General features: G+C 61.4%; 45 protein-coding genes and 4 pseudogenes. 23 read left to right on the plus strand and 26 right to left on the minus strand.

The window, feature by feature from the left end; genetic code table 11:
- The 5 genes from NKJ84_RS27275 to NKJ84_RS27295 form a co-directional block, all read left to right on the plus strand.
- Positions 1-231, plus strand: a 231-nt coding sequence (locus tag NKJ84_RS27275; protein WP_352509002.1) for a hypothetical protein, incomplete at its 5' end; no start/stop codon positions are given.
- A gap of 352 nt (positions 232-583) precedes the next feature.
- Positions 584-889, plus strand: a complete 306-nt coding sequence (locus tag NKJ84_RS27280) for a DUF982 domain-containing protein (RefSeq protein ID WP_352509003.1) — start codon at positions 584-586, stop codon at positions 887-889.
- Between the two features lie 21 nt (positions 890-910).
- Complete coding sequence (locus tag NKJ84_RS27285; protein WP_352479368.1) at positions 911-1,195, plus strand: DUF982 domain-containing protein; 285 nt, start codon at positions 911-913, stop codon at positions 1,193-1,195.
- Positions 1,196-1,547: 352 nt separating this feature from the next.
- Positions 1,548-2,186 (plus strand): DUF1326 domain-containing protein, encoded by a 639-nt coding sequence (locus NKJ84_RS27290; protein WP_352509004.1) that lies wholly within the window; start codon positions 1,548-1,550, stop codon positions 2,184-2,186.
- A 4-nt stretch (positions 2,187-2,190) separates the two neighbouring features.
- Complete coding sequence (locus tag NKJ84_RS27295; protein WP_352509005.1) at positions 2,191-3,063, plus strand: DUF2182 domain-containing protein; 873 nt, start codon at positions 2,191-2,193, stop codon at positions 3,061-3,063.
- 5 nt (positions 3,064-3,068) lie between these two features.
- Here NKJ84_RS27295 and NKJ84_RS27300 read toward each other — a convergent pair.
- Both NKJ84_RS27300 and NKJ84_RS27305 read right to left on the minus strand, forming a co-directional pair.
- Positions 3,069-3,251 (minus strand): annotated as a pseudogene (locus NKJ84_RS27300) (multicopper oxidase domain-containing protein); the annotation flags it as partial.
- 121 nt (positions 3,252-3,372) lie between these two features.
- Positions 3,373-4,125, minus strand: coding sequence for a TetR/AcrR family transcriptional regulator (locus tag NKJ84_RS27305; RefSeq protein ID WP_352509006.1), 753 nt, complete (start codon positions 4,123-4,125; stop codon positions 3,373-3,375).
- Between NKJ84_RS27305 and NKJ84_RS27310 the strand changes: the two genes are divergently transcribed.
- Positions 4,124-4,999: a class I SAM-dependent methyltransferase gene (locus tag NKJ84_RS27310; protein ID WP_352509007.1), complete on the plus strand. Its 876-nt coding sequence runs from the start codon at positions 4,124-4,126 to the stop codon at positions 4,997-4,999. The two genes, NKJ84_RS27305 and NKJ84_RS27310, sit on opposite strands and share 2 nt — an antisense overlap.
- 486 nt (positions 5,000-5,485) lie before the next feature.
- On the opposite strand, the gene NKJ84_RS27315 is transcribed toward NKJ84_RS27310, so the two are convergent.
- The 8 genes from NKJ84_RS27315 to NKJ84_RS27350 form a co-directional block, all read right to left on the minus strand.
- A complete protein-coding gene (locus NKJ84_RS27315; RefSeq protein WP_352479363.1) occupies positions 5,486-6,040 on the minus strand; it encodes a hypothetical protein in 555 nt (184 codons plus the stop codon).
- Positions 6,037-6,825, minus strand: a complete 789-nt coding sequence (locus tag NKJ84_RS27320) for a DsbA family protein (protein ID WP_352509008.1) — start codon at positions 6,823-6,825, stop codon at positions 6,037-6,039. The genes NKJ84_RS27315 and NKJ84_RS27320 overlap by 4 nt, the downstream gene beginning before the upstream one ends.
- Positions 6,826-6,869: 44 nt before the next feature.
- The gene (locus NKJ84_RS27325; protein ID WP_352509009.1) at positions 6,870-7,112 is read right to left on the minus strand and encodes a hypothetical protein; all 243 of its coding nucleotides are present in this window, start codon (positions 7,110-7,112) and stop codon (positions 6,870-6,872) included.
- Positions 7,109-7,621, minus strand: a complete 513-nt coding sequence (locus NKJ84_RS27330) for an SCO family protein (protein WP_352509010.1) — start codon at positions 7,619-7,621, stop codon at positions 7,109-7,111. The genes NKJ84_RS27325 and NKJ84_RS27330 overlap by 4 nt, the downstream gene beginning before the upstream one ends.
- Positions 7,621-8,169 carry a TlpA family protein disulfide reductase gene (locus NKJ84_RS27335; protein ID WP_254819350.1) on the minus strand — a complete coding sequence of 183 codons (549 nt, stop codon included), beginning with the start codon at positions 8,167-8,169 and terminating at the stop codon, positions 7,621-7,623. The genes NKJ84_RS27330 and NKJ84_RS27335 overlap by 1 nt, the downstream gene beginning before the upstream one ends.
- Positions 8,170-8,176: 7 nt before the next feature.
- A complete protein-coding gene (locus NKJ84_RS27340) occupies positions 8,177-8,617 on the minus strand; it encodes a DUF411 domain-containing protein (RefSeq protein ID WP_352509011.1) in 441 nt (146 codons plus the stop codon).
- Between the two features lie 28 nt (positions 8,618-8,645).
- Positions 8,646-10,082, minus strand: coding sequence for a multicopper oxidase family protein (locus NKJ84_RS27345; protein ID WP_352509012.1), 1,437 nt, complete (start codon positions 10,080-10,082; stop codon positions 8,646-8,648).
- A gap of 139 nt (positions 10,083-10,221) precedes the next feature.
- On the minus strand, positions 10,222-10,605 hold the full coding sequence (locus NKJ84_RS27350) for a hypothetical protein (protein ID WP_352509013.1): 384 nt from the start codon (positions 10,603-10,605) through the stop codon (positions 10,222-10,224).
- Between the two features lie 183 nt (positions 10,606-10,788).
- On the opposite strand from NKJ84_RS27350, the gene NKJ84_RS27355 reads away from it, so the two are divergent.
- Positions 10,789-11,094: a hypothetical protein gene (locus tag NKJ84_RS27355; RefSeq protein WP_352509014.1), complete on the plus strand. Its 306-nt coding sequence runs from the start codon at positions 10,789-10,791 to the stop codon at positions 11,092-11,094.
- A gap of 100 nt (positions 11,095-11,194) precedes the next feature.
- Here the strand turns inward: NKJ84_RS27355 and NKJ84_RS27360 are convergent, their stop codons facing one another.
- Positions 11,195-11,863 carry an ArsR/SmtB family transcription factor gene (locus tag NKJ84_RS27360; RefSeq protein WP_352509015.1) on the minus strand — a complete coding sequence of 223 codons (669 nt, stop codon included), beginning with the start codon at positions 11,861-11,863 and terminating at the stop codon, positions 11,195-11,197.
- A 70-nt stretch (positions 11,864-11,933) separates the two neighbouring features.
- On the opposite strand from NKJ84_RS27360, the gene NKJ84_RS27365 reads away from it, so the two are divergent.
- Positions 11,934-12,671 carry an MBL fold metallo-hydrolase gene (locus NKJ84_RS27365; protein WP_352509016.1) on the plus strand — a complete coding sequence of 246 codons (738 nt, stop codon included), beginning with the start codon at positions 11,934-11,936 and terminating at the stop codon, positions 12,669-12,671.
- 78 nt (positions 12,672-12,749) lie between these two features.
- Positions 12,750-13,940, plus strand: coding sequence for an MFS transporter (locus NKJ84_RS27370; RefSeq protein WP_352509017.1), 1,191 nt, complete (start codon positions 12,750-12,752; stop codon positions 13,938-13,940).
- A gap of 56 nt (positions 13,941-13,996) precedes the next feature.
- Here the strand turns inward: NKJ84_RS27370 and NKJ84_RS27375 are convergent, their stop codons facing one another.
- Entirely contained in the window at positions 13,997-14,191 is a 195-nt protein-coding gene (locus NKJ84_RS27375; protein ID WP_254819356.1) for a hypothetical protein, read from the minus strand.
- Positions 14,192-14,352: 161 nt separating this feature from the next.
- Positions 14,353-14,609 (minus strand): annotated as a pseudogene (locus NKJ84_RS27380) (KUP/HAK/KT family potassium transporter); the annotation flags it as partial.
- A 122-nt stretch (positions 14,610-14,731) separates the two neighbouring features.
- Here NKJ84_RS27380 and NKJ84_RS27385 point away from each other — a divergent pair.
- Complete coding sequence (locus NKJ84_RS27385) at positions 14,732-15,376, plus strand: hypothetical protein (RefSeq protein WP_352509018.1); 645 nt, start codon at positions 14,732-14,734, stop codon at positions 15,374-15,376.
- Between the two features lie 163 nt (positions 15,377-15,539).
- Here NKJ84_RS27385 and NKJ84_RS27390 read toward each other — a convergent pair whose 3' ends face one another.
- The 10 genes from NKJ84_RS27390 to NKJ84_RS27435 all read right to left on the minus strand — a co-directional run bounded on the left by NKJ84_RS27390 (position 15,540) and on the right by NKJ84_RS27435 (position 25,987).
- Positions 15,540-16,451 carry an ABC transporter permease gene (locus NKJ84_RS27390; RefSeq protein ID WP_352509019.1) on the minus strand — a complete coding sequence of 304 codons (912 nt, stop codon included), beginning with the start codon at positions 16,449-16,451 and terminating at the stop codon, positions 15,540-15,542.
- Entirely contained in the window at positions 16,448-17,548 is a 1,101-nt protein-coding gene (locus NKJ84_RS27395) for an ABC transporter permease (protein WP_352509020.1), read from the minus strand. Before NKJ84_RS27395 ends, NKJ84_RS27390 begins: the two co-directional genes overlap by 4 nt.
- A complete protein-coding gene (locus NKJ84_RS27400) occupies positions 17,545-19,071 on the minus strand; it encodes an ABC transporter ATP-binding protein (protein WP_352509035.1) in 1,527 nt (508 codons plus the stop codon). The genes NKJ84_RS27395 and NKJ84_RS27400 overlap by 4 nt, the downstream gene beginning before the upstream one ends.
- A 2-nt stretch (positions 19,072-19,073) precedes the next feature.
- Positions 19,074-20,168, minus strand: a complete 1,095-nt coding sequence (locus NKJ84_RS27405; RefSeq protein WP_352509036.1) for a BMP family ABC transporter substrate-binding protein — start codon at positions 20,166-20,168, stop codon at positions 19,074-19,076.
- A gap of 27 nt (positions 20,169-20,195) precedes the next feature.
- Entirely contained in the window at positions 20,196-21,575 is a 1,380-nt protein-coding gene (locus NKJ84_RS27410) for an amidohydrolase (protein ID WP_352509021.1), read from the minus strand.
- Between the two features lies 1 nt (position 21,576).
- Positions 21,577-22,236, minus strand: a complete 660-nt coding sequence (locus NKJ84_RS27415; RefSeq protein WP_254819361.1) for a glutathione S-transferase family protein — start codon at positions 22,234-22,236, stop codon at positions 21,577-21,579.
- Positions 22,233-23,078, minus strand: a complete 846-nt coding sequence (locus tag NKJ84_RS27420; protein ID WP_352479347.1) for an aromatic ring-hydroxylating dioxygenase subunit alpha — start codon at positions 23,076-23,078, stop codon at positions 22,233-22,235. Before NKJ84_RS27420 ends, NKJ84_RS27415 begins: the two co-directional genes overlap by 4 nt.
- A complete protein-coding gene (locus NKJ84_RS27425) occupies positions 23,075-23,725 on the minus strand; it encodes an aromatic ring-hydroxylating oxygenase subunit alpha (protein ID WP_352479346.1) in 651 nt (216 codons plus the stop codon). Before NKJ84_RS27425 ends, NKJ84_RS27420 begins: the two co-directional genes overlap by 4 nt.
- 141 nt (positions 23,726-23,866) lie before the next feature.
- The gene (locus tag NKJ84_RS27430) at positions 23,867-24,136 is read right to left on the minus strand and encodes an acylphosphatase (RefSeq protein ID WP_254819364.1); all 270 of its coding nucleotides are present in this window, start codon (positions 24,134-24,136) and stop codon (positions 23,867-23,869) included.
- Positions 24,137-24,952: 816 nt separating this feature from the next.
- Entirely contained in the window at positions 24,953-25,987 is a 1,035-nt protein-coding gene (locus NKJ84_RS27435) for a LacI family DNA-binding transcriptional regulator (RefSeq protein WP_352509037.1), read from the minus strand.
- A 167-nt stretch (positions 25,988-26,154) separates the two neighbouring features.
- Here NKJ84_RS27435 and NKJ84_RS27440 point away from each other — a divergent pair, with 167 nt between their 5' ends.
- The 11 genes and pseudogenes from NKJ84_RS27440 to NKJ84_RS27485 all read left to right on the plus strand — a co-directional run bounded on the left by NKJ84_RS27440 (position 26,155) and on the right by NKJ84_RS27485 (position 35,521).
- A complete protein-coding gene (locus NKJ84_RS27440) occupies positions 26,155-27,201 on the plus strand; it encodes a sterol desaturase family protein (protein ID WP_352509022.1) in 1,047 nt (348 codons plus the stop codon).
- A 98-nt stretch (positions 27,202-27,299) separates the two neighbouring features.
- Positions 27,300-28,265 carry a sugar ABC transporter substrate-binding protein gene (locus NKJ84_RS27445; protein ID WP_352509023.1) on the plus strand — a complete coding sequence of 322 codons (966 nt, stop codon included), beginning with the start codon at positions 27,300-27,302 and terminating at the stop codon, positions 28,263-28,265.
- Between the two features lie 134 nt (positions 28,266-28,399).
- Entirely contained in the window at positions 28,400-29,410 is a 1,011-nt protein-coding gene (locus NKJ84_RS27450; RefSeq protein ID WP_352479442.1) for an ABC transporter permease, read from the plus strand.
- A gap of 9 nt (positions 29,411-29,419) precedes the next feature.
- A complete protein-coding gene (locus NKJ84_RS27455) occupies positions 29,420-30,442 on the plus strand; it encodes an ABC transporter permease (RefSeq protein ID WP_352509024.1) in 1,023 nt (340 codons plus the stop codon).
- A 58-nt stretch (positions 30,443-30,500) separates the two neighbouring features.
- A complete protein-coding gene (locus NKJ84_RS27460) occupies positions 30,501-31,295 on the plus strand; it encodes an ATP-binding cassette domain-containing protein (protein ID WP_352509025.1) in 795 nt (264 codons plus the stop codon).
- Positions 31,296-31,433: 138 nt separating this feature from the next.
- Positions 31,434-32,438 (plus strand): Gfo/Idh/MocA family oxidoreductase, encoded by a 1,005-nt coding sequence (locus NKJ84_RS27465; RefSeq protein ID WP_352509026.1) that lies wholly within the window; start codon positions 31,434-31,436, stop codon positions 32,436-32,438.
- Positions 32,435-33,394, plus strand: a complete 960-nt coding sequence (locus NKJ84_RS27470; RefSeq protein ID WP_352509027.1) for a sugar phosphate isomerase/epimerase family protein — start codon at positions 32,435-32,437, stop codon at positions 33,392-33,394. Before NKJ84_RS27465 ends, NKJ84_RS27470 begins: the two co-directional genes overlap by 4 nt.
- Before the next feature lie 11 nt (positions 33,395-33,405).
- Entirely contained in the window at positions 33,406-33,714 is a 309-nt protein-coding gene (locus NKJ84_RS27475) for a MocE family 2Fe-2S type ferredoxin (protein ID WP_352509028.1), read from the plus strand.
- A 5-nt stretch (positions 33,715-33,719) separates the two neighbouring features.
- A pseudogene (locus NKJ84_RS33325) lies at positions 33,720-33,806 on the plus strand (hydroxypyruvate isomerase); the annotation flags it as partial.
- A gap of 50 nt (positions 33,807-33,856) precedes the next feature.
- The gene (locus NKJ84_RS27480; RefSeq protein ID WP_352479337.1) at positions 33,857-34,681 is read left to right on the plus strand and encodes a 3-methyl-2-oxobutanoate hydroxymethyltransferase; all 825 of its coding nucleotides are present in this window, start codon (positions 33,857-33,859) and stop codon (positions 34,679-34,681) included.
- Positions 34,682-35,074: 393 nt separating this feature from the next.
- A complete protein-coding gene (locus NKJ84_RS27485) occupies positions 35,075-35,521 on the plus strand; it encodes an MBL fold metallo-hydrolase (protein WP_352509029.1) in 447 nt (148 codons plus the stop codon).
- Between the two features lie 156 nt (positions 35,522-35,677).
- Here the strand turns inward: NKJ84_RS27485 and NKJ84_RS27490 are convergent, their stop codons facing one another.
- Complete coding sequence (locus NKJ84_RS27490; RefSeq protein WP_352509030.1) at positions 35,678-36,547, minus strand: LysR family transcriptional regulator; 870 nt, start codon at positions 36,545-36,547, stop codon at positions 35,678-35,680.
- Between the two features lie 81 nt (positions 36,548-36,628).
- Between NKJ84_RS27490 and NKJ84_RS27495 the strand changes: the two genes are divergently transcribed.
- Together NKJ84_RS27495 and NKJ84_RS27500 are read left to right on the plus strand one after the other, a co-directional pair.
- Positions 36,629-36,937: a DUF1127 domain-containing protein gene (locus NKJ84_RS27495; protein WP_352509031.1), complete on the plus strand. Its 309-nt coding sequence runs from the start codon at positions 36,629-36,631 to the stop codon at positions 36,935-36,937.
- 10 nt (positions 36,938-36,947) lie between these two features.
- Positions 36,948-37,931, plus strand: a complete 984-nt coding sequence (locus NKJ84_RS27500; protein WP_352509032.1) for an aldo/keto reductase — start codon at positions 36,948-36,950, stop codon at positions 37,929-37,931.
- A gap of 153 nt (positions 37,932-38,084) precedes the next feature.
- On the opposite strand, the gene NKJ84_RS27505 is transcribed toward NKJ84_RS27500, so the two are convergent.
- Together NKJ84_RS27505 and NKJ84_RS27510 are read right to left on the minus strand one after the other, a co-directional pair.
- Positions 38,085-40,019: a calcium-binding protein gene (locus tag NKJ84_RS27505; protein ID WP_352509033.1), complete on the minus strand. Its 1,935-nt coding sequence runs from the start codon at positions 40,017-40,019 to the stop codon at positions 38,085-38,087.
- 1,024 nt (positions 40,020-41,043) lie between these two features.
- Positions 41,044-41,934: pseudogene (locus NKJ84_RS27510) on the minus strand (calcium-binding protein); the annotation flags it as partial.

Consider the following 41,934-nt stretch of genomic DNA (forward strand, 5'->3'; position numbering starts at 1 on the left):
TCACCGAACACTCTCTCCACGGCATCAACACCTCCCGGCAAAAACCGAAAAGTGTTACCTATGTGTCCGGTCCAAATCGTCACCTATGTCTCGGGCCGCTCACTGCTGCCATTGCCCGCCGGTGCGCAGGAAAGCTCGGCCGCGAGCTCCGGCAGCAACGGCAATTCGACGACCACCGGCTGGCTGCGCACCTTGCTTTTGTCTGTCTCGTGTCTGTCTTGCACGGCTTGATCCGGATCCACTTCTCCACGGGTCGGACTGCCCAGTCGGCAAAAGGGCGGCTGCGGCGTGACAATAGGACAGGAGAAGAGGCCGATCTCGTCCGCGTTCTACGCAGATGGTGAACGTGTGCCATAGACCAAGCGAGTGACGTTCGTTCAACCCACCGGCTGGACCGAGCGGGCCGTCGCCTGAGTAGCACTCACCGTGTCCGTCGTAACCGAGGACTTTTGTCGGATAGCGCACTGGCTTCATGCGGTCTTGACGTCGAAAATCGGCCTTCACATATTTCCCGCAGGTCGCTGCCGATTGCTGGGGCGACCATCCTCAACCACCTGAAATCGTTCAAAGATTGGAGGTTTCGATGAGCGAGAGAACATTTGAGAGTCCCGTGTTCGTGAGAGCCGCGGAAGGTCTCATTCAAGAGATCGCCTGTCTTGAGGATGCTTTCGATTTTCTCGACGAATGGCCGAAGCATCGGCGAGGCGTGATCTACGAAACGGCAACGCGCGCGTGTCACCGCGCCTACGACGGTCTCATACCGTTAAAAGTCGCGCGGGATGCGTTCGCCGGCTTTGCCCGCTCCGTGAAGATCCTCGAGGACGTCGCAACGGCGATGCCTTGGGTGGCGGCCGCAAAGTCGGGCGAGACGGGCGGCGTTGCCGCCTGACCGTTTCGGAGGGAGGAAATCATGCTTTCTCAGCCCTTCGAAAAGCCCGTTCGCGTCTGGGTCGGACTCGGGTTCCCGAGGCAGCTGAATTCGGTCGTGGATGCCTACCAGTTCGTCACCGACTGGTGCGGGAACAGCCCTGAACAAAGGGCTGCGATCCGCGCCTGTAAAGCCGCTTTGGCCGGCGAGATCGACGCGGAGACGGCGCGCGGCGTTCTCGTGCAGTTCGCCAGGAAGAAAGACATCCTGGTCGAAGACGGAATGATGCCGCCGGTCACCACTACCGGGCAGGTTCTGCAAGCTTGATCCGCGGGCGGTTTCAGAGGCGGTGGCCATCGGGCCGCCGCCCAAAAGGTGCGCCGTGCGAAAACGCGCGCGTCGATGCGCCGGCAGAGTTTGCTGGCGGTTTCTATGTGCACCGCACTCCACTGGGTTGGGCGGTGAGCAAGGTTAAGGTCACAAGCTGTCAGACGTTGCGCCTGTTTCGCTGACTAGATGGGGTAACGGACCGCCAAAAAGCCGCGAGCGGAGCGCGCCACCCAAGCGCCGTAGCAAAGTGAGCCGCCCGCTTAGCGGCCCATTACCCGCCTAGGTAAGACGTGGCGCCGCGAGCGCCGATGGAGTAATCTTGCCCCATCAGTTCTCGGGAGTAAGAGCCATGAACGCAGTTCCTCGATGGCGGCTCGCAGGCGACTGGTTCGACATCTGCAGCTGCGACATCCCTTGTCCTTGCGAATTTGCACAGCGGCCGACCGGCAATCACTGCCAGGGCGTGCTCGCCTGGCACGTGCGTGAGGGCCAATACGGCGACGTGAAGCTCGACGGCCTGACGCTGGTGGCGCTCGGAGAGTTCGAAGGCAATCTCTGGGCCGGCGAGGCAAAGGCCGTCATGGGCATGTACCTTGATGAGAAGGCCAACGAGAAGCAGCGCGAGGCGCTGCAGACCATCTTCGGCGGGCAGGCCGGCGGCTGGCCGGCGGGCTTTGCCGCCAACATTGGCGAACTGCGCGGCATGGAGTTTGTGCCGATCGCCTTCGAGGTGGCGGGCGACCTCGCCACCTGGCGGGTCGAGATCCCTGGCCGCGTCGTCGGGCGTGCGGAAGCGCTTTCGGGGCCGACTACCCCACCCGGCAAACGCGTGCAGACGATCAACCCACCGGGCTCCGAGGTCGGTCCCGGCCAGGTTGCCACCTGGGGCCGTTCCGTCGAGGTCAGCACCAAGGGCTTCGGCCTCGACTGGACGGGCACTGCCCGCTCGAGCAAGCACATACCGTTCGAGTGGACCGGCCCGAGCTAAGGCGGTGGCAGACCCACGCGCCATCGGCCGGTTCTCCTTGCCGCCGCTTGTCACAAGGCTGGGCGGCGTGCCACTCGGCCTGCTTGCTTCCATCGCGCTGCTGACGGCGGCAGCCTGGGCGGTGACGCTCTACCAAACCCTCAGCATGAACATGCCGATGGGCATTGCCGTGCGCGGCCGGATGGGAGGCGTGGAGGGTATGGCCGGCATGGCGATGGGCGGCATCGCCGCCGAGCCTTGGTCGATCGGCAACGCCGCCGTGTTTCTCGCGGTATGGACCGTGATGATGGCGGCGATGATGCTGCCTGCTGCTGCGCCGATGATCTTCATGTTCGCGTCGGCACAGTCAAGGCGCGAACGCCGCGTTGCAGTTCCGACCTGGATCTTCGTCGCCGGCTATATCCTCGTCTGGGCTGGAGCCGGCTTTCTAGTGTATGCGCTGGTCCAGCTCGGCAGCGATATCGCGATGAGCTTCGATCCGCCTCAGCGTTCGCGTTGGGCGCCGCTCGCGCTCGGCGCCACGCTCGCAGCGGCTGGGCTCTACCAGTTCACGGCGGCCAAGCACATCTGCCTCGGGCACTGCCGCTCGCCACTGGCCTTCATTGCCGAGCACTGGCGCGACGGGCGGATCGGCGCCCTTCGCATGGGGCTGCGGCACGGCCTGTACTGCCTCGGCTGCTGCTGGGCGCTGTTTGCCGTTCTGGTCGCGGCCGGTGTCATGAGCCTCGCCTGGATGCTGCTTTTGACGCTGGTCGTCTTCGTCGAGAAGCTGTTGCCGCGCGGCCGCCGCTTCGAGGCGACGGTGGGGATCGCGTTGCTCGCACTCGGCATCGCGGTGGCGAGCGGCGCGGTGGCGATGCCATGGATGGCAGGGTAGCGCCGACGGCGGCTCGGCCCGACATTAACGGCGTCGGCAAGGAAGCGGGCCGAAGGGAAAATCGTCTCTCCGTCGCGGGCGACCACCTCGAAGGGTCCGCCATGGATGTGCATGGGGTGGATGAAGCCGTTGTTGGTGCCGATGAAACGCACTTTCAGGGTCTCGCCGACCTTCACGCGGATCGTCTCTGGCGCGAGCCGCTGGAGTGGAGCTTTCTCGCCATCGGCACTTCGGCAAGTCCAGCCCGATAAGTCCTCCTGGCGACCGCTATCAGGCGCCACGTCTGCCGCCGCCAAGGCCAATCCCGTTTTACGAATCGGAGCCTGATATATCCCAGGCGCCGACACCGTTTCCCGCCATTCCCTGGAACAGATCATCCGCTTGCGCCGGTGAAAGGTTCGTGTCGGTGGCGACCCACCAGGTGAGGACCGCAAGAAATGCGCCGGCGATGAACTGGACGGCGAATTCGACGGGCACTCCACCTCCACCGACCCGCTTTCCGACAAGTTCTGCTCGGACGGCGCGCCGGATACGCTCGCGCAATTCGTCATGGATCGTGTCGCCGCTGCTCGCAAGCAGCGCGTGGTGAAGCGACCGGAACGCAAGTGCGTGTTCGAACATGGGAAGGCTAAACGCAAACAGGCGAGCACCAATCTCCTGACTTGCCGACGTGCGCCCACGGCTTAGCGACCCCAGATGCGCCTCGATGGTCGCGCTGCGTAGAGCATCCTTGTCTGCGTAGTGGGTATAGAAGGTAGACCTGCCGACATTTGCTCTCTGACAAATGTCGTCGACCGTTTTGGCCGCATATGCGTGCTCCGGGATCAGGGCAATAAGCGCATCCTGCAGCAGCGCGCGCGTCCGCGCGACGCGGCGATCGATGGTGTTTGAGTCGCTCGTTCGGTCGATTTTTATGGTCATCGCCACGTTCGGCGCCTGCTTCTGGACATTCAAAGCTCTGGTGTCCGGAATCTCATGCTGGACATTGTGTCCAGTATGATACGCCAAGTCCAGAAGCTCAAATCGTATATTGGACAGGCCGCAACGGAAGGTCGCCGACATGCACTTATCTGGTCACCGCGCCGGCAACGGACGGCATTCGCGCAAGGGCGTGATCGCGATGGCCCTGCTTGCCAAACTGTCGCTCGTCGCCGGCTTCCTCTTTCTGGGCAATTTTGGCATGGGCTACATCGGCGCCGGCGCCTGGGTGGCAGCGTTCCACGGCCTTATCCTAGCGGCAATCGCGATCGTATTGCTCTGGGGCTTCCTTTCTCGCATAGGCCTCGGCGGAAAAGGCACGCACGGCGCGAGCGACAGGGGGATCGGCATCGTCCTGCACCGGGCGGCGGGCTATGACTGGCTTGCGCGCGTTCTGACCCTCGGCCGCGAGGGGCGGTTTCGCGAGCACATGCTTCGCTTGGCGAAGCTCCGGCCCGGCGAAGCGGTGCTTGATGTCGCCTGCGGGACGGGAACCCTTGCGATTGCCGCGAAGCGGCTAGTGGGTTCTGATGGAGGCGTCACGGGCGTCGATGCTTCGGCTGAAATGATCGAGAGGGCGCGCGCCAAGGCCAAAAGGTCTGGCCTCGATCTGACCTTCGTCAACGGGACGGCGCAGAAGCTTCCCTTCAAGGACGCGCAGTTCGACATTGTGATCGGTACGCTGATGCTGCATCATCTGTCGAAGCCCGTTCGATCGGCCTTCGTCCGCGAGGCAGCACGCGTCTTGAAGCCCACTGGCCGGCTGTTGCTTATCGATTTCGGCAGGCCGGTACGCAAGTCCAGATTGCCGAGACTTCATCGACATGGTCACGTGGACATGAATGGGATCGCCTCGTTGTTGACCGAGAGCGGATTCAAGGTCGGCGACATCGGCGCCGTCGGAACCAAGAACCTGAACTATGTTCGCGCGACGACGGACAAGGTCCGATCAGCGTGACCGAGGCATGCGACAGCCGCCAGACTTAAGCGTCGCCCCGAAAAGTCACGCGACATGGAGCCCGAGCCTCGAAGGGTAGCAGTCTGGCGGGTCGTGCGAACTGAGCGCCAGCCTTGCCGACTCGTGGCAGGGTCGTCGACGTGGGGCGTGACGGCAAGCCCCTGATCCGCATCGTTGCTGATCTCGGCCGAAGCCCGCCTCGGCGGCCAACGCCTCGGCGCTTCAATCGGTCAGTGTTGTAGATATTTGACGAGCGCCGCAATCGCGAGCACGAGGGCGACCAACACCAGGATCCAGATGAGGCCCATCCCGCCCATCAACCACATGCCCCCTGACCCATCCATCATGGAAATGATCCTCTGGCGCGAAGGCTGAGTTCGCCGCCCACGATTGGCGAGTGCAAGCTAAGTTAAGTCGCCGGCAACCTCCGTCAAGACAACGGTGATTCCGGTTACAGAACGGGGAAAGATGCATACTCCGGCAATTCTACATTCCCCCGCCGCAGCCGTCGGACAGGTCCCATACGTTCACAATTTGCCTGCCGTCAAAGCCGTGTTCGTGGATCAGGTATTTCGCCAGTCCGCCATACACTCTCCAGCGCCAGCACGGGCAGCAGCAGGGGCCCTTCTCCTCGGAATTGGCCATCGCGTAATCGTATGCCTTCTGCTCGTCCCCGGTGAGCTTCAGATCGTAGTAAGGCAGCATCTGCTGCGCGGTCGCCGCCGGTATGTCGTACGGGTCGCTGGGGATCATCGGGATGGCGCGATATTGGGTAAGCCCATTTACCTGCTCGCGATAGCGTTTCAATTCCATCGGGCTGCAGCACGAGCCCTTGATGCGCGCCATCGCGGGCATGGTCGCGATCGACTCGGTAAACTTGGCCGAGCAGGTGCTGTTGCCGCTCTCGCTAAGATCTTTGAACCGTTTGGTCAATTCGGGATCGTCGGCAGCGATTGCCAAATCCGGTGCGAGAAAGCCTGCAGCCGCGGCGGCGCCGAAGACGCCGAGAATGACGGTGCGTCGGTTTGGGGTCCTTGTCATTTGCCGCTCCTCGCCTGCTCGATGAGCTTCTTCAGCGTCGCAAGATCGGTGGCGCCGGGAAAAATCTGGTCGCCGGCGATAAATCCCGGCGTTCCCGTTATTCTCAGCGCCTGGGCCAGTTCCATGTTGCGGTCGATCAGCGCCTGGATGTCCGGCTGCCGCATATCGCCCTTCATGCGCTCGACGTCCAGCCCGGCCTCGGCGGCGATCTTGAGGACGGCCGCCTCGGTCACCCTTGTCTTGGACCCATAGAGCGCCTTGTGAAACGCTGTGTATTTGCCCTGCTTGTCGGCGGCGAGCGCCGCCTTGGCCGCGAACACCGAATCTGGGCCGAGGATGGGGAATTCCTTGTAGACGATCCTGAGTTGCGGATCGTCGGCCGCAGCCTGTTCCATGACCGGCGCCATCTGCCTGCAATAGGGGCAATTATAGTCGAAGAACTCGACCAGGGTAACGTTGCCCTCGGCGTTGCCGCCGACTGGACTTTGCTTGTCACGGAAGATGTCGTCCGCGCGCGCCTTGAGCACCTGCCTGGCCTGGGCTGCATCTGCTTCACGCTGGCGCTGGTCCAGGCTTTTCAGCGCCTGCACGAGAACCTCCGGATGCGCCAGGATATAGTCGTGTATCCGCTGGTCGAACTGATCCTGGGACATTTCGCCTGCAGCATTCGCCTGTATGGCTTGAAAGCCCGGATCGAGCAGGAACCATCCTGTCAGGCCGGCAAAGAGCAGGGCGCGGGCGATGCCGCTGCAATACCTGGCTGCATCTCTTGGCTTGGTGAACATGCGCGTCTCCCTTTCTTGTCGTCGAGAATGTCGGTGCCTCTCCGTCAAAAGAGGCTCTTCAATTTTGCCAGCCAGCCTTCGTCCCGTTCGTGGTGCGTGCGCTCGACATTGTTAGTGAGCGCGTTGACGAAGGTGACGAGATTGACGGGCGCGAAGTTCAGGCCGTGGAAATTCGCCCGCCAGCGGCCCTCCTTGTCGATCACATGCGTGACGATCCCGTGCATCTGGTAGCCATCATTGGTCAGGCTGAATTTGTGACCGAAGGCTTCCGCCAGATTGCGGGTCATATCCTCCGGCTGGCCCGGGGCAGTGGCCAGGAACAGCCAGTTGACAGGGTCGAGCCCATGCGCCGGTCCATAGGCATTGAGCACATCGGCTTGTCCTTTGTGGGGTCGGTGGTGATCGTCACGAAGGTGACCTGATCCTTCATCGGCGTGCTATTCACCATCTTCTGGATCTCGGCGATCTTCTCGGCATGCAGCGGGCAGACGTCCGGGCACGATGTGTAGATGAAATGGAGGACGACGACCTTGCCGATGAGGTCGGCCGGCCGCACGATGCGACCGTCGGCGGTGCGCAGCGTGAAATCGGGCGTTGGCCTGTCGATCTGCTGGAAATATTTCTCGTCGTTCTGCAGCATGGCGTCGACTTCGTCCATTGAATGCGCCCGCGCTCCATGCGTGAAGCCGGCGATCAGCGCGGTGAAGACGATCAGGGCGCACAACAGACGCATCCATTCGTTCCAAGCGGATGAAACGTCCCGAACCGTCGGCTCGTCCCGGTTTCTGGCAAGCATCAGCCTTTTCCTTTCGGGCTAGCGGCAATACGGCTGCGGATGAAATCGACCATGTCGGGAGAATCCCATTCAGCCGGCCCGATCAGCCGGCCAATCTCCTTGCCGTCGCGGTTGATAAGCACGGTCATCGGCAGGCCCACCGCGCCGAGCGTGAACATGACTTTGGCCGAGGTATCGATGTTCAGCGCAAGGTGTGTCACGCCGGTCTCGGCGAAGAATTTCTTCACGGCGTCGGGACCCTTCCGGTCCATCGACAGCGCGACGACCTCGAAATCCGGTCCGCCGAGCTTGGCCTGCAGCCGATCAAGCGTAGGCATTTCCTTGCGGCAGGGCGCGCACCATGTCGCCCAGATGTTGAGCAGAACCACCTTACCGGAGAAATCGGCGAGCGTTTTCGGCTTGCCGGTGCCGTCCTCGAAGCTGATTTCCGGCACGGCGGCGGGCGTATCGAGCAGTGTGAAGTTCTCAGATGCCCCCGCTGCCACGGAGGGCGGCGGAAACGCCAGCAGCGAGCAGACAAGGAAGATAGCCCATTTGCACTTGATCACGGTGCGCTCACTCGGTCGCATAGACGGTCGGCGCCTTGCCGTCCTTGGTGAAGGCGTAGATCGTCCAGGTCTCGGACTTCTCGCCGCCCATGCCGGGCGCGCCTGCCGGCATGCCGGCCAGCGTGATGCCGCTGATAGCTGGCCGCTCGGTCAACAGCTTCTTGACGATTTCGACTGGCACAAGGCCGTCGACGACATAGCCGTCGACCATCAGTGTATGGCAGCCCTCAAGGTCCGCCGGCACGCCGGCATCGCTGCTGATTTGAGAGAGATTGTTGACCGGCTTGATATCGACCTTGAAGCCATTGTGCTCAAGGTAGTTGGCGTAGGATTCACAGCAGCTGCATTGCGGGTTCTTGTACATGACGGCGTTGATAGTCGCGGCGAAGGCGGGCAGCGGCGTTGCGATCAGCAGGGACAGTGCGGCAAGGCGGTAGGTCAGTTTCATTGCAGTTCTCCTTGGTTGGATAAAACTTTCAGGTCACGTGGAACACTGTCATCAGGCCGGCCATCTGGTGATCGGCGACATGGCAGTGCAGCATCCAGTCACCGGGATTGTCGGCAACGAAGGCGCATTCGATCGTGTCCTTGGGGGCGAGCAGCACCGTGTCCTGCCATTGCCGGTGCGGTACCGGCAAGCCGTTGCGCGAAAGCACCGACAGGCTGAAGCCGTGAACGTGCATGGGGTGCCACCAGGCGGTTTCGTTGCGCACAGTGAGGTGGCAAGTCACGCCGCGTTTGAGCGTAAACTGCGGCGCCATGCCGGCATCGCCATCGCCGGTCATCGACATGCCGTTGATTGCCCAGGCGGCGGCGCCGTTCATGCCGGGCATCGCCATGCCCATCATACCGCCGACGCCGGCCAGCTTGCCGCCGCCCATCATGCCGCCTTGCAGGACGATCTCATGCCGTTCGGCCTTGGCCAGATCGGGGGCCGGCAGCGGATTGGCGGGCAGGCGACGCGGCGCATCGAGAAGATGGTGGCGCAGCGGCGGCGCCTTGTCATAGGCAAGCGTTGTCAGCGTGTAGACGAGGCCGTCATAGAAGTCGTCGACCACGGCGTGCCTGCTGCCGGGACCGCCCTGCATGTCGAGCATAATGTCGATGCGCATGGCCGGTGCCAGCACCAGGCGGCCGTCTTCCGGTTCATGCGGGTCGCAGGGCTGGCCGTCGACCGCGACGATCACCGGACGGTGACCCTCGAAGCGCAGCGCCACCATGCGGGCAAGGCAGGCATTGGCGAGCCGCAGTCTGACGCGCTCACCTGCCGTCACGCTCAGGTCGGCCGGCGCCGCGCCGTTGATGGTGACGGCATTGCCGACGCGGCCCGACATCGACGCATCCATCATGCTGCCGAAGCCGCCGGCGATCTGGCCGTCACTGGTGAGCCGCCAGTCCTGCAGCAGCCAGAGGAGATCGCGGTCGGCGGCGACGGGCTCACGTTCCTCAACGATCAGCGGGCCGGCGAGTCCACGGCCGATCTGTACCAGGCTGTCGGCATGCGAATGGTACCAGAAGGTGCCGGCATCTGGCGGCGTGAACTCATAGACGAAGTTCTCGCCCGGTCCGATCGGCCTCTGGGTCAGGCCCGGCACGCCGTCCATGGCGTTCGGCAAACGGATGCCATGCCAATGGACGGTCGTGTCTTCGTCTAGTCCGTTCTCGACAGTGATGCGGACCGGCTGGCCCTGCCGCAGGCGCAATGTTGGGCCGGGGGTGGTGCCGCTATAGGTCCAGACTGCGGTAGACGGACCGTCGGCGCCATCGAGCAGCGCCTGGCCCGGGCCGACCTTGATCCGGCGCTCGTCCTCGGTCGAGGCGCGTGCAGGACGCAGCGAGCAGGACACGGCAGCGCCCGCCGCCGCCGCAAAAAACCCGCGGCGCGATATCGAATGACTGAAATCGTATTTCACCCTGCTAGCCCTTTGCGATCTCGATCGATGGCGAGCCACTCGGCATCGAACTGGAATGCTGTATGCGCCCGCGCGCGCAACGATGCGCAACACAGGCGATCAGGCGCCGGGAATCAGCCGCGTCACGGCTGAAACGGCGTCAAGCGCTGAGTCGGGGAGGGTATGGGTCGGGTAGGGAACTTCGTCCCTGCAGGAACGGGGCAGCTTGCGTCGATGGCTGCTGCACGTGGAGAACTGCCGTCACCGCGAGGTCTTGCGGCAGCACCGCCAGCACCGGTGCGATGCAGGTCGGCGGACAATGCATCGCGTTGCCACTGTCGCCGATGTCTTTGAGGCACGCCCTGCAGTCGCCGTTCATGGAAGCACCGGCCAAAGTGCCTGTGCTGGCACCGGTGGACATCGCCATAGCGTCCGCCATCTTGGCCGACATGACGCTGGCCTGAGCGGCAGACAGGCTGAACCCGGCGGTCAGGAAGACCGCTATTAGCATGACGAGGAGATGCTTTGGCGACAGCCGGGCCATCATCCGCCTAGGCTGGCCGCAAAATGCAGCTTTTGCAAGTCCCCGATGCTGCGACATCAAGACTTACGCGATAAGCTCCGGATTGGCTTCGGTGAATTCAGCGTGCGGAACGAATGATGGCTAGTTCCTTCATCGCGAAGGGCCCGGTCGATCAGCACGAAATAGGGCGGTGGTCCAAGCACCGTGATCTGGCCGGCCGAGGTGATGCTGATCAGCAGGCGGCACCCCGACGCGAAAAGCTGCTCGGCGACCGGCACGGCGAAGGAGGAGCCGACCGCACAGCCAAATGATGCCAAGCGTCTGGCCATCCAGTTCGAACTCGTGAAGGACGGTATGATAGCAGGCCCAGCCCGACGATGGGCGGGCGCGGCCTTCTTTGCGCAACCGGCGCACTATGTCGCCGTCCGGATCAAGGACACACACAGAAGGCATGCGTTCCGGCGACAGGCCTTTTTGCCGCCGCGCCTCGCGAAGCATGTTTCAACCTGAAACACGGACTCGGCCGAATAGTCCTTCAGCTCAAGCAGCGGTGATCGCGGAACTGGTGGCGTCATGTTGTTCGATCGAAAACTTTTGGCTGCGGGACCACTCAGGCCGCTGCCTCAATTGGAAGGCCTGCGGCCTTCCAATCGGGATACCCGTCCTCGAGCCGGTGAGCGACATACCCTCGCGCCCGCAGTGCCGCGACAGCCTCGAACGAGAGAACGCAATAACGGCCGCGGCAATAGGCAATGACCTCGCGGTTCGCGGGAAGTTCCGCCAGCCGGTTTTCAAGTTCAGCGAACGGGATGTTGAGCGCCCCCGGTAGATGTCCGAGCGCGAATTCGTCCTCCGACCGGACATCGAGAACCGTGACAAGGCCATCACGCAACCTTGAGACAAGCTCTTCACGCGACACAGCCTCCAAGGCGTCGCGAGCCTGGAAATAGTCGGTCATGACGCGGTTGACCTCGGCGACGTTCCGCTCGCCCACGCGCCCCAGATCCTTCATTAATTCAACCACCAGAACATCTCCTGAAAGGCGATAGAGCATATGCTTGCCATGCCGCTCGGCCTCGACAAGTCGCGCGCGTCGAAGGATTTGAAGGTGGCGCGAGGCGTTGGCAAAGTTGAGGCCGGCCCGAGCCGCAAGTCCTTCGACGCTGCGTTCACCCTGTGCGAGGTGCTCCAGCAATTCCAGCCGGTGCGCATGCCCGAGCGCCTGAGCCACCTCGGCAAGGCTGGCGAAAATCGCCTGTTTTGGTCCAATGCTTGACACGACTGTTCCTCGGTGAAACATTCAGCAGAATAGTTGAATATTATCGCAGGCGAGGTAGGGAGCGCAAGCCATGATCCTCCGTCAATTCCTCCATTCCGATCCCGTCGCCGCATCCTACCTGTTCGGATGTGGTGGAAAATCGGCCGCTGCGGTGGTCGATCCGGTCGGTGACATTGCGCCTTACCTTAGGGTCGCCGAGGCGACGGGCATGCGCATCCTCTATGTGGTCGACACGCACATCCATGCCGACCACATTTCCGTCGGGCGGGCGCTCGCTGCAGCGTCCGGCGCGGAATACCTGCTCTTCGAAGGCGCGGAGGCCGGATTCCCGTTTCTGCGCGCCAAGGACGGTGACGTGCTCGAGCTCGGCAATATGACGATGGCCGTCATGCACACGCCCGGGCATACGCCGGAGCACATTTCGCTTTTGGTCACCGATCGGACACGCGCGAGCGAGCCGTGGTTCGCGCTGACAGGCCACACGCTGATGGTTGGCGATCTCGGGCGAACCGAACTGGCAACCGACGCCGAGGCCGGGGCGCGGACGCTGTTTTCCAGCGTGCGCCGTTTCAAGCAACTGCCGGATCACGTCGAGGTGCTGCCCGGCGCATATTCCGGCTCGGTCTGCGGGCGCTCGCTCAGCGGCAAGCCGACATCGACGATTGGCTTCGAGAAGCGCTTCAACAAAGCATTCCGCATTGAGGACGAGGGCACCTTCGTCGCCACGATGGTCGCCGACACACCACCCCCGCCGCCGGATGCGGCGCGCAACCGAGCCACCAATGCCGGGTTGGTCGCCGCGGCCTGACCGATGGGCGTTTCGCGGTCAGCAGGCTCGACTGTCAGACTTGGGCTTAGGGAAAACTGGCGGCAGTTTGCTCTCCTGATGCTGGTGAATGCTTTTGTCGGCGGCATGGTCGGGATCGAGCGAACGGTCGTGCCGCTCATCGGATCGGAAGAGTTCGGCATCACGTCAACGACACTTGTCGTCTCCTTCATCGTGAGCTTCGGCGTGGTCAAGGCGCTTGCCAATCTCGTCTCCGGCCAACTCGCCGATAGCTGGGGACGCAAGCGCGTTCTCGTCCTCGGCTGGCTTGTCGGCTTGCCGGTTCCGTTCATGATCATCTGGGCTCCGAGCTGGGGATGGGTGATTGCGGCCAATGCACTGCTCGGCATCAATCAGGGACTGGCCTGGTCGATGACTGTGGTCATGAAGGTCGATCTCGTCGGTCCGAAATCACGTGGCCTTGCAGTCGGCCTCAATGAATTTGCCGGCTATCTCGCCGTCGGCGTAACGGCATTCCTCACGGGCTATCTCGCTTCGCGATGCGGCCTGCGCCCGGTGCCCATCTATCTCGGGATCGGCTACGCCATCGTCGGCACCGTATTGTCGGTGCTGCTAATCCGTGACACGCGCGACCACCTCCGGTTGGAAACATCCGCTCACGCAATGCAATCCGTGCCGATCAGTTTCCGGGAGGTGTTTGCGCTGACCTCGTTCCGGAATCGCAATCTGTTCGCGGCTTCGCAAGCCGGCCTCGTCAACAACCTCAACGACGGCATGAGCTGGGGTATTTTCCCATTGTTCTTCGTGTCCTTCGGACTTGGCATCGAGCGCATCGGCATCCTGAAGGCGGTCTATCCTGCAACATGGGGAATCCTGCAGGTCGTCACCGGCCCCTTGAGCGATCGCTGGGGCCGCAAGGGCCTGATCGTCGCCGGGATGTGGACCCAGGCCGGCGGTCTGTTTCTTACCGCCGCCACGGGCCGGTTCGAATGGTGGCTCATCGGCAGTCTTCTGCTCGGCCTTGGAACGGCAATGGTCTATCCAAGTCTGATCGCTGCCGTTTCCGACGCCTCGCATCCCAGCTGGCGCGCCCGCTCGCTCAGCGTCTATCGGTTCTGGCGCGATCTCGGCTACGCGATCGGCGCGCTCTCAGCAGGTCTCATCGCCGATCGCTTCGGGCTCTCGTGGGCGATAACATCGATTGCCGCATTGACGTTTGTCTCTGGCGCAATTGTTGCCATCGCGATGCAGGAGGCCGCCAAAGGTTCGCGCCAACCTTCCCGCAGATAGTCGACCGGGGGTCGGCCTGATATCCGATGGCACTCACGGACTCGCTCACACTCATCCTACGGTACATTGGTGTTGCGCAACTGGCCATCATTGCCGGCCTGGCCGTTCGTGATCTGCGCTTCAGTCTCGTCGGCTATCTCGTTGCGGTGTTCTGCTTTGGGGTCGCCTCCAGCACCAGATTGCGAGCCTGCCGGCTCGGCAATCCTTAGCGTGTAGTATTCGATCGGAACGCCTCTCGTACCGACGCGCATCAGCTTGTTCCTCGCTAAAGGAACGCATTCAGGCAGTATGCTCGCATGGGTTGGATAAATCCATATGATGTCGACGCGAGCCAATGCGCCTGTGGGCTCACGTTGGGTTGACGGATGGGCAGGTGCCAAGTCGGACCAGCGCCTACTGTATATGCAGAAGCTTAGACAGCCACCTGGGTTACGATCTCGACCACACGTCCGGTCGGAATCTTGCAATATTCAGTCGCATCAGCCGCCGTGCGCGCCAGCCCGGTGAACAGCTTGTCCTGCCAGACTGGCATGCCGGAATTGGGCGATGTCTTGAGCGAGCGCCGCGACAGGAAGAAGGATCTCGTGATGTCGAACTTCCAGCCTCCTTGCGGCAGATCGCCAGCGCGCGGGGGATGTTGGGCTGCCCCATATAGCCGAAGGTCAGCGTCCCGAAAAACCTTGGTCAAGCAACGGGGTAGAGCCCTCCAATTTCTGGAGCAGGGAACTTGCTTCTTCACGGGAAACACCGGAGGAATGATGATCAACTGAGAATTGATTCGGAGCTTGTGCATGCGCGGGGTGCAAGCGGCTTTGGCTGCGCTGATTCTGACCGGTTCCTTCACTTCCGCCCTCGCCGACAACAGTTCTTCCTTCATCTATTTTGCAACCGAAGATCCTTTCGCTGCCGGTCAACCGACGAAGAACGACGTCTATGTTTTTGGGGGCGTCTTTGTGACCGGGTCCTTCGGGGATACTATCAACGTCTTCGGGGCCGACTATACGAACAATTACATGATTGGAGCTGCTTACGGCCGTGATTTCGCCGATGTTGGCGCCGGTTTTGTCCTTGGCGGTGTGACTGGGGCTGCCATAAGGTTTGGCGAGGACGACGATACATCCGGAGAGCTTTGGGCCGGGATGCGGCTTCGCCACCAGGGCCTTGTCATCGGCGATCTGGCGATTGCGCCAGCGCTGACGGCCGGTGTCAGTGCCGTTACAGGCGTCACCGAGATCGAGCACGCCCGCGAAATCCATTACGATGGCGATGCATCCTTCCTTGGTTTTATCGGCGCGGAGCTTTCTTTCAGACTAAGGCAAGCTCCCAACGTCGAGCTTGTCTATCAACTCCATCACAGATCCGGCGCCGGAGGCACGTTTGGAAACATGGGAGAGGGTTCCAACGCGAATACTGTCGGAGTGCGTTATCGCTTTTAGCTCACGCCTGAATGCTTCGAGTCGGGGCTGACATTCTGTGAGGGTGCGCTGGTTGCCGGCCGCACGCCACGAGAGCGGCCGAGTAGGCGCGCTGGATGGCTTGAGAGCGCGGGCGCAATCCACCATTCTTCACGGGATCCTTGATGGGCCGTACCAAGCGACACTATCGTTCGAAAGGTTCTCCCAGCGAAGCCACGCCGTTGAGCTTGAGCAGACGGCGGTTCGAAGAGATGATGCCGAGCACGATCACGGTCACGAGATAAGGCAAGCTCGATAGAAGTTGCGAGGAAACGTCCAGCCCTGTCGCCTGGGCCGCGAGGCTTGCGAGGGACACGGCGCCGAAGAGGCACGCACCGAGGAAGATACGGCTGGCAAGCCCAGTGCCGAAGACGACGAGCGCAATCGCAATCCAGCCGCGCCCTGCGATCATGCCATCGGCCCAGAGCGGAGTGTAGACCACGGATGCGTAGGCACCGGCGAAACCTGCCAACGCGCCGCCGAAGGCGACCGCGGCGAAGCGCACGGCGATCACCGGATAGCCGAGCGCACGGGCCGCCTTGGGGTTCTCGCCGACGGCGCGGACGACGAGGCCTGTTTTGGTGTAGGCGAACATCGCCCAGATGGTGACGGTCGCGGCAAGCGAAAGCCACACGACAACGTCTTGGGCGAACAAGCCGCCGATCACCGGGATATCCGAAAGCCCGGGCAATGAAAGCTTCGGAAGCCCCTTAACCGTGAGGCTCTCATAGCTCTTGCCGAACAGCGCCGAGAGGCCTTGGCCGAGGATGCCTATGGCAAGGCCTACCGCAACCTGGTTTGCGCGAAATCCCAGCGCGATGACGGCAAAGACCAGGGAAAGAGCCGCGCTGGCGAGGCCCGCGGCGAGGAAACCGAGGAGATGCCCGCCGCCTTGATAGACGATAATGAAGGCGATGACGGCGCCGAGGGCCATCAGTCCCTCCACCCCGAGATTGAGGACGCCGGCCCGCTCGGCCACCAGTTCGCCGAGCGCCGCCAGGAGAAACGGCGTAGCCGCCGCCAACATCCCGGCGATGATGAACTCGACGGCGTTCATGACGTGCTTCCGTGGGCGGCATGGCGCCATTCGAGCCGGTAGCGGACGAAGGCGATGGCGACGAGATATGCGAGCAGCAGGCTGCCCTGGAAAACCCTGACCGCAGCGACCGGCAGATTTGCCGAGACCATGGCGTTATCGCCGCCGATATAGAGGGCCGCCATGAGCAACGCGGAAAAGGTGATGCCGACCGGGTGAAGGCCACCGAGATAGGCCACGATGATGGCGGCATAGCCGTAGCCGGTCGAGATGGAGCGCTGCAGCTGGCCGAGCGGCCCGGCCACCTCGGCCGCTCCGGCGAGGCCTGCCGCGAAACCGCCGATGAGCAGGGAAAGCCAGATCGCCCGTCCTTCGTTGAAGCCGGCGTATCCGGCCGCGCGCGGCGCGAGGCCGCCGACCTGCAGCTTGAAGCCGGCGAAACTCCTCTGCATGAAGATCCAGGCCGCAAGGGAGAGCGCGCAGGCGATAAGCAGCGAGACGTTGACGCGGGTGCCGGGGATCAGGATCGGCACCATCGCGTCGGACTGGAACATCACCGATTGCGGGAAGTTGAACCCGTTTGGGTCCTTCCAGGGGCCGAGAAGCAGGTAGTTGAGCAGTTGCGCGGCAACGAGCGCCAGCATGAGCGATACGAGAATCTCGTTTGCATTGAGCTTCACGCGCCAGAAGGCGGTGAGCGACGCCCACAGAGCGCCGCCCAGCGCACCGATGACAAGCATGGAGGGCCAGATCCATTGGCCCGTTGCCTCTGGGAACCAGATGGGAATGGCCGATGCGAAGATCGCGCCGAGGATGAACTGGCCCTCGGCGCCGATGTTGAAGACCTTTGCGCGAAAGCCGATCGCAAGCCCCTGCGCGATCAGCAGTAGCGGCGCGGTCTTAAGCAGGACTTCCGAGAAAGAGGCCCAGGACAGGAAGGGCTCCAGAAGCATCGCGTGGAAAACGGCTACCGGATCGCGGCCCATAAGGAGGTAGATCCCGAGATTGAGAAGCGTCGCCAAGGCGAGCGCGACGGGCGGGGCGATCAGTTTGACGGGAAGCGAGGCATGCTCCCGGCGAACGAGAACAGGCAGGAGCGGCGCGGACAGAGCGCTCATGCAGGGACCTTTTTGGCCGTCGAATGCGCGCCGATCATGTAGCGGCCGATCTCCTCGGGTCTCGTGTCGCGCGTCACCAGCGGCGGGCTCAGCCGGCCTTGATGGATCACCTGGATCGAATCGCAGAGTTCGAACAGTTCCTCCAGTTCCTCCGAGATGACGAGGATACCCATGCCTTCGTTGCGCAGGGCAACGAGGCGCCGGCGGATGGCGGACGCGGCGCCGATGTCGACGCCCCAGGTGGGTTGCGCCACGAACAGCAATTGCGGGGACAGCATGATCTCTCGACCGACGATGAACTTTTGCAGATTGCCGCCCGAAAGCGAGCCGGCCTCCGCTTCCGAACCGGGCGTGCGCACGTCGTATTGCCGGATGCAGTCCTCGGTGAAAGCCTTCACCTGGTTCGTGTCGACGAGGCCGCGTTTCAACAGGCCGAACGGATGGGCGGTCAGAAGGCTGTTGAGGACGAGCGACATTTCCGGCACCGCGCCGCGGCCGAGCCGTTCCTCGGGAACGAAGGCGAAGCCCAGTCGGCGGCGGGCGGCCGCGTCGAGCGCGCCGACATCCTTTCCCATCATGTAGATACGGTCGGACTGTTCGCGCGGCAGCACCGTTTCGCCTGAAATCAACGCTGCCAGTTCACTTTGCCCGTTGCCCGATATGCCCGCGATCCCGAGGATCTCGCCGGCCCGGATCGTCAGGCTGACGTCGGAAAGCGGCACGGCGAAGGGATCGTCCGGCCGCCGATGGTCGAGGCCGACGATTTCGAGGCGCTTTTCACCGCCGGAATGCGCAAGCGCCGGCATGGGCTGCGGCATGTCGCGGCCGATCATCATCCGGGCGAGGTCGTGCGCGTCGTGGTCGCGCGGGTCCACGCGGCCGGTGATGCGCCCACCGCGCAGGATGGTCGCGCGGTCGCAGACCGCGCGGATCTCCTCCAGCTTGTGCGAGATGAACAGGATGGACACGCCGCGGTCGCGCAGCCGCCGCAATGTCTCGAATAGCTTGTCCACCGATTGCGGGGGCAGGACGGAGGTCGGCTCATCGAGGATCAGGAGTTGGGGTTCGGTCATCAGGCAGCGGATGATTTCCACCCGCTGCCGCTCTCCGACAGAGAGCGCGTGCACATGGGCGAGCGGATCGACTTCGAGTCCGAACTCGCGGCCGAGCATGCGGATGCGATCCGCAAGATCCGATTTGCCCCTGGGCACGACCAGCCGGATGTTCTCCACCACCGTCAGCGTCTCGAACAAGGAGAAATGCTGGAAGACCATGCCGATCCCCTTGCGCCTCGCATCCGCCGGGGAAGCGAGGACCAGGGGTTCCCCTTTCCAGGTCGCCATTCCGGCGTCCGGCTGCTCGACGCCATAGATCAGCTTCATCAGCGTCGACTTGCCCGCTCCGTTTTCCCCGAGGATCGCATGGATCGAGCACGGAGCCACATCCAGATCGATGTCTCTATTGGCATGGATTTGGCCGTAGCTCTTGGAGATGCCGCGCAGCGACAGGAGCGGGGTGGTCACGGTCACTTGGGCAGCGGCGTGGTGACACCCTTGACGTGCCAGTCCATTGCGACGATATCGGCATCGGTCATCGTTTTGCCGGCGGGGACTCCCTCGCTGCCGTCGGCCTTGGCGACCGGACCGGCAAAGGGCGAGAAGCTGCCGCCGGCGATCTTGGCTCCAACCTCTTTGATCCTGTTCATCGTGTCGGCCGGGATACCCGGGTTCCAGTCAACGACCTCTACAACCTTGTCGCCGACACCCAGGAAAGCGTTGGCGCCCTTGAACTTGCCGGCGAGGTGGGCGTCGACCGAGGCTTTGAAGAAGGGTGACCAATCCGTCGCCACGCAGCCGAGATAGGTTTTAGGCGCGTATTTCTTCATCGACGAATTGAGGTTGAAGGCAGGGACGCCGGCCTCCTCGCAGGCCGACACGACGGAGGGCGTGTCCTGCGCGTTGGAGAAGATTACGTCGCATTTCTGCGCCAGCAGCGCCTTGGCGGCTTCCTGCTCCTTGGCCGGATCGAACCAGGAGTTCACCCATACGACCGAAACCTCGACATCGGGTTTCACTGCTTGCGCGCCCAGCGTGAAGGCATTGATGGAGGTGATCAGTTCGGGAATGGCGAAGGCGGAGACCGAGCCGAGCTTGCCGGTCTTTGACAGCGCGGCGGCCGCCATGCCCATCAGGTAGGTACCTTGGAAATATTGGGCCGCGAAGGGCGAGAAGTTCGGCGCTACCTGGAAACCGGAAGCATGCAGCACGGTGACGTCGGGGTTACGGCGCGCGATCTGCAGGGCACCGTTCTGGTAGCCGAAGGAGCCGGCGATCAGGAACTTGTTCCCGTCGGCGACCACCTTGTTCATGATGCGGTCGGCATCCGGTCCTTCCTGTATATTCTCGATGATGGTGACCTTCACCTTGTCGCCGTAGGCTGCCTTCACCGGCTCGAGCCCGTCGGCGAGCGCACGGCCCCAGCCGACATCGCCGACCGGCGACGGGACCACGAGCACGATGCCCAGAGGTTCGTCGGCAGCAAGCGCGCGGCCACCCACCGCTGCGACGAGTCCGGAGGCGGCCGCGCCCTTCATCAATGTTCTGCGGGTAAGATTTGTCAGCATGTAGGTTCCCCTTGTTTTCGGTTTCTAGAATTCCACGGTCGCGAGCGCCGCCTCGGCTTCAGCGAACAGCTGCGCCTCGTCGAGCCCCGGGAACTCGCCCTTGGCCCAGACGATGCGGCCGTTGATCATGGTCATGTCGGTCGGCATCCCGATGCCCACCTTGGCAAGCAGGCTCAGCGGATCGTGCCGCGTGCCGACATAGTCCATGCGCCGCGTGTCGATGGCGAAAAGGTCGGCAGCCATGCCAGGCGTCAGCCTGCCGATGTCGCCGCGCCCGAGCAGCGCCGCGCCCCCGGTCGTCGCATAACCGAGAAAATCGGCCGGCGGCGGAACGGGATGGTCGCGTGTCGATGCCGACAGACATTGCAGCATGTAGGCGGAATGGATGCAGTGCATCAGGTTGGAATTGTCGTTCGAGGCTGCACCGTCGCAACCTAGTCCTATGCTGAGGCCGAAGGCCGACATCGCCGGGATATCGGTGATTTCGGCGCCGACGAGATAGACCGGCTCAGGGCAATGCGAAACGCCGGTGCCGCTTGAGGCCATCTTGCGCAGCTCGTCGTGGGTTAGCTCCCAGCAATGGGCATAGAAGGCATCCGGCCCGCAGAAGCCGATCTCCGCGCAGTAATCCACCGTCCGCATGCCGTGACGGTCCTCGATGACCGGGCTTTCGCCCTCGCCGACATGGGTATGCATACGCACCCCGCGATCACGCGCTAGCGCCACCGATTCCACGAAGGTCTCGCGATAGCAGTTGACTGGCTGGCAGGGCGCGACGGCCACCTGGCGCATGCTGAAAGGACCGGCATCATGATAGGCGTCGATCAGCCGGGCGCAATCGGCGATGAACTCGTCCGTCGTCTCCAGCATGGCATCGGGGATGGTCGAGCCTTTCGATTTCGGTAGCGTGTTGCCGCCGCGTCCGGCATGGAAGCCCATACCGAGGAGTTCGGCTGCTTCGAACTGCCGGTCGACCAGCCGCTTGCCGGCCTTCCACGGAAAGCAATACTGATGGTCGAATGCGGTCGTGCAACCGTGCTTTATCAGCTCGGCCATCGCCGTGACCGAAGCGTGGTAGAAGCATTCCTCGGTCAGCCGCGAGAAAATGGGATAGATGCGGTCGAGCCATTCGATGACCGACAACTTCGTCCAGTCCAGATCGGCGCGGTTGCGCACGAAGCATTGAAAGAAGTGATGATGGGTGTTGACGAGGCCGGGATAGACGAACCAGCCGGCGGCGTCCTGCGTGACGGTCCCGACGGGCAACTCTCCCTTGTCGAGGCCTTCGCCGATGGCCCGTATCGCCGGGCCGTCGGTCAAGACATCGACATTGCGCCGGATGTCCGGACCGTTGCCCTCGTCCACGATGACCGCTGCGCAGTTCTTCAGCAAGTGGCCCGCCAAGTCACGCCTCGCCGGCTTCGAGGACGGGCTCGGGCTTCAGTTCGTGCAGCCGGTGGATACCGGGCATCTCGATGAAGCCCTCGAGACTGCGGATCGCCCGCGACCAGAGCCGGATCGCGGGATAGGGGTCGAGCGAAACGCCGCCGTCCGGCGCCAGCGCCACATAAGGAAAGCAGGCGACGTCCGCGATCGTCGGCCTGTCCGACGCGAGGAAGCGCTGGCCGCGGATATGCTGTTCGACGAGGCCGGCTTCCAGCTCCCGCAGGGCCGCTATCCCCTGCCCATGCAGGGTGGCGATATCGCCCGGACGCAGCAGCATCTCGTGCAAGCGCGCCGCCCCCAGGCTGCCGGTCAGCCGATGCGAGAAGGAAAGCCATTGCTGGACGCGTGCCGCCTGCAGAGCAGTATCGTTGCCCAGCCATTGCGGTGCGGCCTTCGCGGCAAGATAGACCAGCATGGCCGAGGATTCGGTCAGGACGAGGTCGCCATCCTCCAGGATCGGGATCGAACCCGCCGGATTGAGCGCCATGAGTTCGGGACCGCGATGCTCGGCGCCGGGATGGAAATCGACGGGGCGGATGTCAAGCTTCACCCCGGTCAGCGCCGCCATCAGGCGCGCCTTGTAGCAACTCGGGGACAGCACGTAGTCGTAGAGCTTCATTGCGCCACCAGTTGCGCGCCGTAGGTGTAGCCGTGGCGTTTCAGCCAGCGCCGGTAGGCAACCGATGTCAGGTCCGCCCTTGTGGGGATCTCCATGCCCGGATCGAGCGGCAGCAGCCTCGGGATCTGGTTTTCGAGAATCGACCGGTCCTGAAGGAAGATCGTCTGCTGGAAATGGATCAGGTCTGCCATCGATGTTTCGTCGTCGAACAACGCCATCCACGGCCAGACGTCGCACAGGTCTTCGGCAAGCGGCTGCACGAAAAGCGTGATGACGTCCCATTCATCCGGGCGCGGCGGGCAGGTCTTGTAGAGGATCGAGCAGGTCGGCGCAGGCACGCGATACATGTATTCGGTGGTTATGCCGCCTTCCGCCGACTTGGCGGCCTGCGGCTGGTAGAACTTCACCTGGGTCGCCCAAACCTCGTCTTCGTCCTCCCGTATCTCGACCTTGTAGTTCGGGACTTCCGTGTGCGGTTCGGCCCCTAATATGTCCGTATGCACGAAGGGGAAATGCGCAATGTCCAGGAAGTTCTCCACCGCGCGCAGCGGCGAGCAGCGCACGCGCACAACCCCGACATCGACGAGCCGGCGGCCGGGCTGATCAGCCTCGGGGATGGCAAAGAGCGCCTTTTGCGGGTCGCCGAGCGACGACCAGACATGGCCGTAGCGGATGCAGACCGGCAGGGCACGCCCGTTGCTGCCCGTAACCTTCGCGTTTCCGTCTGCGCCGAGCCTCACCCCGATCGGCTCGCCCATGAGCGCCGTCTGGCGCTCATGCGTGTCAAGCCGGCCGGCAAGGCCGACCGGATACCATTCGTCGATCATCGCGTTGCGGGTCATTGGGCGACGCCACCGCGCAGAATATCCTCGGCCGTCCGCCGTAGCGTCTCGGCTGCCCTCGACGCAGCGATACGCTTGGCCGGACCAGTGCCTTCGTCGACCAGAACATGCATCAGCGTCCGCGCTTTCCCCTGGGGGGTCAGCAGTAGCCGTAGGGTCTGGGCATTTTGCGCGTAGTCGAGCAGGCCTCCGTCGGCCTTCGTACCGGCGGCCGCCTCCAGCGCGGCAATGCCCGCCTCTACTATCATGGAGCGAAGAGGGGCTAGGCCGTCGAACCGCGGCGGCCGAGCGGTGGGTTCGCCTACGGAAATCCATATGATTCCGCCGCTGTCCTCGACGGGCTGTGTTGCGACACCAATCGTTTCCGGCGGCGTCAGGCCCGGATGGGCCGGAATGCGCAAGCAGTTTCCGGCCTGGGCATAGCTCCAACCGTGATAAATGCAGGACAGGGCCTCGCCGCGCACGAAACCACGGGAAAGGCGCATGCCGCGATGAGGGCATCTGTCCGCAAAGGCCGCCGCGCGGCCGGACCGGCTTCGCCAAAGGGCAATCGGTCCGACCGGGGTTTGCGCCGGCATTACGGTTCCCGCTGGCAAGTCCGCGGAGAGGGCAACTGGCATCCATGAACCGGACGGATAGGGCAGCATGCATCAACCTTCGAACGACATCGACCCATCTTCCCAAATGCAGATTCGCGGTCAAGACATGACGATCAGTCCGATCACGTTTGCACAATATTTTCGCACTGGCAACAATGCCCAAAAAAGAGGCAGAGACCCGGTCCCAACCTAGCCTGATTCGTTTTCTATCGGCGTCCGACGAATGGCCTCGACCCAGACATCGATTGGTCCAAGAGAGCACCCCATCTCCATCATATCGACCAGTTCCGCAGGACCGGCAACGTCGAGTTCGATCCGGTCGGCACCGGCAACGAATATTGCCGGCGCGAGGCCGAGCTTGGCGGCATGACGCTCGATCCATGGAAGAAAGGATGCCGCTTTGACATCGCCGAGGATTGTCATGCGCTCGCGCGTAAAACGTCGATCTTGCTCGTTCATGAAGGACCTTAGCAACGAAATTGATATACAGATACGTCGTATCCAATCACGTGGCTAAGGGCGTGAAAAGGCGGGCGGATCTTTCGCCGACAAGAACGCTCGTCATCCTCGCCGACCGGTCAAGACCGGTCGCTGCCGTCCCGATGCTCCTTGGTAAGCGACAGACCTTTGACGGCCATGTCCGGTAGCCCGTCATCGAGGGATCGGTTCGGAACTGCGTCGCAAGATCGGTCATCCGGCTCCAGGACTTTCCTAAAAGCGTATTTTCGGGAAACCAAGCCAGACGGCACCTGCGGAATAGTGGCGCCGGGGTCGCGGAACCATACGGAACGATGCGGGAAGATTTCTGATTTATACGAAAGGAGTACAATTCATTGAGGTTGGCCAGGAACCACCGACGGCTGGCGGTTGGCCAACTCCTGAAGGGCTCACGCAAAGGGCTGTATCGACGGCCACAGCGTTGGTTGTTCAAAGCGCTGCAGCCGGGATTGCTCGGCGCCGGAGATGGCGCGCAGCTCTTCGTGGATGATGCGAAGCAGGCATTTGGTGTGGCCAATTTCAAAGCGTCCGGTGGGGGCGGAACGATGCGAGACAATACGGGAAACTCTCTGATTTAGGCCCACGAAAAAGCCAATAAAATCAATAGTTCGAGGACGTTCTCCAACGGTGCGCGACAGTGACCGTCCTACCAATGATGAATGGTGCCTTTAGATTGTTCATGCAGTCTCGACGAGGTTCGGAACCAGCGATCGGCAGCCTTGGCCGGACTAGCCCGATCCGCAAAGCACCGCTTCAGTCATCGCCGAGATAAATGCGTCAGATATTTTCCGGCGTGACTATTTCAAAAGGTATTGACCGCTGAAGGGTTGCCAACGGTGTCTGTGGCCCAATCACGTCGATCATTGTCTGCACTAGAAGGGCCGAGGTCGCCTCGAGTGGATGACAAAGAGCTGCAGTGACTAATCCCTCAGACAAGCCTTTTCGCGTCTCGGGCCCTATGTCACGGCAAACCAGCTTGATCCCCGCGCGCCTTTCGGCAGAGACCTCCCTCAGCGCACGGAGCACTCCGGTTATCCCACCACCCACGATCAGAATTCCCACAAGATCATCAGTCGTCTTTAGGAGCTCAGCCAGCATACGGTAAGCCTCGCTCGATTCCTCATGAGTAGGTCGACTCTCCTCCACTGTGAGTCGCGGCGCGTGTTCGCGCAAATAGGAACGGAAGCTAGCATCTGAGACGTCTTGGCATTGATACCGGTGATTGCCTATGAAAACCGCAATGCGACCGGGACCTTGGGTGGTTTGCGCAATCAAGAATGCCGCCGTACGCCCGAGCTTCCAGTTGTCCGTTCCCACGTAGGCCGCTCTTTCCGGCGCGGATTGGTCGGTAATGTAAGCAACAACGGGCTTCCCAATTTCCTTCAGTGAACGGATGGCCTGTCCTATGATAGGGTGATCTGGTGCGATCACCGCGACTGCGTCGCAGGTGTTGCCGAGCGCGATAAGGCGGCTAGAGATAGTCTCCGGCGTCAGTAGATCCACAAACTCGACGATGGCCTCGACCACCTCATCGCGACGATCGCGACAGGCTGCGATGATTTTCTTCCCGAACAGTTGGTAGAGTTCACGGGTCGATTGCTGCAACAGGAAACCCAATCGATGATGCGGCGATATTTTCTTGGCCCGGTCGTCGATCGCTCCGATCCCATAGAAGCCGATTTCTTCGGCTGCTCTTTGTACGCGTTGAACAGTCTTTGGGCGAACCGAGACAGTGCCGCTGAGGATTCTGTTCACGGTCGCTACGGATACGCCGGCGGCTTGAGCGAGGTCGCGAATCGTAGGCCGCCTCATTAATCCTCCCAATGCTGTATCATCATGATTGACACTAAATGATACGAATGCGATCTCCATACTATTTTTGTATTCCGATGATATCAAGCCTCCGATATGAATCGCCTCCGCACTAGAGCCCGAACTGGTTCAAGGCCGATTGGATGGTCGGTCGGGAGGCTGTTAAGATGGATGACCTTCAGTATGGAATGCGCGACAAGCGCGGAAACTGGGTCCCGCACCGCCGCGCCGAGCCGGTGCCGATCTGGCATCGCCCGTTCAACGCCAAGAAGGTACTAGCCTGGATTCCCGAGTTTCTTTGGCCTTGGAACGCGTTCCACATGGCCACGGCAATCATCTGGGTCAACTTGCTCATCCCGAGCTGGGACAGCCTGGCAAGCTTTTCCCTGCTCAACTACCTTTGGCTTTACGGGCTGAACGCGGGGGGCATTTTTCTCTTCTACGGATTCTTTGAGCTGCGCTATTACATCCAGCGCAAGCAAGAGACGCGCTTCAAGTATAATCCGAAATTCCCCTCCGACGCGCCGTCCGACGTCTTCTGGTTTCAGAGCCAGAATATCGACAATTTCAGCCGGTCGTTTTTCATCACCATACCGCTGTGGACCGTGGTCGAAATCGTGATGCTATGGGCATACGCGAACAGCTGGGCCGTCTGGCTGCCGTGGACGACGCATTGGCTGTACCTGTCGTTCCTCGTCATCATCGCTCCGGCTGTGCACGAAGTGTATTTCTTCTTCCTGCACCGCGCGATCCACTGGCCGCCGCTCTACAAATGGGTGCACTCGGTTCACCACAACTCGATCAACCCCAGTCCGTGGTCGTCGCTGTCCATGCATCCGGTGGAAGGGTTCCTCTACCATGCCGAAGCCTGGCTGCACCTGCTGATCCCATCCAACCCTGTCTGCGCGTACTTCACACTGCATGGGGCCGGCTTCGGAGCGGTGAATGGCCATCTTGGGTTTGAGACCTTCGAACTCACGGACAAGATCAAGCTCGATAGCCATTCCTATGTCCACTACCTGCACCACAAGTATTTCGAGGTGAACTACGGCGGTGACGGTCTGGTTCCTCTCGATAAGCTTTTTGGCACTTGGCACGACGGTAGCAAAGAAGCTGACGAGGCTATGAAGGCGCGCTTCCGCAAAAAGAAAGAAAAGCTGCGCGCGCAGCAGGAAGCCCGCGGCGGCCCGGCCACTGGAATGCCGGCGGAATGACGATCAGACGCTGTCTCGACTAAGCCCGAGAGGAGCGGGTGCGGGGCAGCCAGGCTTTTGTTGAAACCCCGCGGGGCGGGTAAACCGGGAGGAAGACTATGAAGCTTTTCAAGATACTTGTGTCCACAGCAGTGCTGGCTGCGTACAGCACCAGCAGCACGCTCGCCGCCGACATCTTCGTTATCGGCGGCAAGCCGGACGATCCATTCTGGTCAATCGTCAAGCGTGGTGCCGAAGACGCCGGTAAGGTGGTCGAAGCTCAAGGTGGTAAAGTCACCTGGCTCGGGCCGCAGAACTACGACAATCTGGGTGTGGACGCGGCCGAACTGATCCGCCAAGCCATCGACCAGAAGGCCGACGCCATTGTCGGTCCGGACTGGGTGCCGGAAGCCATGGATCCGGCGTTCAAGGCGGTTGTGGACGCTGGCATTCCGCTTGTTATCTACAATGCCGGCGGTTTGCAGGCGGCTGATCGCCTCGGCGCTATGAACTATGTCGGCTCGGACGATTACAAAGGTGGCGTCGCCGGCGGCGAGTATCTCGCTAAGGCCGGCAACAAGAAAGGCGTCTGCATCAACACACTGCCGGGTGCGGCCAATATCGAGGCCTACTGTGGTGGCTTTAGGGAAGGGATGAAGAATGGCGGCGGCGAGGCCGATGTGTTGCCGTTGCCAGCTACCTCCTTCGGCTCGGCAACAGCAGTGGCGCAGGCGGTGAAGGCCTATCTGCTGCAGCATCAAGCCGTGACCGCGGTGTTCACCATCGGCAATGTCGACGCCAATTCGGCCATGAACGGTATTACCCAGGCCGGCAAGGCCGGGCAGGTTCAACTCTGCGGCATCAACTTTGACGAGACCATCCTGAACAACATCAAGGATGGAAAACAGGCCTGCGCGATCGACCAGCAGGGCTACTGGCAAGGCTACCTCGCCGTCTCAATCTTGAATGGCAAGGTAAACTACGGGCTGACTGTGCCGACGCGCGAGATCCTCACCGGTCCTGGGATCATCGACAAGAACACTGTCGAGCTGACCATTGCCGGCGTGAAGGCCGGCGCGCGATAGGTGTCCTTACGGCCGCCCGCCGTGTGAGGCGGGCGGCCAGTGCATTCTACTTCCATAGCGACCGCAATTTTTGGCGCTCGATAACTCGCGGATTACCCATGACGGCACATCCCGTGACATCCACCCCAACGCCGATGGCAAATCGCGGCCGTTCTGGACTGGCCCTGGGTCGTCTGGCGCGGCGGCCCGAGACGGGCTCGTTCCTGGGCATGGTCGCAGTCTTTCTGTTCTTCGCCATATTCGGAGGCAGTGGCTTTTTGTCAGCAGCCGGTACGGCCAGTTGGCTGAGCATCGCCTCCGAGATCGGCATCATCGCTCTGCCGATAGGGCTGCTGATGATCGCTGGTGAGCTGGACATCTCGGTCGGCGCCGTGATTCCCGCGGCCTCTCTAACGGCCGCGATCATATCCGGCTACTATGGCCTGCCTGATTGGCTCGGCATCACGGCCGCCCTTGGGCTCGGTCTTGCCATCGGCTTGATCAACGGCGTGTTCGTCACACGAACCACGATCCCGTCCTTGATAATTACAATAGGAACGATGTTCGGCACAATGGGCCTGACGCTGGGCCTTACGGTGATGATCGCCGGCAGCACCGGTGTCTCGCTGGTGCCCGACGAACTCACGAAGACGCTTCTCGGCCAATATCTCGGGGGCATGTTCCAAGTGACGATTCTCTGGTGGCTCGTCTACATCGCCGCCCTTCTGTGGCTCCTCCACATCTCGCCCGTGGGCAACTGGATCTATGCACTCGGGGGCGACAAGGAGAGCGCGCGCAACGCGGGCATCCCCACCAAGCGGCTTACCATCGGTCTATTCATGCTTTCGGGGTTTTCCGCCGCGTTCGTCGGAGTCAGCCAGGTGATGGTCTACCAGAGCGCTCAGGTTCTGGCTGGGCAGTCCTTCATCTTCAATTCGATCATGTGCGTGGTCATCGGGGGCGTTCTGCTTACCGGCGGATTTGGCTCGGTCGTAGGTATCGTGTTCGGCACGATCACCTTCTCTATCGTAAACCAGGGCATCTACTTCACGAGTATCGATCCCAACATGGGAAGCGTCATCATCGGCGCGCTTCTCCTGATCGCCGTACTCACCAACGACACCTTTCGGCAGCTGGCGCTCAGCTACTCATCGAAGAAGGTTTGAGGGACCGCCATGACTGAGGCAATCAAATCCTTGTTGCGCCGCCCGGAAGCAGGCTCGATCCTCAGCCTGATCGGGGTGGTGCTGTTCTTCGTATTTTTCGGTGGCGTGGACCTGGGTACACTCCTTGGGGCGGCGAGCTGGGTGAATTTCGCCGCCAATCTCGGCATTGTCGCCATTCCGGTCGGTCTGCTGATGATCTCGGGTGAACTCGACATCTCCATCGGCGCATTGATTCCCGCGGGCTCTATGACCACCGCCATCCTTAGCGGCTACTATGACCTGCCCATCGCGGTGGGCATGGCCGGCGCCCTGGCGGTCGGTGTGGCGGTCGGCCTTGTCAATGGTTTGCTGACGATCCGCACCTCGGTGCCTTCGTTGATCATTACGCTCGCCACCCTGGTTGCGATGCAGGGCTTGGTGCTCAGTGGGTCCGTGTTGCTAACTGGCAACGCTAGCGTTGCCGTCACCGCGCCCGAATGGGCCAAATTCCTGTTCGGACAGCTTATCGGTGGAAGCCACCAGGTCATCATCGTCTGGTGGGTAGTGTTCGCTGTCATCATTGGCTTCGTGCTGCACAAGACCCGCTTTGGCAACTGGCTGTTTGCAATGGGCGGCGATCGCGTCAGCGCCCGCAATGCAGGCATTCCGATAAACCGCATGACCATCGCACTGTTCGTGCTGTCCGCCGTCAGCGCCACATTCGTTGGCATGTGCCAGGCGATCCTGTTCAACTCGGCCCAGGTTTCCGGCGGAATGAACTTCATCTTCAACGCAATCGTGTCCGTGGTGGTCGGCGGCGTACTGCTCACGGGAGGGTTCGGCTCGGTCATCGGCATCTTCGTCGGCACCATCACGTTCGCCATTGTCAGCCAAGGCATCTACTTCACCCAGATCGACCGGAACTGGTCGAACCTGATCATCGGCGTGATGCTTTTGACGGCGGTGCTGATGAATCAGGCATTCCGGGAACTGGCTCTGTCTTACCGGCGAGGTTCGAAACAAAGCGTGCCGAGGGCACCCATACAGCACTAAGCGATGCGGCTGCAGTTGCGATCAGCGACTGCTTGGAAGAACGAAAGATGCGACAATTATGAGCGAAAAACCTGCCATTCTCGAACTGAAAAATGTCAACAAGTCTTTCGGCCCGATCGACGTGTTGCATAAGATCTCGCTGCAAATTCGCCGGGGTGAGGTCTTGTGTCTCCTCGGCGACAACGGCGCCGGAAAGTCCACTCTCATCAAGGTGTTGGCAGGCGTCCACAAGCCGACCAGCGGCGAGATCCTGATGGACGGAAAGGCGGTCAGCTTCGACCGTCCGAGCGCTGCGCAGGAGCGGGGCATTGCCACCGTGCACCAGTTCGGCGGAACGTTCCCCTTAATGAGCATCGGCCGCTCCTTCTTCGTTGGATTGGAGCCGACAAAGGGTTGGGGTCCGTTCAAGATCTACGACCGCAAGCGCGCCAACGAGATCGCGGTGAAAGCGGTGCGGGATTTCGGCATCACGCGTATCGACGACGGTGACCGGCTTGTTGGTGGCCTGTCAGGCGGGGAACGCCAGTCTTTGGCCATTGCCCGCGCCGTGCATTTCGGCGCTCGCGTTCTGATCCTCGATGAGCCGACGGCAGCGCTCGGCGTCAAGCAGGCAGCTCACGTGCTGCGCATCGTCAATGAAGCCAAGCGGCGCGGTCTCGCGGTCATCTTCATCACCCACCAGGTGATGCACGCGATGGCGGTGGGAGACCATTTCGCCGTCCTCATTCGCGGTGCGATCGCCGCCGATTTCCGGAAGCGCGAGAAAACCCGCGAGGAGATCACCGACCTGATGGCCGGCGGTGAAACCATGGCTGACCTCGAGGCGGAAATCGAGCATGAATTGCATGCATGATCACAATGAAAATGCGCCGCCTCTCGAGCTGGATGGGCGGGCGGCCCGATCGTTTTCCTCGGGAAACCTCTGCCTTCGACCGGCCCTGATGACCCTTGGCGCCACCAGCCTCTTCACGTCGAACAAAGCAGAAGAAATATGACAATACGGATCGCAGTGATCGGTGCCGGTGTGATGGGCGCCGACCACGCCAGGATAGTGGCGGAAGACCTTCCCGGAGCAAGCCTTCAGCTGGTGTGCGACATGGATGAGGCGCGTGCCCGCACTGTTGCCGACACCTTTGGTGCGCCCGACATCTCCACCGATCCAGAAGATGTTGCCGCGCGGAAGGACGTGGACGCAATCATCGTGGCGAGTCCCGATACCACGCATGCGCCGCTGTCGAAGGCCTGTATTGCCGCCGGCAAGCGTGTGTTGTGCGAAAAGCCCCTCTCACAAGCGTCCGCTGACTGTATCGCGGTGATGGAGGCCGAACAGAAGTCGGGCGCGAAATTCGTCCAGCTTGGTTTCATGCGGCGCTACGATCGCTCCTACGAAGAGATGAAGCGAGCGCTTACAGACGGCCGCCTTGGCCGGCCCCTGATGATGCACAATTTTCACCGCAATGTCGAAACGCCGGCGGCAGATTTCACCGGCGCAATGGCTATCACCAATTCGGCCCCACACGAGTTCGATGTCGTGCGCTATGTGCTCTCGACGGAATATGCGTCGATTTCGGCCTTCCAGCCGAAGCGCTCAGATGCCCGGGTCGCGCCTGTCTTCATGGTGCTGGAGACGGTCGATGGCCAACTCGTCAACATCGAGATCAACAACAATGCCGCCTATGGTTACGATGTCCGTGCCGAGCTGATCGGCGAGCGGGGCACCGTTGCGATGAACAACGTCGCCTACACTCGCATCGATTCTGCGCTTGCACAGAGCACGAGCTACGACGCCGACTGGCGGACCCGCTATGCCGATGCGTACCGTCGGCAGAACCGCGACTTCCTACGCTTCGCCATGACTGGTGAGTTCCCGGCAACCGCTGCGAATTGCTGGGACGGTTATTGCGCCGCCGTCGTTGCCGAGGCGGGCGTGAAGGCGTTGCACGAGGGCCGCCGCGTACCCGTCCAAATGATCGCAAAGCCGGAGTTTTACGCGTGAAGCTGGGTTTCGTTTCAGACAGCCTCGGCAACCTGCCCTTCGAAACGATGCTGGATCATGCGAAGCGCATGGGTGTCTCCGGCGTCGAGGTGAACACCTGTGGCTGGTCCACCGCGCCGCATTTTCGGCTTTCGTCCATGCTGGGCAACAGGGAAGGCCAGAAGCGCTTCGTTGGCGCGTTCGAGGCGCGCGGGCTAGAAATCATCAGCCTCAACGCAAACGGCAATCCGCTGCACCCGACCGACCCGGCCCAGGGCGAAGGGCTGAAAACCACTATTCGCGTCGCAGGCGAAATGGGCATCCGGACGGTCTGCACCATGAGCGGCCTCCCGGCCGGCAACGCTGCAGATATCATGCCCAACTGGGTCATCTCGTCTTGGCCGCCGGAAACACAGGCCATTTTGAAATACCAGTGGGAAGAGAAGCTGATTCCCTTCTGGACCGAGATCGTGGCGTTGGCTGAAGAGAACGGCGTGGAGCGCATCGCGCTTGAACTCCACGGCAACCAGTGTGTCTTCAACGTGCCCTCGCTTCTGAAGTTGCGACAGGCGGTCGGACCCGTCGTGGGGGCGAATCTGGACCCTTCGCATCTGTTCTGGATGGGTGCCGACCCGCTGGCGGCGGCTCAATCGTTGGGCGAGGCGGTTTATCACGTTCATGCCAAGGACACGATGCTCAACGCACCAGTGCAGGCGACGACATCTCTGCTCGAGAATGGCAGCCTGATGAATCTTCCAGCCCGGTCATGGAGCTACATCACGCTTGGCTTCGGCCATGGCGAGGAGTGGTGGCGGCAATTCTGCTATCGCCTCAAGATGGCCGGCTATGACGGCTGGCTTTCCATCGAGCATGAGGACGTGCTCCTGAACTCTCTGGAGGGACTCGAAAAGTCCGTAGCGCTACTGCAGGGGGTCATGCCGTCCGCCCCCGCCGACTACAAACCGCAAGCCATCTGAAGGAAGGTTCCATGCCTTGGATCGACGCCTGTGCCGCCGCCGACATCGAAGCCGAGGAAGCCAAGCGCTTCGATCATGGCGGTCGCACCTTTGCGATCTTTCGAAATGATGCGGACGAATATTTCTGCACCGACGGGCTTTGCACGCACGAGAGTATTCACCTCGCTGACGGTCTCGTAATGGGGAATACAGTGGAGTGTCCTAAACACGCATCCGTTTTCGACTTCACGACTGGGGACGTAGAGACCCCGCCCGCTTGCGAGAATCTCAAGACGTACAAGACGAAGGTCGAAAATGGCCGCGTCATGATCGAGATCTGAGCCATATGGACCAGCCGTTCCAGCTTGCAGCCTGCGCCGAGATGCTCTGGCGCGACCGCCCGATTACTTGGCGCGCCGAAATGAATTGGCCATTCATCGCCAAGGCGCTGTTTGACTGCCTGATCCCCTGCGGAGGCTGATTATGGGCATGTATCACAACCGTCCTCATGTCGAGGACATCCGCAAGATGAAGAAGAGCGGACAGAAAATCTCCATGCTCTTCGTCAGCACCCCGGATGAGGCGGCTGCCGCAGCCGCTGCCGGCATCCATATGCTCTCCATCGAAGGTCGATATTTCGATCCGGAAATGCGCCAAGCAGCCGGCGATTGTTTCGTACAAGTCGGTTTGCCATATGGCAGCTATGGGAGTTTCGCGGGCCGCCCGCTCGCAACAGCGGAGGACTATCTGCGTGCAGCGTTCCACTTTGCCGGCACAGGCGGCGACGCCTTTTATTGTGCGGCGTCATACGACATCCAGAAGACGTTATGCGACAACTACATTCCTGTCGTTGGCCATATCGGCCTAGTGCCGTCTTATATCACCTGGACGGGTTGGCGCGCAGTCGGCAAGACCGCGGACGAAGCAGTGCGCATTTGGCGACACACCCAAAAGCTGGAGCAAATAGGAGTCTTCGGCGCGGAGCTGGAAGTCGTCCCAGATCGCGTCGCGAAATTCCTCACCGAAAACTCCTCGCTTGTCATGCTAGGCATGGGCGCTGGCAAATATGCCGATGCGCAGTACCTCTTCACAGAAGACGTTTGCGGTTACGGCAAGAACCATAAGCCGCGACACGGAAAAGTTTATCGAAACCTTGGCCCTGAGCTGGAGAAGATTCAGGACGAGCGCGTCGCTGCCTTCAAGGACTACAAGGCAGACGTCGATTCAGGCAGATATCCCGGTTACGAGCACACGGTTCCGATTGTGGATGCCGAGTTCGATATCTTCATGAAGATAGTTAAAGGTTGAGAACTATGTCTGTGGGCTCATCTTATCCCTCACGGACATGCGGTCGACAGCGCGTATCAGTTGACAACCGCCGAGCGCCATCGCTTGACGAGCTCAAAGCGCTGATTGCCAAAAGGGAACTGACACTTCCGGAGAAGTCGGAGGCTGTCGCCCGGGTGATATTTGCGGAGCCGGATTACGTGGCTTTCGAAAATGCCACCGCAATCGCGCGCCGATGCCATGTATCACCCGCGACCGTGTCCCGACTTGCATCGCGTCTCGGGTTTGGGTCGTTTGTGGAAATGCAGAGCTGCTTCCGAAATCATATACTGCTTCGATTCAAACTTCAGGAAGAATACGTGAAGGCGAACTGCTGAGGATCATGTGCACGGACTTTTGACCCCCGACGGCCGAGTGCTCTTTCCAAACTTGACGGCGATCGTAATTCCCGAGGCGGCTGTTGGGAGCTTTTTCGCTTACGCGCACCTTGCGCAGTTCCGGCCCCTGCTGAAGCCTGTCCAGAATGGCGACCTGGTGGGTGAGCGATTGAGGGCGGTCGCCCTGCCGGGTCATGCTCCCGGTCATACCGGCTACGCGTTCGACACGGACGAGGACCGTTTCCTATTCTTCGGGGACGTCGTTCATGTGCCGGCCTTGCAGTTCGGCAATCCCGCGTTCAGTTGGGGCTATGACGACGATCAGCCGACGGCGCGCGCAACCCGCCTAAATGTTTTCAGTGACGCGGCCAAGGCGGGGACGTGGATCGCCGGCGCGCACCTTGGCTGGCCGGGCATCGGTCGCGTGGTGCGTAAGGGCGAAGCATACGGCTATGAGCCGGCAGGAGGACGAGTGACCGGATAGGCGGCCCGGTACTGATTGGTACCGCTCTCTTCGCCCAAGGCAAGGATCTCGACGAGCAGCGCGCCTCACTCCGCCGTCCTCAACGGCGGCGGCACATCGTCCGGCCCACAAAATATCTGATTCTTGATCCACTGGCGGCCGATCGACGCCTGAGGCTTACCGGATCGGCGTCTCGCCGCGAAACAGCGGCTGGTGCGCCCGCATCAAGGCGGCAATCCGGTCGGCGACTTTTCGTACCGGCGGGGAGTGACGTTCCTCGTGATGGGTGACGATCCATTGGTCGGTTTCGAGCTCGGGGATAGGCTGAGCGACGCGAACCAGCCGCGGATCGCTGTCACCGACGAAGCACGGAAAGACCGAAAGGCCGGCGCCGGCGGCCACCAGTTCACGCACCGCATGGGTGTTGTTGCCGCGTACGGCGATGCGGTCGCCGTGATGGGCTTGCAGCCAGCGCGCCGATGCAACGTTTGCGCCTTCGCCGGTGACGCCGACGAACAATCCAGCGGCGATGCCGTTGATCAGGTGACGTCCGGAATAAATGGCGTGAGCGACTTTGCCGCTCTGACGGCCGGCCAGCCACTGCTCGGTCGGACGCTCGCTGCGGATGCCGATGTCGGCGGCACGGCGGCCGATGTCGACCCGCTCGGTCGTGGTGACAAGCTCCACCCTTATGCCGTCGTCGACCGTCCAGATCTCGCCGATATGGGCGGAAATGAAAGCCGAGGTCCATGGCCCGGCCGAGACGCGGACAATGCGGTCGGGCAGGTTTCCCTCGCGCCAGCGGGTCAGCGACTGCATTGCTGCCTCGACGTCTTCGGCGCGCCGCAGCAGTTCTTCGCCGACCGGGGTCAGCCGGTAGCCGGTCTGCTGGCGCACGAACAGAGGTTCGCCGATCTGCTTTTCCAGCGCGGTGACGCGTCGTCCAAGGGTGGCTGCGCTGAGGCGCGTGGTTCCCGTCGCTGCGCTCAAGCCACCCAGCCGCGCAACGTCGAGAAACAACCTCAGATCGTCCCAGCCGATATCCATTTTGCAGAAATGAAAAACTCCTTGCGACCGTGGCTGTAGCGCGAAGGGGCATCATGCGCAAGTATGCAGGCGTTGGACGCGTTGGACATTCTTGCTTGGCGGGACAGTGACAAGCGCCTCGGCTGGCTAAGAAGCCAGCGCAATCTTTTCGATCGCGCATGCGCTTCGCGCCGATGCTTTGCGCTTTCGACCAACCCAAGCGCGCGGGCATTCTGCACGCCAAAGGAGACGATCATGTTGGATGAACTTCGACACCGTTTCGCCCGCTGGCTTGCCTATCGCCAGACGCTTGCGAGCTTGAGGCGGGCCCCAGACAGCACACTTGCGGATGCTGGCATTTCTCGCGAAGAGATCCGCGAGCATGCCCGCCACGCCAGCGTGCGTCGTTGAGGAACCGGGCATGCAGATGATTGAGCTTTGGGATGGCCGCTCGGTACCGGGCATTGGCATCGGCACCTGGGCGGCGGGTGGCCCCGCGCGTTGGCGTGACACGGCGACAACCTATGGCGAGGTCGATGACATCAGGTCGCAAGCCGCGCTGGCGATGGCCTATGAGATCGGCGCGCGGGTGTTCGACACGGCGGCCGCCTATGGCGCCGGCAATGCCGAACTGATCCTCGGGCGAGCGTTGAAGGGTAAGGACGAAGCCGTCATCGTCACCAAGGTCGGCTATTTCGGCGATCCCGAAACGCGCAAGATTGCTCCCGAGGATGCCTCTGCCGCAGCGATCCGGACATCGATCGACAATTCGCGGCAGCGCCTGCAGCGCGATTGTATCGACGTCGCGCTGCTACATATCAACGAGTATCCGATCGAGCGCGCCGGCGAGGTGTTCGATACGCTCGGCCTGTTGCGCCAGGAGGGCAAGATCGGCGGCTTCGGCTGGAGCACCGATCACCGCGAACGGCTTGCCGCCTACGCGCCGCGCGAGGGCTTCGTCGCCGTAGAGAACGACTTCAATGTGTTTACCCCGGCGAACGGGCTGATGGCCGTTGCGGCGCGCGAGAACCTCGTCTCGTTCAGCCGGCTGCCGCTGGCAATGGGGTTGCTCACCGGCAAATACACGCCGGCCATGCGGCTGCCCACCAACGATGTGCGCGGCGGCAATGCCGAATGGATGGTATTTTTCAGGGATGGCGCCGCCAACCCGCACTATCTGTCAAGGCTCTCGGCAATCCGCGACCTGCTCACGTCGGGCGGACGCACGCTTGCGCAGGGCGCGCTCGGCTGGATCCTCGCCAAGTCGGCAATCGCGCTGCCGGTTCCCGGCTTCACGCGGCCCGAGCAGGTCGAGGACAATCTCGGTGCGCTGGAAAAAGGGCCGCTGCCGGCAGCGGTGATGGCCGAGATCGACGCCGTGCTGAAAATTGCCGAGACTGCTTAGGGTGTGGCGAATCCGAAATTCGCATTGGCGATAACGCGACCAACTTCGATCTCTCTGCTGTCTGCCGATATCGCATTTTTCTTAGTCAAGCTTCCGTGGCGCGATTGAAGGAGCGGCGGACACGCTCGAGTTGAAGGTCCGCCGCTCCGGTTTTCAGATCAAAGAGTGATGCTGCAACGGGAGATGGGTGGCGAGCTGCGCTTGAGCTGAGCCGCCGACCGCGTCGCTGTCGAGAGAGAGCGACCCGGTTGAGCTGTCAAAGATGATGTGGTGGGAACCATCATCCGTGGCCGTACCAGCAGGAGACGCATGCAATGAAAGCCCGCTCGACTTAAGCTCGGTAAGAGCGGCTTGATCGAGGTGGAGCTTGTCCTGAAGCTTGCTGAAGTCGAAGGCATCGTTGCCTCCGTGACCCGACATGATCTCGGCGGCGGCGCCGTTCTTTGCCTGGGCCCCGACATTTTCACCGCTCTGGACGGTCTGGGCGAACCCATGGCCGGTCAGGTTGGTTGCGGTTCTGTCGGAGTGATTGTTGGGGGCGAGAAACTCCGAGCCGGCAGAAAGAGCATGGCTCAACACAGCCAGCACCCGGTCAACGCCGCTGCCCAAATCCTCCATCTTGTTGCCGCCAGTGTCGACATGGGAGGTGTCGTTGCCGCTATGGCCCGCCATTTTGTCGGTGCTTGCACTTGCATGGGAGGCATCACTGGTGGCTTTTCCGTGACTGGCCGTGCGGTGGGAAGTCGCAGCTCCAGCAGAATTACTATCGCTAGTGCTGGCGTCGGAAGGGGCGATGGCGGTAGCAGTCGCAGTAGAAGTGCCATGGCTGGTCTTGGAGTCGGAGGCGGCCACAGTAGAGCTATTATCGGCAGCGGTGGCAGTGGAAGGCACAGTTGCAGTGGAACTGCTATCGCCCGTCGCGGCTTCGGAAGAGGCCGCGGCAGTCGAACTGGTATTGCCGGCGTCGTCGGAAGCGGCAGTTACGGTCGAACTGCCATCGCCGGTGGCGTCATGGGAAGGGGCAGTCGCAGTCGAACTGCTATCGCTGGCGGTGGCGTCGGAAGGGGCCGTGGCAGTCGAACTGATATCGCCGGTGGCGGCGTCGGAAGCGGCAGTTACAGTCGAACTGCTATCGCCGGTGGCGTCATGGGAAGAGGCAGTCGCAGTCGAACTGCTATCACTGGCGGTGGCGTCATGGGAAGGGGCAGTCGCAGTCGAAGTGTTGTCGCCGGTGGCGTCATGGGATGGGGCAGTCACAGTCGAACTGCTATCGCTGGCGGCGGCATCGGAAGGGGGTGTCGCGGCAGCGCTGCCGTCGCTGGTGTCGGAAGGTTCGGCCCCGGTGGTAGCGAGGTTGTGCTCCCGGAAAACGGCTTGCAATTCGGAGGAGCTTTCAAGCGCGGTGTCGCCGTTCTGCGTTCCCCATTTGTAGGTGTAGTCGAAGCCGGGCGTCGGAACCAATGCGGCCCAATGATCGATCATGGTTTGCATCTGTTCGGGGGTGGGCATGACATGTCTTCCGCCATCGGAAGTCTCCCAGTTACCGCCGCCAAAGGCCTGATATACCGGAACGATGTTGTTAGCCGGGATGCCCGACTTCACCGCTGCAGCCACGGCTCGATCGATCATGTCGTAATCGACCGTGTCCGTTCCCGTGCGCACCGGATAGGGGTCTATTCCGAAATAGTCGATATGCGTGTTGGCCGGATTGTAGGTGTTCGTAAAATCCGGATTGGTCGGGGACCCCATGTTCATCATGGTGATGAAGGTCTTGGCGCCTGGAAAATGCTCATGGATCCAGTCGGATTCCGCCTTCAGGTTCTCAGCGGTTGCGTAGGTGCCCCACCTGCCGGTGGGATCGGGCTCGTCAACAAGATAGAACCCAAACACATTCGGATTGCCGAGGAAGGGGGTCATTTTCTCGATGAAGGATGAGGTTACGCCCTCGTGCTCATTCAGGTAAACCAAACCCTTCATGCCATCCGGCAATGCGTTGACCTGGCTAACATATTGAACGTCGGCCAGATTGAAGCCAGCGTTTGCGATTTCGGTGGCGGAACCACCCGAGGTGTAGTGCAGAGTTGCCATCCAGTAATCCTTTTTCTCGTTCGATAGCGCCCGAGGCCTACCTACTAGAGGGTGTATATTAGCGCCAAATCACATAAAGACACCCGTTGATAAAATCATTGAGCGTTTGTTGGAATGCTGCATGCATTGTGGCTTATTTTGATAAAAACGGGTTGTACACAAGAAACTTATCGCTTTTCTTAGGTCACAATTCCGGCGGAATCGCGACTTTATTTTGAAATAGCTGTAGCTTCGCAACTTATGACGTTTAAATTACGGGAAATTACATTCTTGTTTGCTTTTGATTTGTCAATTTACCTTACGAGATGAAAATCAGACAGACGTTAACCACAAGAGCCAAACTGCTCCGTGGTCTCCCGTGGTCTCACTGCCGCAAGCAATTAGTTGTGGACAATTCGTAGGGATCTGCGCGCTCAGCGGGCGGCAGATCTCCGTGATCGAGATCAAGTCAATGTAGGAAGCCGCTCAAGGTGAGAATAGGGGCGGTTCCCAGCTGGAGCGCCTGCCGCACTCGCCCATGAGGAAGACTTAAGCGACATTAAAGCGGTTCGGCCCACGTTTACAAGCGAGCGACAACTGCGGAATGACTGCCGGGTTCGCGGTGCCTGGTTCCTGCTCTCGCGCTCAAGTAATTGGCAGTCCCGATTTATAGATCGTGATCTGCGAAGGGGCGGTTTGTGAAGCCATAGCCGCTATTGCGCAGCGGATCTGATAGCGGCCCAGGGATCTGATAGTCGATACCGGGCTCAGATGGGATCTGACCGTTCGTTGCCGACAAGAATCGAATAAGAGTAAAGAGACGAGAACCGGATTGGTCGCGAAGCCGTTTGCTTCGTCGTCGTGCACCGTGCGATGAGCCTCTATTTCACTGAGATGCACTAAGTCCGTTCAAGACACGGAAGCGGGCCGCGAACCGCGCCGAGTAAACTCGGTGGCGGGCATCACCCGCTTTGGAAAAATCCGGTGCTGAACAAAGACGGAGCGGCGGACCGGCTCGAGCAGAGGGTCCGCCGTTCCGGGTCGTTCAGATCACAAGGAACGAACCTGCTGCAAGCGACAGACCTGGAGAGAGCGTGGCGAACTGTATTTGAGCTGCGCCACCGATCCCGTCGCTGTCGAAAGAGAGTGCTCCTGTTGAGTTGTTGTAGATGATATGGTCGGAGCTATCATGCGCGGCCGTGCCAGCAAAGAAAGCATCGGATGAAAGGCCTCCCAGCTTAAGCCCGGCAAAAACCGCGTCGTCGAGCTGGATCTTGTCCTGGAGCTTGTTGAAGTCGGTGATCCTGTCGATATTGCCGGCCCCAAGAGCGCTGTTGAACACGAAGGCATCATTGCCTCCGTTACCGGTCAAGATGTCGGCACCGCCGCCACCATTGATGATGTTCGCGCCGGTGTTGCCTTGGATGGTCTGACTGAACTCGTTGCCGCTGAGGTTCATTGCCGTCGTGTCGGATGGATACCTTGCGGCGAGAAGCTCGATCTGGGTGCCCGCCGAAAGCGCATGGCTCACTGACGTGATCACCCGGTCGGAGCCGCCGCCCACCGCCTCGATGACCTTGTCACCGGCATTGTCGACATAGTAGGTGTCATTGCCACCATAGCCGGTCATCGTGTCGGCGCCGCCGAGGCCGTTGATGAAATTGGCGCCGGCATTGCCCTGAATGGTCTGAGCAAAGCCGTTGCCTGTGAGATTGATTGCCGTCGTGCCGGACGGATTACTGGTGGCAAGAAGCTCGATCTCCGAGCCGGCCGCAAGCGCATGGCTGACCGAGGCGAGTACTTTATCGGTACCGCCGCCCGCAGCCTCAATCTCCTTGTCACCGGCATTGTCGACATAGTAGGTGTCATTGCCACCATAGCCGGTCATCGTGTCGGCGCCGCCGAGGCCGTTGATGAAATTGGCGCCGGCATTGCC

This window comes from Mesorhizobium sp. M0048, from assembly GCF_040323405.1.
Classification (GTDB): Bacteria; Pseudomonadota; Alphaproteobacteria; order Rhizobiales; family Rhizobiaceae; genus Mesorhizobium.

Bases quoted from the DNA above. Each gene is read 5' to 3' on its own strand.
- NKJ84_RS27490 (WP_352509030.1), bottom strand. From the start codon at position 36,547: ATGGATATCGGCTGGGACGATCTGAGGTTGTTTCTCGACGTTGCGCGG.
- NKJ84_RS27450 (WP_352479442.1), top strand. From the start codon at position 28,400: ATGGCAAATCGCGGCCGTTCTGGACTGGCCCTGGGTCGTCTGGCGCGG.
- NKJ84_RS27425 (WP_352479346.1), bottom strand. From the start codon at position 23,725: ATGCTGCCCTATCCGTCCGGTTCATGGATGCCAGTTGCCCTCTCCGCG.
- NKJ84_RS27415 (WP_254819361.1), bottom strand. From the start codon at position 22,236: ATGAAGCTCTACGACTACGTGCTGTCCCCGAGTTGCTACAAGGCGCGC.
- NKJ84_RS27290 (WP_352509004.1), top strand. From the start codon at position 1,548: ATGAACGCAGTTCCTCGATGGCGGCTCGCAGGCGACTGGTTCGACATC.
- NKJ84_RS27305 (WP_352509006.1), bottom strand. From the start codon at position 4,125: ATGTCGGCGACCTTCCGTTGCGGCCTGTCCAATATACGATTTGAGCTT.
- NKJ84_RS27315 (WP_352479363.1), bottom strand. From the start codon at position 6,040: ATGACAAGGACCCCAAACCGACGCACCGTCATTCTCGGCGTCTTCGGC.
- NKJ84_RS27390 (WP_352509019.1), bottom strand. From the start codon at position 16,451: ATGAACGCCGTCGAGTTCATCATCGCCGGGATGTTGGCGGCGGCTACG.
- NKJ84_RS27445 (WP_352509023.1), top strand. From the start codon at position 27,300: ATGAAGCTTTTCAAGATACTTGTGTCCACAGCAGTGCTGGCTGCGTAC.
- NKJ84_RS27465 (WP_352509026.1), top strand. From the start codon at position 31,434: ATGACAATACGGATCGCAGTGATCGGTGCCGGTGTGATGGGCGCCGAC.
- NKJ84_RS27370 (WP_352509017.1), top strand. From the start codon at position 12,750: ATGCTGGTGAATGCTTTTGTCGGCGGCATGGTCGGGATCGAGCGAACG.
- NKJ84_RS27280 (WP_352509003.1), top strand. From the start codon at position 584: ATGAGCGAGAGAACATTTGAGAGTCCCGTGTTCGTGAGAGCCGCGGAA.
- NKJ84_RS27460 (WP_352509025.1), top strand. From the start codon at position 30,501: ATGAGCGAAAAACCTGCCATTCTCGAACTGAAAAATGTCAACAAGTCT.
- NKJ84_RS27440 (WP_352509022.1), top strand. From the start codon at position 26,155: ATGGATGACCTTCAGTATGGAATGCGCGACAAGCGCGGAAACTGGGTC.
- NKJ84_RS27330 (WP_352509010.1), bottom strand. From the start codon at position 7,621: ATGCTTGCCAGAAACCGGGACGAGCCGACGGTTCGGGACGTTTCATCC.
- NKJ84_RS27505 (WP_352509033.1), bottom strand. From the start codon at position 40,019: ATGGCAACTCTGCACTACACCTCGGGTGGTTCCGCCACCGAAATCGCA.
- NKJ84_RS27480 (WP_352479337.1), top strand. From the start codon at position 33,857: ATGGGCATGTATCACAACCGTCCTCATGTCGAGGACATCCGCAAGATG.
- NKJ84_RS27455 (WP_352509024.1), top strand. From the start codon at position 29,420: ATGACTGAGGCAATCAAATCCTTGTTGCGCCGCCCGGAAGCAGGCTCG.
- NKJ84_RS27320 (WP_352509008.1), bottom strand. From the start codon at position 6,825: ATGTTCACCAAGCCAAGAGATGCAGCCAGGTATTGCAGCGGCATCGCC.
- NKJ84_RS27350 (WP_352509013.1), bottom strand. From the start codon at position 10,605: ATGGCCCGGCTGTCGCCAAAGCATCTCCTCGTCATGCTAATAGCGGTC.
- NKJ84_RS27285 (WP_352479368.1), top strand. From the start codon at position 911: ATGCTTTCTCAGCCCTTCGAAAAGCCCGTTCGCGTCTGGGTCGGACTC.
- NKJ84_RS27325 (WP_352509009.1), bottom strand. From the start codon at position 7,112: ATGACCCGCAATCTGGCGGAAGCCTTCGGTCACAAATTCAGCCTGACC.
- NKJ84_RS27500 (WP_352509032.1), top strand. From the start codon at position 36,948: ATGCAGATGATTGAGCTTTGGGATGGCCGCTCGGTACCGGGCATTGGC.
- NKJ84_RS27340 (WP_352509011.1), bottom strand. From the start codon at position 8,617: ATGAAACTGACCTACCGCCTTGCCGCACTGTCCCTGCTGATCGCAACG.
- NKJ84_RS27420 (WP_352479347.1), bottom strand. From the start codon at position 23,078: ATGACCCGCAACGCGATGATCGACGAATGGTATCCGGTCGGCCTTGCC.
- NKJ84_RS27475 (WP_352509028.1), top strand. From the start codon at position 33,406: ATGCCTTGGATCGACGCCTGTGCCGCCGCCGACATCGAAGCCGAGGAA.
- NKJ84_RS27375 (WP_254819356.1), bottom strand. From the start codon at position 14,191: ATGCGCGTCGGTACGAGAGGCGTTCCGATCGAATACTACACGCTAAGG.
- NKJ84_RS27435 (WP_352509037.1), bottom strand. From the start codon at position 25,987: ATGAGGCGGCCTACGATTCGCGACCTCGCTCAAGCCGCCGGCGTATCC.
- NKJ84_RS27365 (WP_352509016.1), top strand. From the start codon at position 11,934: ATGATCCTCCGTCAATTCCTCCATTCCGATCCCGTCGCCGCATCCTAC.
- NKJ84_RS27395 (WP_352509020.1), bottom strand. From the start codon at position 17,548: ATGAGCGCTCTGTCCGCGCCGCTCCTGCCTGTTCTCGTTCGCCGGGAG.
- NKJ84_RS27430 (WP_254819364.1), bottom strand. From the start codon at position 24,136: ATGAACGAGCAAGATCGACGTTTTACGCGCGAGCGCATGACAATCCTC.
- NKJ84_RS27385 (WP_352509018.1), top strand. From the start codon at position 14,732: ATGCGCGGGGTGCAAGCGGCTTTGGCTGCGCTGATTCTGACCGGTTCC.
- NKJ84_RS27310 (WP_352509007.1), top strand. From the start codon at position 4,124: ATGCACTTATCTGGTCACCGCGCCGGCAACGGACGGCATTCGCGCAAG.